General features: G+C 66.5%; 52 protein-coding genes (2 of these 52 cut by a window edge). 17 read left to right on the forward strand and 35 right to left on the reverse strand.

The features are described 5' to 3' along the window. The 5 genes from QXK92_RS10290 to ctaD form a co-directional block, all read right to left on the reverse strand. On the reverse strand, positions 1–585 hold the beginning of the coding sequence (locus tag QXK92_RS10290; RefSeq protein WP_306244328.1) for a proton-conducting transporter membrane subunit. 1,350 nt of this gene lie to the left of the window's left edge; the window shows 585 of its 1,935 coding nt (coding positions 1–585); it begins with the start codon at positions 583–585; the stop codon falls past the left edge of the window. Positions 586–617: 32 nt separating this feature from the next. Further along, the gene (locus QXK92_RS10295; RefSeq protein ID WP_306241539.1) at positions 618–1,097 is read right to left on the reverse strand and encodes an NADH-quinone oxidoreductase subunit B family protein; all 480 of its coding nucleotides are present in this window, start codon (positions 1,095–1,097) and stop codon (positions 618–620) included. Beyond that, the gene (locus tag QXK92_RS10300) at positions 1,094–1,438 is read right to left on the reverse strand and encodes a helix-turn-helix transcriptional regulator (RefSeq protein ID WP_306241540.1); all 345 of its coding nucleotides are present in this window, start codon (positions 1,436–1,438) and stop codon (positions 1,094–1,096) included. The genes QXK92_RS10295 and QXK92_RS10300 overlap by 4 nt, the downstream gene beginning before the upstream one ends. Positions 1,439–1,571: 133 nt before the next feature. Further along, positions 1,572–2,813: a phosphoserine phosphatase SerB gene (gene serB / locus QXK92_RS10305; RefSeq protein WP_306241541.1), complete on the reverse strand. Its 1,242-nt coding sequence runs from the start codon at positions 2,811–2,813 to the stop codon at positions 1,572–1,574. Positions 2,814–2,828: 15 nt separating this feature from the next. After that, the gene (gene ctaD, locus QXK92_RS10310) at positions 2,829–4,574 is read right to left on the reverse strand and encodes a cytochrome c oxidase subunit I (RefSeq protein WP_306241542.1); all 1,746 of its coding nucleotides are present in this window, start codon (positions 4,572–4,574) and stop codon (positions 2,829–2,831) included. Positions 4,575–4,766: 192 nt separating this feature from the next. Here ctaD and QXK92_RS10315 point away from each other — a divergent pair, with 192 nt between their 5' ends. Both QXK92_RS10315 and QXK92_RS10320 read left to right on the forward strand, forming a co-directional pair. Beyond that, on the forward strand, positions 4,767–5,834 hold the full coding sequence (locus QXK92_RS10315) for an iron-siderophore ABC transporter substrate-binding protein (RefSeq protein ID WP_306244329.1): 1,068 nt from the start codon (positions 4,767–4,769) through the stop codon (positions 5,832–5,834). Positions 5,835–5,925: 91 nt separating this feature from the next. Further along, positions 5,926–6,966 carry an NAD(P)-dependent alcohol dehydrogenase gene (locus QXK92_RS10320; protein WP_306241543.1) on the forward strand — a complete coding sequence of 347 codons (1,041 nt, stop codon included), beginning with the start codon at positions 5,926–5,928 and terminating at the stop codon, positions 6,964–6,966. Positions 6,967–6,976: 10 nt separating this feature from the next. Here QXK92_RS10320 and QXK92_RS10325 read toward each other — a convergent pair whose 3' ends face one another. After that, the gene (locus QXK92_RS10325) at positions 6,977–7,393 is read right to left on the reverse strand and encodes a DUF3349 domain-containing protein (RefSeq protein WP_306241544.1); all 417 of its coding nucleotides are present in this window, start codon (positions 7,391–7,393) and stop codon (positions 6,977–6,979) included. A gap of 165 nt (positions 7,394–7,558) precedes the next feature. Between QXK92_RS10325 and QXK92_RS10330 the strand changes: the two genes are divergently transcribed. Together QXK92_RS10330 and QXK92_RS10335 are read left to right on the forward strand one after the other, a co-directional pair. After that, a complete protein-coding gene (locus tag QXK92_RS10330) occupies positions 7,559–8,125 on the forward strand; it encodes a restriction endonuclease (protein WP_306241545.1) in 567 nt (188 codons plus the stop codon). A 137-nt stretch (positions 8,126–8,262) separates the two neighbouring features. Beyond that, positions 8,263–8,922 (forward strand): PE family protein, encoded by a 660-nt coding sequence (locus tag QXK92_RS10335; protein WP_306241546.1) that lies wholly within the window; start codon positions 8,263–8,265, stop codon positions 8,920–8,922. Positions 8,923–8,956: 34 nt separating this feature from the next. Here the strand turns inward: QXK92_RS10335 and nrdF are convergent, their stop codons facing one another. The 3 genes from nrdF to QXK92_RS10350 all read right to left on the reverse strand — a co-directional run bounded on the left by nrdF (position 8,957) and on the right by QXK92_RS10350 (position 11,856). Next, positions 8,957–9,931 carry a class 1b ribonucleoside-diphosphate reductase subunit beta gene (gene nrdF / locus QXK92_RS10340; RefSeq protein WP_306241547.1) on the reverse strand — a complete coding sequence of 325 codons (975 nt, stop codon included), beginning with the start codon at positions 9,929–9,931 and terminating at the stop codon, positions 8,957–8,959. Positions 9,932–10,222: 291 nt separating this feature from the next. After that, positions 10,223–11,281 carry a YncE family protein gene (locus tag QXK92_RS10345; protein ID WP_306241548.1) on the reverse strand — a complete coding sequence of 353 codons (1,059 nt, stop codon included), beginning with the start codon at positions 11,279–11,281 and terminating at the stop codon, positions 10,223–10,225. Continuing rightward, a complete protein-coding gene (locus QXK92_RS10350) occupies positions 11,278–11,856 on the reverse strand; it encodes a TetR/AcrR family transcriptional regulator (RefSeq protein WP_306241550.1) in 579 nt (192 codons plus the stop codon). Before QXK92_RS10350 ends, QXK92_RS10345 begins: the two co-directional genes overlap by 4 nt. A gap of 96 nt (positions 11,857–11,952) precedes the next feature. On the opposite strand from QXK92_RS10350, the gene QXK92_RS10355 reads away from it, so the two are divergent. Continuing rightward, the gene (locus tag QXK92_RS10355; protein ID WP_306241551.1) at positions 11,953–12,843 is read left to right on the forward strand and encodes an SDR family NAD(P)-dependent oxidoreductase; all 891 of its coding nucleotides are present in this window, start codon (positions 11,953–11,955) and stop codon (positions 12,841–12,843) included. Positions 12,844–12,853: 10 nt separating this feature from the next. Here QXK92_RS10355 and QXK92_RS10360 read toward each other — a convergent pair whose 3' ends face one another. Both QXK92_RS10360 and QXK92_RS10365 read right to left on the reverse strand, forming a co-directional pair. Beyond that, entirely contained in the window at positions 12,854–14,395 is a 1,542-nt protein-coding gene (locus QXK92_RS10360) for an NAD(P)/FAD-dependent oxidoreductase (RefSeq protein WP_306241552.1), read from the reverse strand. Positions 14,396–14,528: 133 nt separating this feature from the next. Then, complete coding sequence (locus QXK92_RS10365; RefSeq protein WP_306241553.1) at positions 14,529–15,272, reverse strand: TetR/AcrR family transcriptional regulator; 744 nt, start codon at positions 15,270–15,272, stop codon at positions 14,529–14,531. 146 nt (positions 15,273–15,418) lie between these two features. Between QXK92_RS10365 and QXK92_RS10370 the strand changes: the two genes are divergently transcribed. Then, positions 15,419–16,156 (forward strand): hypothetical protein, encoded by a 738-nt coding sequence (locus QXK92_RS10370; protein WP_306241554.1) that lies wholly within the window; start codon positions 15,419–15,421, stop codon positions 16,154–16,156. Between the two features lie 257 nt (positions 16,157–16,413). After that, on the forward strand, positions 16,414–17,733 hold the full coding sequence (locus tag QXK92_RS10375) for an FAD-binding oxidoreductase (protein WP_306241555.1): 1,320 nt from the start codon (positions 16,414–16,416) through the stop codon (positions 17,731–17,733). Here QXK92_RS10375 and QXK92_RS10380 read toward each other — a convergent pair. The 6 genes from QXK92_RS10380 to QXK92_RS10405 form a co-directional block, all read right to left on the reverse strand. Continuing rightward, complete coding sequence (locus QXK92_RS10380; protein WP_306241556.1) at positions 17,727–18,794, reverse strand: AraC family transcriptional regulator; 1,068 nt, start codon at positions 18,792–18,794, stop codon at positions 17,727–17,729. The two genes, QXK92_RS10375 and QXK92_RS10380, sit on opposite strands and share 7 nt — an antisense overlap. A 122-nt stretch (positions 18,795–18,916) precedes the next feature. Beyond that, complete coding sequence (locus tag QXK92_RS10385) at positions 18,917–19,948, reverse strand: alpha/beta hydrolase (RefSeq protein ID WP_306241557.1); 1,032 nt, start codon at positions 19,946–19,948, stop codon at positions 18,917–18,919. 251 nt (positions 19,949–20,199) lie between these two features. Then, positions 20,200–22,365, reverse strand: coding sequence for a class 1b ribonucleoside-diphosphate reductase subunit alpha (nrdE, locus tag QXK92_RS10390; protein ID WP_306241558.1), 2,166 nt, complete (start codon positions 22,363–22,365; stop codon positions 20,200–20,202). After that, entirely contained in the window at positions 22,335–22,808 is a 474-nt protein-coding gene (gene nrdI, locus QXK92_RS10395; protein WP_306241559.1) for a class Ib ribonucleoside-diphosphate reductase assembly flavoprotein NrdI, read from the reverse strand. The genes nrdE and nrdI overlap by 31 nt, the downstream gene beginning before the upstream one ends. 39 nt (positions 22,809–22,847) lie before the next feature. Then, positions 22,848–23,087 carry a redoxin NrdH gene (locus QXK92_RS10400; protein ID WP_065136920.1) on the reverse strand — a complete coding sequence of 80 codons (240 nt, stop codon included), beginning with the start codon at positions 23,085–23,087 and terminating at the stop codon, positions 22,848–22,850. A gap of 535 nt (positions 23,088–23,622) precedes the next feature. Next, positions 23,623–24,222, reverse strand: coding sequence for an NAD(P)H-dependent oxidoreductase (locus QXK92_RS10405; RefSeq protein ID WP_371934152.1), 600 nt, complete (start codon positions 24,220–24,222; stop codon positions 23,623–23,625). Positions 24,223–24,273: 51 nt separating this feature from the next. Between QXK92_RS10405 and QXK92_RS10410 the strand changes: the two genes are divergently transcribed. Both QXK92_RS10410 and QXK92_RS10415 read left to right on the forward strand, forming a co-directional pair. Then, positions 24,274–24,900, forward strand: a complete 627-nt coding sequence (locus QXK92_RS10410; RefSeq protein WP_306241562.1) for a TetR/AcrR family transcriptional regulator — start codon at positions 24,274–24,276, stop codon at positions 24,898–24,900. Positions 24,901–24,908: 8 nt separating this feature from the next. Continuing rightward, on the forward strand, positions 24,909–25,946 hold the full coding sequence (locus tag QXK92_RS10415; RefSeq protein WP_306241563.1) for a DNA polymerase IV: 1,038 nt from the start codon (positions 24,909–24,911) through the stop codon (positions 25,944–25,946). A 57-nt stretch (positions 25,947–26,003) separates the two neighbouring features. On the opposite strand, the gene QXK92_RS10420 is transcribed toward QXK92_RS10415, so the two are convergent. The 3 genes from QXK92_RS10420 to QXK92_RS10430 form a co-directional block, all read right to left on the reverse strand. After that, positions 26,004–27,302 carry a PucR family transcriptional regulator gene (locus QXK92_RS10420; protein ID WP_306241564.1) on the reverse strand — a complete coding sequence of 433 codons (1,299 nt, stop codon included), beginning with the start codon at positions 27,300–27,302 and terminating at the stop codon, positions 26,004–26,006. 104 nt (positions 27,303–27,406) lie between these two features. After that, on the reverse strand, positions 27,407–28,285 hold the full coding sequence (locus tag QXK92_RS10425; protein ID WP_306241565.1) for an SDR family oxidoreductase: 879 nt from the start codon (positions 28,283–28,285) through the stop codon (positions 27,407–27,409). A 15-nt stretch (positions 28,286–28,300) separates the two neighbouring features. Beyond that, positions 28,301–28,948, reverse strand: coding sequence for a TetR/AcrR family transcriptional regulator (locus QXK92_RS10430; RefSeq protein ID WP_306241566.1), 648 nt, complete (start codon positions 28,946–28,948; stop codon positions 28,301–28,303). 120 nt (positions 28,949–29,068) lie between these two features. On the opposite strand from QXK92_RS10430, the gene QXK92_RS10435 reads away from it, so the two are divergent. Then, positions 29,069–30,550, forward strand: coding sequence for a cytochrome P450 (locus QXK92_RS10435; RefSeq protein ID WP_306241567.1), 1,482 nt, complete (start codon positions 29,069–29,071; stop codon positions 30,548–30,550). 28 nt (positions 30,551–30,578) lie between these two features. On the opposite strand, the gene QXK92_RS10440 is transcribed toward QXK92_RS10435, so the two are convergent. Next, positions 30,579–31,097 (reverse strand): homocitrate synthase, encoded by a 519-nt coding sequence (locus QXK92_RS10440; RefSeq protein ID WP_306241568.1) that lies wholly within the window; start codon positions 31,095–31,097, stop codon positions 30,579–30,581. A 352-nt stretch (positions 31,098–31,449) separates the two neighbouring features. Here QXK92_RS10440 and QXK92_RS10445 point away from each other — a divergent pair, with 352 nt between their 5' ends. From QXK92_RS10445 to QXK92_RS10455, 3 genes are all read left to right on the forward strand, one after another. Next, complete coding sequence (locus tag QXK92_RS10445) at positions 31,450–31,572, forward strand: hypothetical protein (RefSeq protein ID WP_306241569.1); 123 nt, start codon at positions 31,450–31,452, stop codon at positions 31,570–31,572. Positions 31,573–31,817: 245 nt separating this feature from the next. After that, positions 31,818–31,955 carry a hypothetical protein gene (locus tag QXK92_RS10450; RefSeq protein WP_306241570.1) on the forward strand — a complete coding sequence of 46 codons (138 nt, stop codon included), beginning with the start codon at positions 31,818–31,820 and terminating at the stop codon, positions 31,953–31,955. A gap of 243 nt (positions 31,956–32,198) precedes the next feature. After that, positions 32,199–32,342 carry a hypothetical protein gene (locus QXK92_RS10455; RefSeq protein ID WP_306241571.1) on the forward strand — a complete coding sequence of 48 codons (144 nt, stop codon included), beginning with the start codon at positions 32,199–32,201 and terminating at the stop codon, positions 32,340–32,342. A 27-nt stretch (positions 32,343–32,369) separates the two neighbouring features. On the opposite strand, the gene QXK92_RS10460 is transcribed toward QXK92_RS10455, so the two are convergent. From QXK92_RS10460 to QXK92_RS10470, 3 genes are all read right to left on the reverse strand, one after another. Next, on the reverse strand, positions 32,370–33,347 hold the full coding sequence (locus tag QXK92_RS10460; RefSeq protein WP_306241572.1) for a sensor histidine kinase: 978 nt from the start codon (positions 33,345–33,347) through the stop codon (positions 32,370–32,372). A gap of 113 nt (positions 33,348–33,460) precedes the next feature. Next, entirely contained in the window at positions 33,461–34,915 is a 1,455-nt protein-coding gene (locus tag QXK92_RS10465; protein WP_306241573.1) for a FadR/GntR family transcriptional regulator, read from the reverse strand. Positions 34,916–34,922: 7 nt separating this feature from the next. Further along, on the reverse strand, positions 34,923–36,107 hold the full coding sequence (locus QXK92_RS10470) for a thiolase family protein (protein WP_306241574.1): 1,185 nt from the start codon (positions 36,105–36,107) through the stop codon (positions 34,923–34,925). Between the two features lie 62 nt (positions 36,108–36,169). Here QXK92_RS10470 and QXK92_RS10475 point away from each other — a divergent pair, with 62 nt between their 5' ends. Next, a complete protein-coding gene (locus tag QXK92_RS10475; protein ID WP_306241575.1) occupies positions 36,170–36,508 on the forward strand; it encodes a Zn-ribbon domain-containing OB-fold protein in 339 nt (112 codons plus the stop codon). A gap of 19 nt (positions 36,509–36,527) precedes the next feature. On the opposite strand, the gene QXK92_RS10480 is transcribed toward QXK92_RS10475, so the two are convergent. Together QXK92_RS10480 and QXK92_RS10485 are read right to left on the reverse strand one after the other, a co-directional pair. Next, a complete protein-coding gene (locus QXK92_RS10480) occupies positions 36,528–38,693 on the reverse strand; it encodes an acyl-CoA dehydrogenase (protein ID WP_306241576.1) in 2,166 nt (721 codons plus the stop codon). A 78-nt stretch (positions 38,694–38,771) separates the two neighbouring features. Then, complete coding sequence (locus QXK92_RS10485; protein WP_371934207.1) at positions 38,772–39,530, reverse strand: SDR family NAD(P)-dependent oxidoreductase; 759 nt, start codon at positions 39,528–39,530, stop codon at positions 38,772–38,774. Positions 39,531–39,642: 112 nt separating this feature from the next. Here QXK92_RS10485 and QXK92_RS10490 point away from each other — a divergent pair, with 112 nt between their 5' ends. Then, a complete protein-coding gene (locus tag QXK92_RS10490) occupies positions 39,643–41,166 on the forward strand; it encodes an ATP-dependent DNA ligase (RefSeq protein WP_306244331.1) in 1,524 nt (507 codons plus the stop codon). Positions 41,167–41,282: 116 nt separating this feature from the next. Then, positions 41,283–43,514, forward strand: a complete 2,232-nt coding sequence (locus QXK92_RS10495; RefSeq protein ID WP_306241578.1) for a carbon starvation CstA family protein — start codon at positions 41,283–41,285, stop codon at positions 43,512–43,514. Between the two features lie 4 nt (positions 43,515–43,518). Here the strand turns inward: QXK92_RS10495 and QXK92_RS10500 are convergent, their stop codons facing one another. The 9 genes from QXK92_RS10500 to QXK92_RS10540 all read right to left on the reverse strand — a co-directional run bounded on the left by QXK92_RS10500 (position 43,519) and on the right by QXK92_RS10540 (position 56,390). Next, the gene (locus tag QXK92_RS10500; RefSeq protein WP_065162329.1) at positions 43,519–44,973 is read right to left on the reverse strand and encodes an MCE family protein; all 1,455 of its coding nucleotides are present in this window, start codon (positions 44,971–44,973) and stop codon (positions 43,519–43,521) included. A gap of 1 nt (position 44,974) precedes the next feature. Continuing rightward, positions 44,975–46,102, reverse strand: a complete 1,128-nt coding sequence (locus tag QXK92_RS10505; protein WP_065162328.1) for a virulence factor Mce family protein — start codon at positions 46,100–46,102, stop codon at positions 44,975–44,977. Then, complete coding sequence (locus QXK92_RS10510; RefSeq protein WP_253872622.1) at positions 46,099–47,346, reverse strand: MCE family protein; 1,248 nt, start codon at positions 47,344–47,346, stop codon at positions 46,099–46,101. The genes QXK92_RS10505 and QXK92_RS10510 overlap by 4 nt, the downstream gene beginning before the upstream one ends. Before the next feature lie 128 nt (positions 47,347–47,474). Continuing rightward, a complete protein-coding gene (locus QXK92_RS10515) occupies positions 47,475–48,764 on the reverse strand; it encodes an MCE family protein (protein WP_065162353.1) in 1,290 nt (429 codons plus the stop codon). After that, positions 48,761–49,783: an MCE family protein gene (locus tag QXK92_RS10520; RefSeq protein WP_156772747.1), complete on the reverse strand. Its 1,023-nt coding sequence runs from the start codon at positions 49,781–49,783 to the stop codon at positions 48,761–48,763. The genes QXK92_RS10515 and QXK92_RS10520 overlap by 4 nt, the downstream gene beginning before the upstream one ends. 24 nt (positions 49,784–49,807) lie before the next feature. Continuing rightward, positions 49,808–51,229: an MCE family protein gene (locus tag QXK92_RS10525; RefSeq protein WP_065162326.1), complete on the reverse strand. Its 1,422-nt coding sequence runs from the start codon at positions 51,227–51,229 to the stop codon at positions 49,808–49,810. 19 nt (positions 51,230–51,248) lie between these two features. Then, entirely contained in the window at positions 51,249–52,052 is an 804-nt protein-coding gene (locus QXK92_RS10530) for an ABC transporter permease (protein ID WP_065043015.1), read from the reverse strand. Next, positions 52,049–52,822 carry an ABC transporter permease gene (locus QXK92_RS10535; RefSeq protein ID WP_306241579.1) on the reverse strand — a complete coding sequence of 258 codons (774 nt, stop codon included), beginning with the start codon at positions 52,820–52,822 and terminating at the stop codon, positions 52,049–52,051. Before QXK92_RS10535 ends, QXK92_RS10530 begins: the two co-directional genes overlap by 4 nt. 238 nt (positions 52,823–53,060) lie before the next feature. Further along, a complete protein-coding gene (locus QXK92_RS10540; RefSeq protein WP_306241580.1) occupies positions 53,061–56,390 on the reverse strand; it encodes a LuxR family transcriptional regulator in 3,330 nt (1,109 codons plus the stop codon). Positions 56,391–56,604: 214 nt separating this feature from the next. On the opposite strand from QXK92_RS10540, the gene QXK92_RS10545 reads away from it, so the two are divergent. Then, positions 56,605–57,671: the 5' portion of a cytochrome P450 gene (locus QXK92_RS10545; RefSeq protein ID WP_306241581.1), read on the forward strand. 253 nt of this gene lie beyond the right edge of the window; the window shows 1,067 of its 1,320 coding nt (coding positions 1–1,067); it begins with the start codon at positions 56,605–56,607; its stop codon lies beyond the right edge, outside the window.

Below are 57,671 nucleotides of genomic sequence, written 5' to 3' on the forward strand. Positions count from 1 at the left end.
CGCCTTGGAGCCGAACCCCAGCAGCGTCAGCAGGAAAACCGCGTTACGCGACGTCTCCGGGATACCGGTCATGTCGGCGAACCGGTCGGTGCAGGCTGCCGCGGCCGCCACCATCAGGCCGAGCAGGATCGCCGCGAAACCGATCTGCGTCATCACCGCGTAATAGACTGTGGCGGAACGTACTTCGGTACGATGGTGATCGGAGGCCAGCAGGATCAGCGAGGCCAGTGCCATCAGTTCCCAGGCCAGCAGGAAGGTGCTCACGGTGGCGGCGGCGGGCACCAGCAGCATCGCCGTGACGAACGCCGGCAACGTCAGCTGCGCGACCGCACCATGCCGCTCGCGGCGCAGGTAGCCGATGCTGTACACACCGACGACGACGGCCACCGCTCCGGTGAGCGCCATGAAGAACCCACCGAGCCGATCGGCGGCGAATTCCACGCCACTGAGCGGCAGCAGCCACGGCACGCGTACCTGAGCCTGCCAACCGGATACCGCGGCCAATCCCAGCGCCGCACCGACGACACCGATCACCGCCGTCGCAACGCCGCTCACCGATGCGCCAATTCCGTTCCGGTGCAACATATCCGGCGCGTCTTCGGGCGCCAGGGTCGCCGTCACCTGCCCGTCACCGATCGCAGGGCTGCCACGACCTGATCGGGAGTCGGCGGGCAGCCGGGGATCTCGACGTCCACCGGAATCACTTCACCGACCGCACCGACCACCCCATAGGCGTCCGCGAACACGCCCCGGTTGAGCGCGCAATCCCCGCACGCGATCACCACCCGCGGCAGGGGCGTGGCGGCCAGGGTATTGCGCAGCGGCTGTGCCATGTTGCGGGTCACCACGCCGGTGACCAGCAGCGCGTCCGCATGCCGGGGCGATGCCACCAGCCGGGCACCGAACCGCTCGGCGTCATATACCGGCCCGAACGCCCCCGAGATCTCCACCTCGCAGCCGTTGCAGGAGCCGGCGTCGACGTGGCGCACCTGCACCGACCCGGCGACCCCGGTCGGTGGTACGACGGCCGCGACGGGCTTGGGCGCCGCGCTTTCGGCGACCCGGCCCAGCCGCTGTATCCGGCCGATCCAGCTCATCGCTGTGCCGTGGGGACGTCGGCGCGCAGGTCCTCGAGCATCGCGACCTGCCCGGTCAGCATGCCGGTGAGCACCCGGCGGGCCACGGCCATCAGCTCGGCGATCAGCGGCGAGGTGATCGAGTAGATCACCGTGTTGCCGTCCTTGCGCGCCGTCACCACCCCGGCGCGGCGCAGCACGGCGAGCTGCTGGGACAGATTGGAGGACTCCAGGCCCACTTCAGGCAGGAGTTCGGCCACTGTGTGGTCCCGTTCCGACAGCAGTTCCAGGATGCGCACCCGCGCCGGGTGGCCCAGCGTCTTGAAGAACTCCGCCTTCAGCTTGTACAGCGGCTCGGACACCGACCCTCACTAAGAATTCATCAATTTAACAGTTGAAGAATTTATCAGATGTTGGGCACCTCAGTGGCGCGAGCAGACGCAAAATCACCTTGGAACGTACGCTCCAAGGTGATTTTGCGTCTGCTCGCCAGAGTTATTCGGCAGGGATTTCGACCCGGCGCACCACGCCGTCCACCGCATCGGCGGCTTCGATCTCGCCGCGCGTCACCCCCAGCAGGAACAACACCGTGTCCAGATACGGGTGACTCAACGAGGCATCGGCCACCTCGCGCAACGCGGGCTTGGCGTTGAACGCGATCCCCATGCCGGCCGCGGCGAGCATGTCAATGTCATTGGCGCCGTCCCCGACCGCGACCGTCTGCTCCATCGGCACGCCATACTGCTCGGCAAACGCGCGCAGCGCGGTGGCTTTGCCGGCCCGGTCGACAATGGTCCCCACCACGCGACCGGTCAGGGTGCCGTCGACAATCTCCAGTTCGTTGGCGGCGACGAAGTCGAGCTTGAGTTCCTCGGCCAGCGGCTCGATGATGCGCCGGAAGCCGCCGGAGACGACACCGCAGCGAAAACCCAAGCGCTGCAACGTACGCAGCGTCGTTCGGGCGCCCGGCATCAGCTCCAATTGCTCGGCGACATCGTCGATCACCGAGGCGGGCAGCCCGGCCAGGGTGGCGACTCGCTGCTCCAGCGACTCCGCGAAATCCAGTTCACCGCGCATCGCGGCCTCGGTGATCGCCGCAACCTTCCCTTCGGCGCCCGCGCGTGCCGCCAGCATCTCGATGACCTCACCCTGCACCAGCGTCGAATCGACGTCGAACACGATGAGCCGTTTGGTGCGCCATTCCAGGCCGTAATCCTCGAGCGCGACGTCCACCTGCTCGTCCGCGGCCACCTTGGTCAGCGCGCTCTGCAGCGGACCGTAGGCGCCGGGCGGCACTGAGACCCGCAGCTCCAGACCGGTGACCGGGTAGTCGGAGACGCCGCGGATGAAGTCGATGTTGACGCCCAGCTCGGCGACTTCCCGGGCGACCGCACCGAACGCGCCCGCGGTGACCGGGCGGCCCAGCACGAAGATGGTGTGGGTCGACGGCTCCCGGATGATCTCGACGTCGTCGCTGCGCTCGATCGTGACGTCCAGGCCCACCTCGCGGATGGCGCCTTCGACGTCAGCACGCAAGGCATCGAGCTCGCCGTTTGCGGCATCCAAGGGGCACGACACCAGTACGCCGAGCGTCAGCCGGCCACGGATCACCACCTGTTCGACGTTGAGCAGCTCGACCTTGTGCCGCGCGAGGACGCCGAACAGCGCAGACGTCACACCGGGCTGGTCAACGCCGGTGACCGTGATCAGTACCGAGACCCTGGGTGGCTTACTCACCCGCGCCGGCCGTCATCAGGTGCGAACGCTGACGTCGTCCGCTCTGGTGACATCACCGTCGGCCGGACCGTGACTGCGCCCGACATGGGCTTCGGCACGCAACCGCTCGACCATGTGCGGGTAGTGCAGTTCGAACGCCGGACGCTCCGAACGGATCCGGGGCAGCTCGGTGAAGTTGTGCCGCGGCGGCGGGCAACTGGTCGCCCATTCCAGCGAGTTGCCGTAACCCCACGGGTCGTCGACGGTCACCACCTCGCCGTAGCGCCAGCTCTTGAAGATGTTCCAGACGAACGGCAGGACCGAGACACCCAGAATGTAGGCACCGACGGTGGAGATCATGTTCAGGGTGGTGAAGTTGTCGGTCGGCAGGTAGTCCGCGTAGCGGCGCGGCATACCCTGGTCACCGACCCAGTGCTGCACCAGGAACGTGGTGTGGAAGCCGATAAACGTCAACCAGAAGTGCACCTTGCCGAGCCGCTCGTCGAGCAGGCGGCCCGTCATCTTCGGGAACCAGAAGTAGATGCCCGCGTAGGTCGAGAACACGATGGTCCCGAACAGCACGTAGTGGAAGTGCGCGATGACGAAGTAGCTGTCGGTGACGTGGAAGTCCAGCGGCGGGCTGGCCAGCAGGACACCGCTGAGGCCACCGAGCAGGAACGTCACGGCGAAACCGACCGAGAACAGCATCGGCGTCTCGAAGGTCAACTGTCCCTTCCACATGGTGCCCACCCAGTTGAAGAACTTGATGCCGGTGGGGACCGCGATCAGGAAGGTCATGAAGGAGAAGAAGGGCAGCAGCACCGCGCCGGTCGCGAACATGTGGTGTGCCCACACCGCAACCGACAGCGCGGCGATCGACAGCGTCGCGTACACCAGGGTGGTGTAGCCGAAGATCGGCTTCCGGGAGAACACCGGGAAGATCTCGGAGACGACACCGAAGAACGGCAGCGCCAGGATGTAGACCTCCGGGTGGCCGAAGAACCAGAACAGGTGCTGGAACAGCAGCACGCCGCCGTTGGCGGGGTCGTAGATGTGAGCGCCCAGGTGCCGGTCGGCGGCCATGCCGAACAGGGCGGCCGTCAGCAGCGGGAAGGCGATCAGCACCAGCACCGACGTCACCAGGATGTTCCAGGTGAAGATCGGCATCCGGAACATCGTCATGCCCGGTGCACGCATGCACACGACGGTGGTGATCATGTTCACGGCGCCCAGGATGGTACCCAGACCACCGACGATGATGCCCATGATCCACAGGTCGGCACCCGCGCCCGGGGTGTGGACGGCGTCGCTGAGCGGGGTGTAGAAGGTCCAGCCGAAGTCGGCGGCGCCACCCGGGGTGATGAAGCCGGCGGCCACGATGAGACCACCGAACAGGAAGAGCCAGAACGAGAAGGCGTTCAACCGGGGGAAAGCCACGTCCGGCGCCCCGATCTGCAGCGGCAGCACCAAGTTGGCGAAGCCGAACACGATCGGCGTCGCGTAGAACAGCAGCATGATGCCGCCGTGCATGGTGAACAGCTGGTTGTACTGCTCGTTCGACAGGAACTGAAGGCCGGGTACGGCCAATTCGGTTCTCATCAGCAGGGCCAGCAGCCCACCGATGAAGAAGAACATGAAGCAGACGACGCAGTACATGATGCCGATCAGCTTGTGATCGGTCGTCGTGATCATCTTGTAGATCAGATTGCCCTTGGGTCCGGTGCGAGCCGGGTAGGGACGGACTGCCTCGAGTTCTCCCCGTGGGGGCGCTTCGGCTGTCAACAGATCCTCCAAACATCCATCCGGACAGGGGCGCACATCAAGTGCTGACACGAATCTTAGCCCGCGTTCAGCCTGCCGGTAGTCCTGGTCCTACAAACTGTCGTAATTGCGTCGGCGGGCACGCGCCGACCGGCCGGACGGCCGGGTCTGAGCAGGCCGGATGTTAACGTCGGACACGTGCAAACCGGCGGCCTGCGAATCAGTCTGGGCGCCGTAGCGGCGGTCGCGCTGGTCCTGACATCGGCCTGCGGTTCGGACAAGCCGACGTCAGCGTCGTCGATGGTCACGCCGACCACCCAGATCGCGGGCGCCGGTGTGCTGGGCAACGACCGCAAACCCGACGAGTCATGTGCGCGGGACGCGGCCGCGCCGGACCCTGCTCCCCCACCCCCGGCGCGCAACGCGGCGGGGGTCGTTCCGGGCGAGACTCAGGTGCCCGCCGATCCCCAGCGCATCGTCGTGCTCTCCGGAGACCAACTGGACTCGCTGTGCGCGCTGGGCCTGCAGTCCCGGATTGTCGCCGCGGCGTTGCCGGACGGTTCGTCGAGTCAACCGTCGTACCTGGGCAAGGTGATTCACGATGCGCCGGGCGCCGGTTCGCGCAACGCACCGGACCTCAAGGCAATCGCGGCGGCCCACCCGGACCTGATCCTGGGCTCGGTGGCGCTGACGCCGACGCTGTATCCCCAACTGGCGGCGATCGCACCGACCGTGTTCACCGCGGCCCCGGGTGCGGCCTGGGAAGACAACCTGCGTGGCGTCGGTGCGGCGACCGCCCGCGGCGCCGCCGCCGAGGCGGTGATCACCGGATTCCGGCAGCGCGCCACCGATGTCGGCGCCAAGCACGACGCGCCCCATTTCCAGGTGTCGGTGGTGCAACTGACCGCCAGCACGCTGCGCGTCTACGGGGCCGACAACTTCCCCGCCAGCGTGCTGAAGGCGGTCGGGGTGGATCGGCCCGCGGCGCAGCGGTTCACCGACAAGCCCTACCTCGAGTTCGGTGCCACCGACGCCGACCTGGCCAGGAACCCGGACTTTTCCGCCGCCGACGCCGACATCATCTATGTGTCGTGCGCCTCCCCGGCCGCGGCCGAACGCGCGGCGACCGTCCTGGACAGCGGCCCGTGGCGCCGGCTCGGCGCCAACCGCGACAACCGGATCTTCATCGTCAACGACGAGATCTGGCAGACCGGTGAGGGAATCATCGCCGCCCGCGGCATCGTTAATGATCTGCGTTGGATCAACGCGCCCATCAACTGAGAGTGATGAGCGCAACGCCGCCGCAATTGGCGTGCAAACCGTTAACTTAGCTAACCTATATGAGAGCGTAACTAGATCCCAGAGGATGATGATGAGCACCGTTTCCGCATATGCCGCCACGTCGGCCACCGAACCGCTGACCAAGACCACGATCGAACGACGCGAACCCGGCCCGCACGATGTGGCCATCGACATCAAATTCGCCGGAATCTGCCACTCCGACATCCACACCGTCAAAGCCGAATGGGGCGTACCGAACTATCCGGTGGTTCCCGGCCACGAGATCGCCGGCGTCGTCGCCGCCGTCGGGTCCGAGGTGACCAAGCACAAGGTCGGCGACCATGTCGGCGTCGGCTGCATGGTCAACTCCTGCGGCCAGTGCAGCAGCTGTCAAGCCGGTCTCGAGCAGTACTGCAAGAAGGGTGCCACCTTCACCTACAACTCGACCGACAAAGACGGCACCCCGACGCAGGGCGGCTACAGCCAGGCAGTGGTGGTGGACGAGAACTTCGTCGTCCGCATCCCCGAGTCTCTGCCGCTGGACGCGGCCGCCCCGCTGCTGTGCGCGGGCATCACGCTGTTCTCACCGCTGCGGCACTGGAAAGCCGGCCAGGACACCCGGCTGGCCATCATCGGTCTGGGCGGACTGGGCCACATGGGCGTCAAGCTGGGCGCGGCGATGGGCTGCGAGGTGAGCGTGCTGTCGCAGTCGCTGAAGAAGATGGAAGACGGATTGCGTTTGGGCGCAAGCAATTACTACGCCACCTCCGACCCGGACACTTTCAAGAAACTGCGGGGCAGCTTCGACCTGATCCTCAATACGGTCTCGGCGAACCTGAATCTGGGCCAGTACCTGAATCTGCTTGACGTCGACGGCACCATCGTCGAGCTCGGCATCCCCGAGCACCCCATGGAGGTCCCGGCGTTCGGTCTCGCGCTGGCGCGGCGCAGCCTGTCCGGGTCGAACATCGGCGGTATCGCCGAGACCCAGGAGATGCTCGACTTCTGCGCCGAACACCACGTGACGCCCGAAATCGAGGTCATCGCAGCCGATTACGTCAACGAAGCCTACGAGCGCGTGCTGGCCAGCGACGTGCGGTACCGCTTCGTCATCGACATCTCGACGTTATAGGACAGGCCGGTCAGCCCTGAGCGGTAGCCCGGATCCGGGCCGCCACCTCTTCGGCCGCTTCGCCGTCCTCATCACCGGGGATCACCTCGCTGACATCGATACCGGCCAGCGGCCAACCGGCGGCGGCCAGGGTGGCGGCGACGCGCCGGACGTTCTCCGGACCGGGGTCGCGGTGCGTCAATTCTGCGATCTGTTCCGCGATCTCGTTTCCGTCGATGACACCGTCGGCGACCGCGGGCGAGCCTTTCGCGCTGAGGTTGTCCACGACTTCCCTGAGCTGATCCGCGGTCAGCGGTGTGCTGCGCAGCAGTGCGAAGAGCGGGACGCGATCGGGCCCGGGCACGCCTTCGGGATAACCCGCCTGCAGCCAGCGGATCACCGACCGAAAGAAGTTGGGGTGGGCGCAATCGGAATTGTCTTTCGTCACCCGCACAGTGTCGCGAAAGCGAGGTCGGCGACGCCACTTGCGAAGGCGTGCTGGGCAGACAATTCATGCTTCGTTCACGGCGCGCACACGTGCGCGCGCCAGACCGCTTGTCGTCGCCCTTCCCTATCATCGGTTCGTGCAGACGGCTCCCCCGACGACCCGCGCATGACAGCAGCCTTGCTCGCCATCCCACTGATTGTCGCGGCAGTCGCCGGAATCACCAGGCACAGCCTGGCGGCTGCCGTCCTGGCGTTCTACCTTGCTCTGCTGTGCGTGGTGCTGGCCGGTTGGCTGGCCAACCGGAAGTGGCCGCGCCGCGCGGCACGCGTCAGGAGTCTGCGGGACATCGACGCGATGGACGGTGCCGAGTTCGAAAGCTACGTCGCCACCCGCCTTGGCCGGGCGGGATGGCAGGTCACGTTCACCCCGCCCGTCGGTGACTACGGCGTGGACCTGGTCGCCGAAAAGGACGGCCGGTATGTCGCGGTGCAATGCAAGCGGTACGCCAAACCGGTGGGCGTCGCGGCCGTCCAGGAAGTGGTGGCAGGCGCACGACACCACGGCTGCACCCGCAGCATCGTCGTCAGCAACCAGGAATTCACCTCAGCCGCAAAGCAGTTGGCGCGCACTCACGGCTGCCAGTTGATCGGCCGGAAGGTTCTGCAGAGCTGGGTGCCGCAGCCTGTCGGTCGGCTCGCCGCCCAACCCGGCGAGTCCCCGGCGCAGTCGTAGCGCAGTTCCGCCGTCATGCCCGCGCAATGAGGTAGTCGGGTACTTAAGCCGGGCCAGTCTTACCTTGCGAGGCTGGATTCATGCGCAACCGACTGCGCGTCGATTTGCCATTGCGGCGATGAACCAAAGGGGCGGAGATGACATATGTGATCGCAGCGCCGGAGCCGATAGCTGCGGCTACAACGGATTTAGGCGCCATTGCTGCAACGCTCGAGGCCGCCCACCTGACGGCGGCGGCCTCGACCCAAGCGTTGCTGCCGGCGGCCGCCGACGAGGTCTCGGCGGGCATCGCGCACCTGTTCTCCGGTTATGCCGAGGACTATCAGAAGCTGGCCACCAGGGCGGCGACATTTCACCAGCAGTTCGTGGAGCACTTGACCGCCAGTGCGGGCTCGTATGCCATGGCCGAGTCCGCCAACGTCGCCTCGTTGCTGCACCCCGCGATTGCCGCCACGAACTCAGTCGCCGCGGCGGCCACGGACCCGTCGGCCATTTCCTACTACGTGGGTGAGGCAGTGCGTCGCATCGGTTTTATTGCCAGTTCTATCCCGGCTCTGGCGGGGCAACTAGGTCAGCTCTACCTCACCAACCCCGACTACTTCTATAGCGCGCTACCGTTGTTCCTGGTAGGTGGACCGCTGGCTGCCGGTCTCTATGTCTCCGGCCCCCTATTACGCCTGTGGGTTGACTTGATCAGTCCGCTTTACGATACGTATCCAACTCTGTACCAAGCACTTCTGGCGCCCTTCTTCCCACTGCTGCTCGTCCATCTCATTACGTTTGGCGCCTTCTTGTAGACGAGGAAGAAGCGGTCACTGCCGGAAACCGACTCTAGAAGTCCCAGTCCTCGTCTTCGGTGACCACGGCCTTGCCGATCACGTAGCTCGACCCCGACCCGGAGAAGAAGTCGTGGTTCTCGTCGGCGTTCGGTGACAACGCCGACAGGATCGCCGGGTTCACGTCGGTCTCGTCGCGCGGGAACAGTGCTTCGTAGCCGAGGTTCATCAGCGCCTTGTTGGCGTTGTAGCGCAGGAACTTCTTGACGTCCTCGGTAAGCCCGACCTCGTCGTAGAGGTCCTGGGTGTACTCCACCTCGTTGTCGTACAGCTCGAACAGCAGCTCGTAGGTGTAGTCCTTGAGCTCGGCGCGCTTGGCCTCGTCGACCAGCGCCAGGCCGCGCTGGTACTTGTAGCCGATGTAGTAGCCGTGCACGGCCTCGTCGCGGATGATCAGCCGGATCATGTCGGCGGTGTTGGTCAGCTTGGCCCGGCTCGACCAGTACATCGGGAGGTAGAACCCGGAGTAGAACAGGAAGCTCTCCAGCAGCGTCGAGGCCACCTTGCGCTTGAGCGGTTCGTCGCCGCGGTAGTACTGCAGCACGATCTCGGCCTTGCGCTGCAGATTGGGGTTCTCCTCAGACCAGCGGAACGCGTCGTCGATCTCGGCGGTCGAGCACAGCGTGGAGAAAATCTGGCTGTAGCTTTTGGCGTGCACCGACTCCATGAACGCGATGTTGGTGTACACCGCCTCTTCGTGCGGAGTCAGCGCGTCGGGGATCAGGCTGACCGCGCCGACGGTGCCCTGGATGGTGTCCAGCATGGTCAGGCCGGTGAACACGCGCATCGTCAGCTGCTTCTCGCTGGGCTTCAACGTGCCCCAGGACGGGATGTCGTTGGACACCGGCACCTTCTCGGGCAGCCAGAAGTTCCCGGTCAACCGGTCCCAGACCTCTGCGTCTTTGTCGTCTTGCAGACGGTTCCAGTTGATCGCCGAAACGCGGTCGATCAGCTTTGCATTTCCACTCACCGAAACCCCACTTCACCAGGCCGATTTGGCTGCCGGCAGCGCCGGACGTGCTTAGGCCACAAACACTACCCCTGGTGTCCGACAAGCTGCCGCAACACAACAACTTGTGTTTTGCGCGTGTCGCTGCCAGCCACTTCTCACATGCCGAAATGCGTTCGCGCCCTGGCGGCAACGGCCTGCGGCGCCCCGCCCACGCCCGCCTGCGCTGCTGCTTTGCGGCCGAGGAGGTAGCACCGTTGACCCGGGCCGGCCAACACCAGGCACTCCGGCGGAATCTCAGCGGCCAAGGCACTAGGGCTCGATGATCTGCACCACGCCCGCGGTCACCCCGGCGACGAACAGCCGCCCGGAATTCGCGTCCACACCCACGGTGTAGGGATTTTGCACCGTCGGAAAGCGTCGTACCTCGCGCGGGTTCGTGTCGCTCATGTCGTAGCCGACGACTTCGTTGGTCCCCGATGACGCCACCCAGAGCCGGTCGCGCGCCGCGTCGTAGGTGATGCCGTACGGTCCGCCCGGCTGAGCCACCGTAGCCACCTCCCGCGGGACCGGGAGCGGGGTGAACACCCGCACCGCGTCACCGCGCGTGTCGGCGGCGATCATCCGCCCGTGCCGGTCGGCGAGCAGGTGGGTCGGCCCCGCGCCGGCCGGCGCCGACCCCACGATGGTCAGCCGTTCGGCGTCGTACACGGTGAGGTCGTTCTTGCGTACGTCCAGGACCCCCATCGCGGTCCCGACCGGCGCCGTCCCGGCCGGCTGGACACTGTCGGCGAAGATCTTGACGACCTGATCACCGCGGACGACGGCCACCGTTCCGCCGTGTTCGTTGGCGACGAAGACCGTGCCGTTGGCCGCCGCGGCGGCGTCGTGCGGATGCTCGCCGGTGTGGATGGCCGGCTGCGCCTTGCCTTGCGGCAGGTCGACACGGATCAGTACGTCGGCGGTTTCGACCGGCACCAGAACCGGTCCCCCGGGAGCGGCGAGCTGGAGGTGTCGGACACTTCCCGGAAGCGGCACCCGGCCGGTGACGGCACCGGTGTCGGCGTCCAGCAGCACCAGCTGGTCGGGGTCGCGCACGGCGACGGCGACGGTCCGCGTCCGCGGGTCGACGACGATCCCTTCCGGCGAGCGGCCCACCGAGACGGTCCGCCCGAGGACGGGATCGGTGGGTGGCGGCGCCTGGCGGGGTTCGGCGGCCTGCGGCAGCCCGGCGTCCGGCGGGCGACTGCCCTCGGTCGGCACGGCGGCCGAACCCGCCTGCGGCGTGCCGCCGTGACCGCAGCCGGTGACCAGCAGCGCCGCCAAACACAGCCCGCCGAGCAACCGCCTTGCCCGACTTTCAGCGGTCATGCGTCTCCCGTCGCGCCCGAGAGCAGAGCAATCATCGTGTCGACGAGTTCCTCCGCGTCGGTGTGCCACTTGTCCAGGTCCAGGTGGCCACTCAGATCCAGGCCCGCTATCCCGTGGGCGCTGGCCAGCAGGAGCGCTCCGTAGCGCCGGGCGTGTTGCGGACCGGTGAGGCGGCCGACCATGTCGATGAACAAATGTTGTGTCCGCTCCCCCGCCTGCGCCGCCGCGGTCAGGTCAGCCGGCGGGGTGGTGAAGATCAGCCGGTACAGGTGCGGCCGGTCGCGCCCGAGGGCGATCAGCGACAGCAGGGCCGACCGCAACGCCGCGTCGGGCGACAAGTCACCGGCTGCCAATTCCTCGAGCGAATCACCCAATTCGTTCAGCGCATCCGACGCCAGCACCGCGAGCAGAGACTCCTTGTCCGCAAAGTGCCGATACGCCGCCGAGCGCGACACCCCGGAGCGGGCGCCCACCTCACGCAACGTCACCGCCTCGACTCCCCCGCGGTCGAGCAACACCGCCGCGGCCTCGAGCAGCGACCGGCGCGTTGCCGCCGCACTCTCCGCTCGTGACATCACCCGCCGAGCATAAGCCGAACTTGAGTTGACAACGTCAACTCAACTGCTAGCTTTGAGATGACAGCGTCAACTCAAATGCCCACGGAGGCCGCCATGACATCATCCGATCGCCGCAACGAACTGATCGTCGTGACCGGCGCTTCCACCGGTATGGGAGCCGCCACCGCTGAAGAATTGGCGCGCAGGGGATTTCACGTGCTGGCCGGGGTGCGCCGCGAGGCCGATGCCGACGCGCTGCGCGCCGACGGGATCGAGCCGCAGATCCTCGACATCACCGTCGAATCCGACATCGCCGCGATCGCCGACCGCGTCACGCGCGACCCGCGCCCCCTGCGCGCGCTGGTCAACAACGCCGGGATCGCGATCAATTCACCGGTCGAGACGCTGCCGATGGCGCAGTGGCGACGACAGTTCGAGGTCAATCTGTTCGGCCACATCGCCATCACGCAGGCGCTGCTGCCCGAGCTTTTCAAAAGCTGCGGCACCGTCGTGAACATCAGCTCGGTCGGCGGCAAGGTGGTGCTACCGACCTACGGCGCGTACGCGGGCTCGAAGTTCGCCCTCGAGGCCGCCAGCGATGCGTTACGGCGCGAAGTCTCCGACCTGGGGGTCAAGGTGGTGGTCGTCGAGCCCGGCGCGGTCAAGACCGCGATGCCCGAGCGCGGTATCGCGACGGCGCAAGGACTCATCGCGGACATGACCGCCGCGCAACTCGCGCGCTATGGCGATCTCAATGCGGCCGTGACGGCACAGGCGCGCTCGTTCCTCGACATCGGCGTGCCGGCCGAGCACGCCGCCAAGGTGATCGTCAAGGCCGCCACCGCGAGTCGGCCCCGCACCCGCTACACCATCGGCCGCGACGCCGCGGTCCTGGTGCGGCTCAGCCGGGTGCTACCCGACCGGGCGCTGGACCGGATCATGCGCCGCAACCTCCGGTCGTTCGCCGGTGAGTCCGCGAATTCGGTTGTGAGCGTTCAGAACTGAGCGCTTCTCCTCAGGCGGCTTTCTTGCCCGACTTGGTGCGCAGGCCCAGGAATTGATATTCCTCGGGCTTCACCGAACGGGTGGCCATCCAGTATTGCCAGGTGTAGCCGCCCCACAGCACCGTATTCTTGCCGTGCTCGTCGAGGTACCAGCTGCTGCAGCCGCCGCTGTTCCACACCGAACCGGACAGCTTCTCCTGCAATTCGGCGTTGAAGCGGTCCTGCGCCTCGCGGGTGGGAGCCAGCGCCTGGGCACCCATCTTGTCGCACTTGGCAATCGCGTCGGCCACGTACCGGATCTGGGACTCGATCATGAACACCACCGAGTTGTGACCCAGCCCGGTGTTGGGCCCCAGCAGGAAGAACAGATTGGGCACGTCGGCGACGGTGATGCCGCGGTGGGCGCCGATGCCCTCGCGGTTCCACCGGTCCACCAGATCCTCGCCGCGCTGGCCCTTGATCTGAACGTAGGTGTAGGAGTCGGTTACATGGAAACCAGTGGCGTACACGATCACGTCCGCCTGGTGTTCGCGACCGTCGGCGGTGACGATGCCGTCGCGGGTGATCCGGGTGATGCCCTCGGTGATGAGTTTCGTCTTCGGATCGGCCACCGCGCGGTAATAGGTGGACGAGTTCAGGATCCGCTTGCAGCCGATGCGGTATTTCGGCGTCAGCTTGCGCCGCAGTTCGCGGTCCTTCACCGAACGCCGGATGTTCCACTTGCAGTACGCCTCAATGAATTTCAGCGCGTTGGGGTGCTTGGTCATGCCGAAGGCAAGCGCCTCCTGGCCCCAGTAGATAGCCAGTCGCGCCAGGGCACGCAACCCGGGGACGTTCTCCATGGCCGCACGCAACGCCGGCGGAATCTCGGGGTTGGACCGCGGCACCACCCACGGCGGGGTGCGCTGGTAGAGCTGGAGTTCGGCGACCTGCCCGACGATCTCGGGCACGATCTGAATCGCGCTGGCGCCGGTGCCGATGATCGCCACCCGCTTCCCGGTCAGGTCGACGCTGTGGTCCCATTCCGCGGAATGGAAAGCGGCACCGGCAAATTCGTCACGCCCTTGGATGTCGGGCACGGACGGGATGTGTAGTGCCCCGGCCCCGGAGACCAGGAATTGCGCCACGTACTCCCGCCCGTCGACGGTGAACACGTGCCAGCGGTACTCGTCGTCGTCCCAGTAGGCACGGTCGACCAGCGAGTTGAAATGGATGTAGCGGCGCAGCCCGTACTTCTCGGTGACGCCCTTGAGGTAGTCCCAGATCTCCGGCTGGAACGAGAACGGGTTCTTCCAGTCCGGCTTGGGCTCGAAGGAGAACGAGTACAGATGCGACGGGATGTCGCACGCGCAGCCGGGGTAGCTGTTGTCGCGCCAGGTGCCGCCGACGTCGTCGGCCTTTTCCAGGATGACGAAGTCCACGCCCTCCTTCTGCAGCGCAATGGCCATACCCAGGCCCGAGAACCCGGTCCCGATGATCAGGGTGCGGGTGTGTGTCGGTTGGGACTGCGATTTCTCGGCGGATTCGGTAGCCGAGGTCACGACGTCGGTCATGGTGGATCTTTCCTGTTGTGGCCGCTAGTGGGCGGGCGTGCTCGTTGAGACGCAGATACCCAGTACCCGGGGTATCGGATATATCCGAGTGTCATGGATAGCCACGACGATGTCAACGTCGCTGCGGCTCAGCTCACGGCAGGGCGGCCGGCAGCGCATCGTGGATCGGCTTGTCTGGGTCCATCGCGATGCCCAGCGTTTCGGCGGTGCCGACGATGACGCCCATCATGATGGTCGTCAGCTGGCTGACGAACTGCTCGCGCGTCATGGACCGCGGGCTGTCCGGCTCGGGACCCAGCCACCATTCGGTGGCCGATGCGGCGCAGCCGAACGCCGAGAACGCAGCCAGTTCCAGGGCGGCGGCGTCGAGCTCCATGTCCCGCAGCTCGTTGTTGAACATCTCGGCGATGGTCAGCGTGATCTCGCGGCCTTCGTTCAGGGTTCGCACCGTCGCCTTGGACTGGGCGCTGGAGCTGCCCTGGATGAAGACCCGCATGACATTGGGATGCTGGTCAAGCAGGGTGACGAACTCTTCAACGGCGCGGTGGATGACCTGGCGGGCGGAGTCGGTGGCCAGGTTGATCGACGGGAAGATCGCCGCCCACAACATGTCGCGCAGGCGTTCGCCGATAGCCAGGAACAGGTCGGACTTGTCGGTGAAATGGCGGTAGATCTTCGGCTTCGCGGTACCGGCCTCTTCGGCGATCTCCCGCACGCTCAACTCCGGGCCCAGCCGGTCGATGGCACGGAAGGCGGCGTCGACAATTTCGGCGCGCACCTTCTTGCGGTGTTCGCGCCACCGTTCGCTGCGCGCGTCGACTTTCACACCGGGCTTGGGGACCGGGTGGGGCAAAGCGGGTCGAGGCATTCTCACCACGTCATGCACCTTACCGCTTCGGAGCCGCTGACCTGCGCAGACCGGGTGTCTACCGCCCGGCCGGCCGTGAATCTGCCGACGCGACACGCGCATTGAGCGTCATAAGATTCACCGTCGGCCGAGGCCATACAACGCACAATCACCGAATGCACCGAATTCGACTCGTCGCCAATGGACTCCGATCGACACGCCGCGCAACCATCTGCGCATGCCTCGTGCTCGCCGCCGCGGGCACCGCATGCCAGACCTCGAAGGCGCCTACCCGGCCGGATTCTTCGGCGGTGGGGTCGCCCAGCGCTGCAGCTTCCACACCCGCGGCCGCCAAAACGCAGGTCATCAATGTGGTCGCGGTCGTTGACGGACAACCCGCCAACGGCTACCGAGACGTGACAACCGGAGAAGTGAGCGGCACCGTCTCGATGTGTGACGCCTCGCCCTCCGCCGTCGACCCCGGCATCTATCGATGCTCACCGTCAGCAGCGGCCGCCGACGTGTGCTGGAAATCGACGGCGCAGACCCTGTTGTGCGTCGACGATCCGTGGAGGAAACAACTTCACCGGGTGACCGTGACCGATGCGCTGCCTTCCATCCAACCGGTGTCGTTGCCGACGCCGTTCGCGCTGCTACTCGACAACGGTGTGCAGTGTCGAATCCGCAACGGAGGTGCCTGGGGTGGTCGCGACGACGACCTGGTCGGCGCCTACGGATGCAACGGCGAGGACGTCGTCTTGGAGTCAACCGACGATGGTGCGGTGCCTATCGATCGTTCCCGGCCGGTGTGGACCGTCAAGGTGGGCCCACTCGGAGCCGGCCCCGTTCATTTCCCGCCCCCGCAGACGCACTCGGTGACCACGGCTTGGTTCGCGGCAACGTTCGCCACGTAGCCCCGCGTCGTCGCGGCCTCAGTCCACGGTCATGGTCACACCGAGAATGCATCGTCGTCGCGGGTCGGGATGCGCGCCCAGTCACTCATCGGTCGGCCGAGGATGGCCATGTCCGCCAATTGTGTGGTGGCATCGGCCAATCCGCCTGACGGGGATGGCTTAACCGCTCCGCGACTCCTAGCCTTCGGTCAGTGTCAGGGGTCGCCGGCCACCAACCGCGCTTGCCAACCGGCCGCGGCTTGACCTAGGAGAATTAGATGACCACCTTCGTGCCGAGTCTGTGGCTGAGCGACACCCCGCGACGAGGGCCTGACCTGCAGAACGACGTGCACTGCGAGGTGGTGGTCGTCGGGGCCGGCTACACCGGCTTGAGCGCCGCGATCGCCTTGGCCGACGCAGGGGTGGACGCTGTCGTCCTTGAAGCGGAGTACGCGGGTTTCGGTGCCAGCGGACGCAACGCCGGGCACCTCACCCCGACTATCGGCAAGGACCTGCCGAGCGTCTTGAAGATGTACGGCCCGCGCACCGGCGGCGCGCTGGCGCGACTGGCCGACGAGGCCGTCGAGCACACCGAGGACACGATTAAGCGCCACGGCATCGACTGCGACTATGTGCCGAACGGCAATCTGATCGCCGGTATCCACCCGGGTCACGAGAAGCGTCTGCGCGCCGCCGTCGCAGCCGCGGGCGAGCTCGGCGCCTCGGTTCGCATGGTCGAGCGTGACGAGCTGGACGCGCGCGGCATCCCCGCGTTCGTCAACTGTGCGGCACTCGAAGAGCGCGGCGGCGTGCTCGATCCGGGCCGGTATGTGCGTGGACTCCGCAAGGCAGCACTGCGCGCGGGGGCCCGCATCTACGAAGGAACGCCGGCGCTCACCATCGACGAACACGTCCGTGGAGTCCGGATATCGACACCGCGTGCATCGGTGTCCGCGGCGACAGTCGTGCTGGCCACCAACGCCCACACACCGCAGATGGGTCTGCGGTACGGCCATGTCACCCCGGTCAACGACTGTCTGTTCGTGACCGAGCCGCTGACCGAAGAACAGCGTGATCGGATCGGCTGGAACGGCAGCGAAGGGATCTACACCGCCCACGAGGCGCTGGAGAACTATCGGATCACCGCGGACGGTCGGATCTCCGGGGGCTCACGCTACGTGGGGTACCGCTACGGTGGCCGCTTCTCCCCCGACGATCAACCAAGAACGTTCGCCAAAATCGAGCGCAATTTCCGCGCCCGGTTTCCTGAACTCGCAGACCTGCCCATGGCCGGCTTCTGGTCGGGGCACATCGCGATGAACCTCAACTTCCTGCCTTTCATCGGCCGTGTGGGCCGACACGAAAGGATCGTTGCCGCACTGGGTTATTGCGGTCATGGCGTCGCCTTGGCCGGACTGCTCGGAACGGTCGCAGCCGGCATCGCCATCGGCAGCGCCCAAGCCCCCGCGGTCCTCACGCAACGCCGCCGAATCCCGATGCCACCAGATCCGTTGCGCTGGCTCGGTGTCAAGGGTCTGGCGGCGGCGCTGGAGGCTCTGGACCGCCGTACCGACCGGCTGGCCACGCCGCGTCATTGACCGCTTTCGCCTCTCATACCGCGCTCTGCACTCGGTGTTCGCCCGGTCCACCGCAGATAGGCGCGGCGGAACTCGCGGCTGTCGCTGTATCCGACCTGCCGGGCCACCGCCCCGATCGGCAGCGTGGACTCGCGCAGCAGGGCCGCGGCGCGCTCCAACCGCACGCGGTCGCGGATCTCACCGAATCTGAGGCCGGCATCGGCCATTCGCCGGTGCAGCGTGCGCTCACTGATCATCAGCCGCTCGGCGACCATCGTCGCGGTGACTGGTTGCGGAAGCCGTTCCCGGATAACCCCTTCCACTGCGGCGACCATATCGGGGCGGCGGTCCCCCGGGTCGGCGAGCTGGCGAGCCGCCGAGACCGCGACGGCGAGTTGTGCGGGATTGGCGGTGGGAATCGGGCGATCAAGGAGGCCCGACTCGAAGCACAGACGAGTTGCGACAGCGTCGAACCTCAACGGGCAGCGGAAGAACTTCCGGTACACATCTGCATAAGCCGGTGCAGGATAGGCGAATTCGATGCGGGTGGGCGCGAGATTCGCGCCGTGAACGGAGCGCATCAGAGTTACGGTCGCCGCACACGCTTCCTCGCAGAGGAACGGCAACAACTCCGGGTCTGGGTTGCGTTCGATGATGCGCAGCTCGAATTCTTCTCTGCCAAAGCGGATTTCATAATTGAGCAGAGTCCCGGCCGCCTGATGCAGTCCCAGTCCGAGCTGGACCGCCTCTCGGGTCGACCGGCAGGACCGGACGGCGAAGCCAAGAATGCCCCATGACACCAACACGTCCCGGCTCCCGACCTGCATGCCGATCGGTCCAGGAGGCATTGCGCGCAGCGCTTGGCGCAGGATGGAGATCGCCTGCCGGAACGACAGGCGGGTAGCCGGCAGATCGAGTTGACTCCGGGTCAGTCCGGTTCCTGACAGCCAGACGTCGGTCCGGACGCCACGCTGTTCGGCGATATCCAGAACGCCGGTGACGACGCTGGGCGGGATGACCGCGTCCTGCAGGGCCGCACCTGCCGGCGAGGGATCAGATCCGTTGTGCGTCGTCGTGCCCATCAGTCGGGATTGTCGAGTTCGCCCGGACCCGGAGCCCGAGTGCGGAGTCCTTGACCAGTGCGGACACCGGAGGAACGTATCACGATGGGCCCGTTCGCAGATCGGACTGCCGATCGACTGCGTCAGCGAACCGCTTCGGCGATCGCCGCGGCGATCCTCCCCGTCGCCGCCCGTGCCGCCGGACTCACAGCCGTCATCCAGATGTACGCGTGCACGAGCCCGCCCTCTCGGAAAAGACGGGTCGGCACTCCCGCTGCGGTGAGGCGTTCGGCGTAGGCGATCCCTTCGTCGCGGAGCGGGTCGAACCCGGCAACGGTGACCACCGCCGGAGGCAGCCCGCCGAGGTCGTCGGCGAGCAGCGGCGACGCGCGCGGATCTTCAGCATCGGCGGTCGTGCTCAGATAATGGTCGATGTACCAGCGCATCTGCTTCGCGCTCAGCGCATTCTGGTCGGCGAACTCGACGTAGGACGGATGCTCGCTCGACATGTCGGTCACTGGGTAGATCAGCACCTGCAGCGCGGGCTGGATGTCCCGCCCGCGCAGCTGCAGGGTGAGCACCGCAGCGAGATTGCCTCCGGCACTGTCCCCGCCGACGACAATACGGTGTGGGTCGAGTCCCCATTCCGGTGCTCGGCCAAGGACGTAGTCCCACGCGGTGAGGGCGTCCTCCACCGCCGCCGGGAACCTGTGCTCGGGTGCAAGGCGGTAGTCGACGGACAAGACGTCAACACCGGCGTGGACCGCGAAGAAACGCACCGCGGATTCCGTGCTGGCCCGGCTTCCCAATACGAACCCGCCGCCGTGGAAATAGAGCAGCAAGCCCCGTGACGTCGCGCCGGCCCGGTAGCGGGTCGCCTTCAGGCCGCCCGGCATGACGAGGTCCTCCTCGACGACGAACGGGGGAAATCGCTCGGCGAGCACCTGCGCTTCCTGTTCGACGATCAGGCGGGCCCGCGCCGGATCGCACGTGCTGAAGTCCGTCGCCGCCATTGTCAGCAGGGCGATCTCCGGCGCCATCTGCTCGTCGTCGTTGTTGAGTGGTGAGCGGATCAGGCGCCGCACAACCGACCGGGGGAGACGCGCCGCAGCGTGAGCGGCGGCGCGCTTGATCCGGCTCACCGGTGTCAGCGGTACTGCCGTCGATGCGCTCATGGCCGCAGGCTAACGAGGCGGTGGCGGCGGTGACGAGGGGTTATTGCGCCAGAAGGGTGGTGAAGAGCGCCAATCCCTCGTCATAGCATGACCGGGCACGGGTCTGGCCTCGGCCCGGCGGATTGACGCCGGACCACACGAACTGTGCAGGCCGGCATTGCCACCCGGCGCAGAGGTAGGTTGCACCCTATCCGGAAATAGAAGCAGGTCAGGGGGCATTTCCCCTGACCTGCGACGTGACCGAATGACACCTACAGCATGCAGGACACGCAGCCCTCGACCTCGGTCCCTTCCAGCGCCATCTGACGCAGCCGGATGTAGTACAGCGTCTTGATTCCCTTGCGCCAGGCGTAGATCTGCGCCTTGTTCACGTCACGCGTGGTGGCGGTGTCTTTGAAGAACAATGTCAGCGACAGACCCTGGTCCACGTGCTGGGTGGCCGCGGCGTAGGTGTCGATGATCTTCTCGTAGCCGATCTCGTAGGCGTCCTGGTAGTACTGCAGGTTTTCGTTGGTCATGTAGGGCGCCGGGTAGTACACACGGCCGATCTTGCCTTCCTTGCGGATCTCCACCTTCGACACGATCGGGTGGATCGAGGACGTCGAGTGGTTGATGTAGGAGATCGACCCGGTCGGCGGCACCGCCTGCAGGTTCTGGTTGTAGATGCCGTGCGTCTGCACCGACTCCTTGAGCCGCTTCCAGTCGTCCTGGTTCGGGATGCGGATGCCGGCGTCGGTGAAGAGCTGGCGTACCTTCTCGGTGGCCGGCTCCCACACCTGGTCGGTGTACTTGTCGAAGAACTCACCCGAGGCGTACTTGGACCGCTCGAAACCTTTGAAGTGCGTGCCGCGTTCGATCGCGATGCGGTTGGAAGCGCGCAACGCGTGGTAGAGCACCGTGTAGAAGTAGATATTGGTGAAGTCGATGCCCTCTTCGGAGCCGTAGAAGATCTCTTCGCGAGCCAGGTAGCCGTGCAGATTCATCTGACCCAGGCCGATCGCGTGGGAGTCGTTGTTGCCCTGCTCGATTGACGGCACCGACGTGATGTGGGTCTGGTCGCTCACCGCGGTCAGCGCACGGATGGCCACCTCGATGGTCTGAGCGAAGTCCGGCGAGTCCATCGTCTTGGCGATGTTCAGCGAACCCAGATTGCACGAAATGTCTTTGCCCACTTTGGCGTAGGACAGGTCATCGTTGAACAGCGAGGGCGTGGACACCTGCAGGATCTCCGAGCACAGGTTCGAGTGCGTGATCTTGCCCTCGATGGGATTGGCCCGGTTCACCGTGTCCTCGAACATGATGTAGGGGTAGCCGGACTCGAACTGCAGCTCGGCCAGCGTCTGGAAGAACTCGCGGGCCTTGATCTTGGTCTTGCGGATACGCGCGTCGTCGACCATCTCGTAGTACTTCTCGGTGACCGAGATGTCGGCGAATGCCACGCCGTACACCCGCTCGACGTCATAAGGCGAGAACAGGTACATGTCCTCGTTCTTCTTGGCGAGCTCGAAGGTGATGTCCGGGATGACGACGCCCAGACTCAGCGTCTTGATGCGGATCTTCTCGTCGGCGTTCTCCCGCTTGGTGTCCAGGAAGCGGTAGATGTCGGGGTGGTGGGCGTTGAGGTACACCGCACCGGCGCCCTGCCGCGCACCCAGCTGGTTGGCGTAGGAGAAGGAGTCCTCGAGCAGCTTCATGATCGGGATGACACCCGAAGACTGGTTCTCGATGTTCTTGATCGGCGCGCCGTGCTCACGAATGTTGCTCAGCAGCAACGCAACTCCCCCGCCCCGCTTGGACAGCTGCAGCGCGGAGTTGATGGATCGCCCGATCGACTCCATGTTGTCCTCGATGCGCAGCAGGAAGCACGAAACCGGCTCTCCCCGCTGCTTTTTGCCCGAGTTCAGGAAGGTCGGCGTGGCCGGCTGGAACCGGCCGTCGATGATCTCGTCGACCAGCTTCTCGGCCAGTCCGGTGTCGCCCGCGGCCAGGGTGAGCGAGACCATCACGACGCGGTCCTCGAAGCGCTCCAGGTAGCGCTTCCCGTCGAAGGTCTTCAGGGTGTAGGAGGTGTAGTACTTGAAGGCGCCCAGGAACGTCGGGAAACGGAATTTCTTCGCGTAGGCGCGGTCGAGCAGACTCTTGACGAAATTGCGCGAGTACTGGTCGAGCACCTCACGCTCGTAGTAGTTCTCGCGGATCAGGTAGTCGAGCTTCTCGTCCTGGTTGTGGAAGAACACCGTGTTCTGGTTGACGTGCTCCAGAAAGTACTGGCGTGCGGCAAGCACGTCCTTGTCGAACTGGATCTTGCCGTCGGCGTCGTACAGATTCAGCCGCGCGTTCAGCGCGTGGTAGTCCGTCTCGTCGGGCAATCCGTGCACGCCGGCGGTTACAGGCTCTGCAGTGACGGTTGGTGGCACGTCTGTTCCTTCCAATATTGAGCCCAGAACTGAGCGAGGCCGGCGCGGACGGCGGCCACGTCGTCCTCGGTCCCCATGAGTTCGAAGCGGTAGAGGTACGGAACACCGCACTTGCGGGAGATGACGTTGCCCGCATAGGCGAATTCGGCACCGAAGTTGTTGTTGCCCGCAGCGATGACGCCACGGATCAGGGAGCGGTTGTGCTCGTTGTTCAGAAAAGCGATGACCTGCTTGGGGACGTAGCCTCCGTCGTTGATGTTCGGAGTCGCCCGTCCGCCACCGTAGGTGGGCAGCACCAGCACGTACGGTTCGTCAACCTCTATGCGGCCGTGCAGCGGTATCCGCGTGGCGGGAACACCCAGCTTCTGCACGAAGCGATGGGTGTTCTCCGACACGGACGAGAAATAGACCAGATTGCGCCCCGTGATCTCCGAGATGTCCATCGGGCACCGCAACCTTCCTTGATCTATCCGTTGGCCGAACTAGGCGCTCAGCGCCGACTCGGCGAGCGCCTTGATGCGGTCCGGCCGGAAGCCGGACCAGTGTGCGTTGTCGGCCACCACGACGGGCGCCTGCAGGTAGCCGAGCGCCATCACATAGTCGCGGGCCTCAGGGTCCAGCGTGATGTCGACCTTCTGGTAGTCGATGCCCTGCTTGTCCAGCGCCTTGTAGGTGGCGACGCACTGCACACAGGCGGGCTTGCTGTAAACGGTGATGCTCATGGGCGTACCGCTCCTTTGCGGAAGAGGGGATGACGGGACTGGCAACGACTAGGGGGTACATCCGCGCTATATTCAGCGCCCCGGCGAGCCCCCAGATTCCCATCCCGCGGGCGCGTCTTTCGAGCTGACCTGGCTCGAGGTGCGCCCTGCGTTTCCGGGAAGCTCATCGCGCCCCGCTGGGTCGGTTGGGACCTGGTTGGGGCTTGGTGAACCTGGGATCTGCCGATCCTCGAAACACTACACCTAGGGGGTGACAACGCGAAGAGATACAAGATGTTCTGAATAACATTTCTGAAATTCCCTGGTAGTAAGCCCTCTCGGGCGTGTCGCTTCGGCGTGTCGCAGATCACACAATCGCGGCGTCGGTGTATCTGCGCGGGCAGCCGGGCGTGCATGCTCAGAGGTATAGCAGCGGGCACCGACAAGTCGGTCGCGCCCAACCCGGCCGCTCGATACCAGCAAAGCCGCCGGCGAGTCCGCCGACGGCTTTGACTAGAGCGTTAAGCCGGGTGAGGCCGGCTTGATGCAAACGGGCTCAGCCGACCTCGGCGGCCAGCTTGCCGACGACGTCGCGCACGTTCTCCGACAGTTCGGCGCTCTCGGCGGGGGCGCTGCCACCCAGCGTCCGGAACGACACCGAAAGCTTGATCGCGTCGCTCACCCGGGCACCGGCGATACCGAACGACTTGCGGGTCTCGTCATGCGCCCAGACCCCGCCGTACTGCCCCATCGAGCCGCCGATCACCGCCAGCGGCTTGTCCTTCAACGCGCCGTCGCCGAACGGCCGCGAGAGCCAGTCGATCGCATTTTTCACCACGGCAGGGATCGAGCCGTTGTACTCGGGCGTGACCACCAGGGCGGCGTCGGCTTCGGTGGCCGCGGCGCGCAACGCCACCACCTGCGCGGGCGCCTGGTCCAGCTCGCTGTTCATCGCGTCATCGATGTCCTCGTTGTAGAAAGGAACCTCCCCCAGCCCCTCGAACACCGTCACGGTGACCCCCTCGGGGGCCAGTTCGGCCGCCAGTTCGGCGATCTGCCGGTTGACCGAGCCCGCACGCAGGCTGCCTACCAGCGCCAAGATCTTGATATCTGCCACTGTCCCGTTCCCTTCGGATTTGAAAGTCCATCTTCGCACGGTTAAAACGGACTATAGTCCGCTTTATTCCCGCCGCGTTACAGTGCAGGGGTGAGCGGTGCCGAGGACAAGGGCGAATTGCGCCTTGTCGCGCACGAGGACCTGGCGGTCGAGTCGCTGCCTGAACGAAGCGACGCGGCGCGCAACCGGGCGCTGCTGCTGGAGGCGGCACGGCAGCTGGTTGCCCAGCGCGGCGCCGGCGCGGTCACCATGGATGACATCGCCGCTGCCGCCGGCGTCGGCAAGGGAACCCTGTTCCGCCGGTTCGGCAGCCGCTCGGGCCTCATGCTGGTGTTGCTCGACGAAGACGAGAAGGCCAGCCAACAGGCGTTCCTTTTCGGCCCGCCGCCGCTGGGTCCCGATGCGCCGCCACTAGAGAGGCTGATCGCGTTCGGCCGCGAACGCATCCGCTTCGCATGCGCCCACCGCGAGCTGATGTCCGCGGCAAGCCGTGACCCGCACATGCGACACGTCGGCGCCGCCTTCGTACTGCGCACTCACGTCAGAGTGCTGCTGCAGGCCGCCCACACCACCGGGGACCTGGACATCCAGACCGATGCCCTGCTCGCTCTGCTCGACGTCGGCTATGTCGACCATCAACTCACCGAGGGCGGCCACACCACCGAGACACTGGCAGAGGCGTGGGCGAGCCTGGCCCGCAAGCTGTGCGGACGCTGATCGCCGACATGACGCGGTGGGTCCTGCACGTCGACCTCGATCAGTTCCTCGCCTCGGTGGAGTTACGCCGGCATCCCGAGCTGGCCGGGCGGCCGGTCATCGTCGGAGGCAGCGGCGACCCCACCGAAGCCCGCAAGGTCGTCACCTGCGCGTCGTACGAGGCGCGCGAATTCGGCGTGCACGCCGGCATGCCGCTGCGTGCGGCGGCGCGCCGCTGCCCGGACGCTACGTTCCTGCCCTCCGATCCCGCCGCGTACGACGAGGCCTCCGAGCAGGTGATGGGCCTGCTGCGCGACCTGGGACATCCCGTCGAAGTATGGGGTTGGGACGAGGCCTATGTCGCGGTGCCGGCCGACCCGGTCGCGGCGGCCGAAAACATCCGCAGCGTCATCTCGGCCGAGACCGGACTGTCGTGTTCGGTGGGCATCAGCGACAACAAGCAACGCGCCAAGGTTGCCACCGGTTTCGCGAAACCGGCCGGGGTGTTTGAGCTGACCGATGCCAACTGGATGGAAATGATGGCCGGCCGGCCCGTCGACGCACTCTGGGGCGTCGGACCGAAGACATCGAAAAAGCTTGCTGCCCTTGATATCACCACCGTCGGACAACTCGCCCGAACCGACGGCGAGCTGTTGACATCGACGTTCGGGCCCCGCACCGGTCTGTGGCTACTGCTGCTCGCCAAGGGCGGCGGCGACACCGAGGTCAGCGCCCAGCCCTGGGTACCCCGTTCCCGCAGCCATGTCGTCACCTTCCCGCGCGACCTCACCGAGCGCACTGAAATGGATTCGGCGATCACCGAATTGGCCCAACAGGCCCTCGACGACGTGGTGCGCATGCCTCCCGGGGGGCGGATCGTCACGCGAGTCGCGGTCACCGTCCGTACCGCGACTTTCTACACCAGAACCAAGATCCGCAAACTCGACGCTCCCACTACCGATTCCGGCGTGATCACCGCGACCGCCCTCCGCATCCTGGACCTGTTCGAACTCGACCGCCCCATCCGACTGCTCGGGGTTCGCCTGGAACTGGAAATGCCTTCCTGATCCCGCTCGAGCCGAGTAGCGAAAAAGCCCGTACCACAGCGGATATCGCACTGACATTCACGGCGGGGGTGGTGCGGCAAGGCCGAAATCAGCCGGCGGGACCGCTCCGGGGTCAGTCTTGGGCTGCCGCAAGACGGCGGCACCGTGGCGCTGACAGGCGAACAGTGCAAGCTCGACGTTGCGCTTGTCCTCGATCGGACGGCCCCGCCTGGCGACAGCTCGCCGCACGTCATTCTTGACAGCCTCGAGCGGCACCTGCAGTTCCTCCGCGACCCGGTAGGGCCGACCGCAGTACAGATAGATCCGCAATATCTGACGCAGTCGGGAATCGTCGTCGTTATCGAACGCCAGCGGGCCCAGGACGTCGGCCACCCATCCGCGTATCTCCTCGACGTCCGCGTCCAGCAGCGCCGCCGAAACGATGCCGGCATCGGTTGCTGCGACCACGTCGGCCGGTTGACCGAGCGCCTCGGCGGCCGTGCGCGCACGCAGCGCCTGACGATGAGAGCGACGGAACCCTTCGATGCCGCAACCCATCGCCCCGATCGCGAGGCTGGGCGCATCCGCCCGCAGCCGGACGAAATCCCGGATGTTCGCGACGGCGTCACCCGGCACCAGACGGTAGGGCAACCACACCCACCAAACAGTGCGCTCGGCGCCGATCAACAGCGGGCGTGCCGTCGCGTCGGCGGCCACAGCCAACGCGCGTACGAATTCCCCCAGGCTCGCGCCCCGCTCGTGTGGACCGTCGACGGCTGGGTACCATGCGATGAGCGCCAGGTGCTCCCCGCTCAGCGGATAACCGATCGTCGCCGAAACATCCTCGACGTCAAACGATTTGGCGCTATCGAGCAGGTCGCGGACCTGGGTTTCACTTGCGATGCGCTGAGCCGTCAGCCGCAGCGCGTACTCGCCCTGGTAGGCCGCAAGGGCCTGCTGTGACAGCACGTCGACGTATTTCGACAACGTCCTGGCGAGGCTCTCGACGACGGCGACCTGGGTCTCCGGAGCCATGCCGGCGGCCTGCAGTTCGGCGAACACCGTCTCACCCAACCGGCGCTGCCCGAGCCGGTGGGCGCGCATCATCGCATTGATCGGAATGTCGCGACGGGCAAGGGATCTGGCGTACTCGGTATGTGTTGGCGGCACGGCGATCTCGGTGACATCGATGTCCGAGAGCAGGGCGCGGCATATCGTGTGGAGCTGGTCGCGCATAGCGGCGCGCATCAACTCGCTCATCCGTTCGTCGCGGGGAAGCTCCGGCACATTGTCCTGGGCGAGGGTGCACAGGGCATCACTGAGCGCGGCAGCCTGCTCGTCGAGGCGCGCAACAATCCGTGCGACGTCGCTGTCCACGCCAACCTCCGCCGATGGTGTCGGCCCCCATGGAGACCGTAGATCGCCGGCGGGGGTTACCGGAAGACAAACCGCCGCCGGACCGAAATCTCGGCGTCGCGAACCTAGCGCTCCAATTGCGGCGGTGCGGGCCGCAAGGCTCGCGTGAAGATCGCATTGACTTGCCGCATGGCCACGCTGTAGGGCCACCACGCCAGCCGCTTGAACGCGTACAGCGCCCTGATGTCCGGAGAGGTGTAGATCAGGTAGCGCTTCTTCGCGACTCCCGCCAGGATTTTCTCGGCGGCACGCTCCGGCGAGACGGCGTGGCCGCTGAAGCGGTCCACCCAGCGAGCCACGTGCGGGTCTTCGCGGTCCACGCCGGCGATTTCGACGGTGTTGACCAAGGGAGTCTTCACGGCGCCGGGCACCACCACCGACACCGCGATGCGGTGCCGGGCGAGGTCGAAACGCAGTACTTCGGACAGTCCGCGCAAGCCGTACTTGCTGGCGCTGTAAGCGGCATGCCATGGCAGCGCGACGATTCCGGCTGCCGAGGAAACATTGACCACGTGCCCGCCCCGGCTGGCCGCGATCATCTGCGGAACGAACGACTCGATCACGTGGATGGGGCCCATCAGATTGATCGAGATCATTTTCTCCCACTGCTGGTGGGTCAAGCGGTCGACGGTCCCCCACGCCGAGACGCCGGCGATGTTGAGCACGACGTCCATGCTGGAATGCCCCGCGTGGATGTCCGCCGCGAATGCCGCGACCTCGTCGTACTTTGAGATGTCAAGCACCCGGTGGGCGGGCACCTGTGCGCCGAGCGCCCGGGCGTCGGCCACGGTCTGCGCCAGGCCGTCGGCGTCGCGGTCGGTCAGATACAGCTCGGCGCCGTGCGCCGCCAGCCGGAGCGCGGTGGCACGGCCGATGCCACTGGCCGCGCCGGTCACGAAACACCGCTTGCCCGCGAAGTACTCGGTGGAGCCGCTCTGCACCATGATCGGCAACGATACCTACCGCGCCGGACCGCCCCACAGCGCGTTGAGCCACATCTTCTCGAGCACGCTTACCCGGCGCTCGAAGTCACTCTCACTGCCCACCATCAGCGGGTCGCCCGTCAAAGCGAGCGCCGTGGCCCCCGTCAGGGTGCGAATCAGCGTAGGGATGTCGTCGCTGATCGGCCGGGCGGTGCCGGCCTTCATCTCGGCATCCACCACGCTGACGATCTGGCGGAACACCACGTCGAACTGCCGGTCGAGAATCTGCTGGATCTCGACGTCGGTGTGGCGAGCGGCGTCACACGCCCGCACCACCGGGTCGTTGTCGGTGTAGACCGCCGCGGCACTGCCGACCATCCGCTTGGCGAACTGCTCAGGTGATTCCCCGGGCTGACGCGGAGCGAAGAAGTGCGTCAGCTCCTCCAGTTCCTCGGCCGCCTCGGCCAGCATCTGCGCGAGCACCGAATACTTGGAATCGAAGTAGAAGTAGAAACCCGAGCGCGCCACCCCGGCCCGCAGGCTGATCGCGCTGACCGAGAGCTCCGAGAACGGACCCTCCTGTAGGAGCTCACGAACCGCCTGCATGATCGCCTGCCGGTGCTTGTCACCGCGCCGGCGTGACGCCGGCGCGCCCTGCCCCTCGTCGGCGGCCGGACTACTCACTCGCGATCACTCCTTGACCATGCACCACACCAATCCAAAAAGAAAACTTGACAGGCGTCAAGTTTTTCCGAAATAGTGAAAAAAGTGACGGTGACCACAACCGGTTAGGAGCGCGCGTCAATGGCGACGACCATCAGCACCCCCGACTATCTGCTCGATCAGGCCAAACGTCGGTTCACCCCGTCGTTCAACAACTTTCCGGGCATGGGCCTGGTGGAACGTAGGCTGCGCAACACCCAGTTCCCGGAGAAGAAGCTCGCCGACCCACCGCCGGGCAGCGGACTCAAGCCAATCGTGGGCGACGCGGGCCTGCCGATCCTCGGGCACATGATCGAGATGTTGCGCGGCGGACCGGAATACCTGCAGTTCCTGTACGAGACCAGGGGCCCGCTGATCTTCGGCGACTCGCCATTCCTGCCGTTTGTCACGGCGCTGGGGCCCGATGCGGCGCAGGCCATCTACTCCAACCGCAATAAGGACTTCTCCCAGCAGGGCTGGACCCCGGTGATCGGCCCGTTCTTCCGCCGCGGACTGATGCTGCTCGATTTCGAGGAGCACATGTTTCATCGGCGGATCATGCAGGAAGCGTTCATCCGGTCCCGTCTGGTCGGCTACCTCGAGCACATCGACCAGGTGGTGCAGCACGTCATCGCCGATGACTGGGTGACCAACGACCCACGCTTCCTGCTGTATCCGGCGATGAAGGAGATGACGCTGGACATCGCATCGATGGTGTTCATGGGCCACGAGCCCGGCACCGATCGCGAGCTCGTCACCAAGGTCAACAAGGCATTCACCACCACCACGCGCGCCGGCAACGCCGTCATCCGCACCGGCGTGCCACCGTTCACCTGGTGGCGCGGCCTCAAGGCGCGTGAGCTGCTGGAGAACTACTTCGCCGAGCGCGTGAAGGAGCGTCGCGGCAAGGAAGGCAATGACCTGCTGACCGTGTTGTGCCAGACCGAGGACGAGGACGGCAACCGGTTCTCCGATGAAGACGTCATCAACCACATGATCTTCCTGATGATGGCCGCCCACGACACCTCCACGTCGACCGCCACGACGATGATCTACCACCTGGCCGCGCACCCGGAGTGGCAGCAACGCTGCCGTGACGAATCCGACCGGCTCGGCGATGGGCCACTGGACATCGAGTCGCTGGAGAAACTGGAATCTCTGGACCTGGTGATGAACGAGTCCATCCGGTTGGTGACGCCCGTCCAATGGGCGATGCGACGGACGGTTCGCGACACCGAACTGCTGGGCCACTACCTGCCCGAGGGCACCAACATCACCGCGTTCCCCGGGGTGAATCACCGGCTGCCGGAGATCTGGACCGACCCGATGAAGTTCGACCCCGAACGGTTCACCGAGCCGCGCAACGAGCACAAACGACACCGGTACGCGTTCACGCCGTTCGGCGGCGGCGCGCATAAATGCATCGGAATGGTGTTCGGGCAGCTGGAAGTCAAGACGATCCTGCACCGGCTGCTGCGCCGCTACCGCCTGGAACTGCCGCGGCCCGACTACCAGCCACGCTGGGACTACGGCGGCATGCCGGTGCCGATGGACGGCATGCACATCGTGTTGCGTCCGCTTTGAACCGGCCGTCTCCCCGGGGGACGTGGACTCAGCCCTGAGAGCCGGCCGCCAACCGGTTGGCGCAGGCGATCACCGCGCGCAACGCCGACTCGGTGGATTCCCGGCCCCACCCCATAGCCCACTCGGAACGCACGCCGTCGGTGCCGCGGACGAAGGTAGCTGTGTCATTTCCTGCGCACATCTGGTGAAAGTTCAGGGTTTCCACGTGGACTCCGCGGGCATGAAGCATCGCGGTAAGCGCGGCGACCGCTCCCCCGGCCGCCGCGGTCGACGTCGCGATGCGGTCGCCGACAGCGATCACCGCACGGAAGTTGCGCGCCTGCGGCCCCATCCGCGCCGGATGGCGCTCGACGTCGACGCATGACCACTGCCCCAGGCGCACCGGCCCGGCGGTCTGGCCATAGACGGCGACGAAGCGCTCCCACGACAGGGCGGCGGCCTGATCGCGTAACCCCCGTGGCAACGCGACCCCGAAGTGGCGATTGAACCACCCGGCGGCGGAACCGGATTCACTGAAACAGTGGCGATGTGGGCTGAGGACTGTCATTGCGCCGGCCTTCTCTGGCTCGAAGGAGCGACCGACGGTAGTAGCTTCCGACCCACAGCGGGGGGTCGGTCTGGATCAGACCCCGCTGCGGGTGCTGGCTACTACGGCAAGCATGAGAAGACGCACGAGCGGAGACACTAGACGGCGTGCCCGGTCGAGCGCAACCACATTTCCGACTCAGCCGATTTCGGAATCTCATTCGCGAATTAGTCCGGATCGCCGGAAAACTGCTCGAGGGATGCATTGCCGGAGTTAGCATCCTGATAGCGATTAGATTCGCTAAATGGGGTAAACAGCCACACGAAGGGGGAAGCCGATGAAAGTACGCAAATCTGGCAGGGGGATTCATTCGGTGAAGGTTGTCGCCGCCGTGCTGGCCGCCGCTTTTGCTTTGACTGCAGCGGGTTGTACTGCGCAAACCGGCGCCAGCGTCGGTGGAACCATCGGCAATCCGCCTCCGACCGTCGCGCCGTAGGACACCTCCTGGGAAACGTCGGGGGAACCCGCTGGGAACCGCTGTACTCGCAGTCGGTTCCCAGCGGGCTCACGTACCAAATGAATGCATATCCCGGCGGAGCATAATTAGCACACCTGACTATTCGGGATATTCGTTACAAAACTTTTTGCGCATTTCCGAAAACCGGTTCCCCAGTCGTCGCGCGGGGTTAGCATCACAGGCGCCAAACGTTCCATGCAGCACGGCGGAGAAAGGCCAGACCCATGCGCACTCACCCGAAGACCGTTCAGGTTGTCGGAGCCCTGATCCTGGCGGCATTCGCACTCTTCGCCGTCGGCTGCAGCAAGCCGATGGATCCGGTAATCCAGCCCAACCAGGGCGAACTGTTCACCGGCCGGTAGCTGCCGGCACGCTCAGCTCACGCAACCGCCGACGCCGGCACAATCGCCGGCAACCAGAACGCCGCACCGGCGCGGCCCACGCCGCTTGCCCCGGCGCGGATTCCATCGCGGGATCCATTGAGTGACAACAGATCTCCTGTTATTCCAGGTATTCCCTTGGCGTCATGTTCGCACTAATGTGACGCAGGTAACATCCTTAACGGCGGTCGCTGCCGCCAGCCCACGTTCGGGAGGGGCAAAATTATGAGCGCAAGTACCAGGGTGAAAGCCGCGATCGGCGCCGCCTTGTTCGCCGGATTCGCCGTGCTGTCGGTCGGCTGCAGCATGAAGACACCGGTTACCCCGGTTGCCCCGGCGCCGCCGCCCGTCGAGCAGGTTCCCCAGTAGCCCGGCTGCGCTGACGCGGGTGCCGGGTCAGCAATCCCGGGACGCGTCCAACCTCAGGTACGCCTGAATGGTGGTGCCGCTGGCCGTGGTGTGAGTGCGCACCAGATCCGCCATCGCGTTGACCAGAAACAAACCGCGACTGGCGGTGCCGCTGGCACTCGGGCGCTTGAGCCCCACGAAGGGGTCGTCGAGTCGCCCACCGTCGCGGGCCTCGCAGATCAGGTGCTCCTTGTCCCGCCAGAAGGCCAGCCGACAGGAGCCCCCGGCGTACTGAAGGCTGTTCGTGGCCAGTTCCGTGGCGATCATCTGCAGGTCGTCCAGACCGTCCTTGGACAGCCCGACCCAGCCGGCGTAGTCGGCGGCGAACGACCGCGCCGGCCGCAGGTCGGCGCTGCGCCGAACCGTGTAGGTCACCGCTCCCGGGTGAGCGGGCAGCGGCTTGTTGCAGCGCGCCAGCACCTCATCCGGCGCGTAGTCGTCGCTGGGATACGCCGATTCCCCGTGCCAAAGCAGAGGATGGGTGCTGCGGGCGTCTGCCAGCACATCGTCGGGCAGGTGCGTGGCGTCGAACAGACACAACCCCGTCAGGTTCCGGGTCTTCAGCGCCCCGTTGATGAATGCTTCGTGCTCCATACAGGCCAGACACTCGTCTGCGGTGCGGCCACGCCACACGAGTTGACTCACGATGCGGACGGTGCGGTCGGCGTGCTTCTCGGCGAACGCCGTTTCCATCGCCAGGAACCGACTCGGGTTTCGCGCCGCCTCGGCGATGTCCACCAGACGCAACTCGCCGTCAGAGCCGGCGCGCGCCGCATGCAGTTCGGGACCCAGCATCGCCAGCCTGTCACCGGGGACGGCGACCAGCACCGGCTCGTCTACCGCGAAGCCGTCGGCGGCAAACCGCATCACAAAGTCCAGACATTCCCGCTCGGATTGATAGAACAGCGCGGAATGCACGAAGCCACTCGTCGCATCCGGGGGCCTGATCGCCGTGCTCGTGGTCATAAAACTCCCACCCAACCTCAGCCGGCACGCCGCTGTACCGCCTGTCACTTGAGTATTGCTGTACCCCAGGCAAGGCTTTGCTAAGCAGGGCCGTGCCGCTGCGCGTGTCGCGGCTAGAGCCACCACGACGCCGCGGCGTCCAGGTGCCGGCGGATCCGGTATCGCGCCAAGCTGTCGTCACCGGACTCGATCGCGTCCAGTATGCGCAGGTGTGCCGTTTCGACGGCAACCACGTCGGTCGACGTCAACTGTGCCTGTCCGGTCGTGGACCAATGCCGGCGGAACAGCTCAACGATGATTCGCAGGAATAGGTCGAGCAGCGCGTTGCCGGCAAGGCGCGCCAGGCCGACGTGAAAGCGGAACTCTTCGATCGCCGCGTTGCGCGCGTCGTCGCTGCCTTCGCCCGCCACGCTCGACCAGCCCTGCGGGTCCAGGAAGTCCGCCACCTCCGGTTCGGCGCGACGCTGCACGACCTTGGCCACATTGTCGATCTCGATGGCATCGCGCACGCAGCGCAGGTCCTCCCGCGTGGGCTTGCGGTACTGGAGGTAGAGCGCGATGGTGTCGATGCTGGCCTGCGCCCGCGGCTTCGCGACGACCAGCCCTCCGCCGGGGCCCCGGCGCATGTGTGCCACTTCGTGATATTCCAGGAGTCGCACCGCTTCCCGCAGTGCCGCCCGGCTCACCCGGTAGCGCTCCAAAAGCGCCGACTCGGTGCCGAACACCGAACCAACCTGCCAGCCGCTGACGGCGATGTCGTCGGCGATGCCGGCAGCCAGGACTTCGGCGAGCTTGCCACGCGGCGCCTCGGTGGCCAGGCGCTTGCCGAGCGACCCGGGCCGGGCTCGACGTGCCGGGTCGCGGTGTTCGGCCAGCCAGGCGGTGACGCGTTCCACGTGCCGCTCGCTGAGCGTCTTGGCCCGGGCCGAATCACCGGCGGTGACGGCGTTGACGATGTCGGCGTGGGCACCGCGCATCCGGTGGGCGGCATCGGCGGCCTCGGCCGCCGAACCGGTCCGCGAGGCGCGGGCATAGCGTTTGGTCAGCCTCATCAGGACATCGATGAAGAGTTGCAGGACTGGGTTTTTCGACTGCTCAGCGAGCGCGATGTGGAACTCGTCGCTAGGCGCCGGCAGTCCGGGGCGCCACTGCTCCTCGGCGCTCAGCACCGATCGCAGCCGCCCTATCCCGGCTTCGTCGATGCGTTCGGCCGCCAGCGCGGCGGCCAGCGGCTCGAGCACCAGCCGCGCGTTGAGCAGATCAGCCAGCGTGGTGCCGAGATATTCGAGGTAGATCACGACGGCGCGGGTCGCCGGGCCGGCGTCCGGCTCGCAGATGATCAGCCCGCCGTTCGGCCCGCGCCGCATGCGCGCCACCTGGTGGTGTTCGACCAGACGGACTGCTTCGCGCAACACCGAGCGGCTCGCGCCATACCGTTGTTGCAGAGCCGCCTCCGAGCCGAGCGACTCCCCGACCGCCCAGCCGCGGCGGACGATGTCTTCTTCGATGCGACGGGCGATCTTCGCGGCTCGCTTATCCGGCCGGATTTGGTCCGGTTCGACGGTCACTGCCGGCTCAACACGTGAGCAGCATGCAGCCCGCGACCGGACCACCGCCCACGGACACCACGCCGACCTCGGGGCGCCGCTGCACCTGCCGCTCCCCCGCCTCGCCGCGCAGCTGCAGGCATCCCTCGTGCAACGCCCAGTAGCCGTGCATGCGGCCGGCCGAGAGCTGGCCGCCATAGGTGTTCAGCGGCAGCCGGCCGTCCCTGGCGATACGGGCGCCGCCTTCGACGAACGGCCCCGCCTCGCCGTCGCCGCACACACCGAGAGCTTCCAGCCACGAGAGGGTGAGGAAAGTGAAGCCGTCGTACAACTGGGCGACGTCGAGGTCCGCCGGCGTCAATTCCGTCCGCGACCACATCTGCGCGGTCGCGTCCGACATCGCCATCTTCGGGTAATCCGGCCGGTGAAACCATCCGCCGGCGCCGTCGGAACCGCCGATGGCCTCGACGTTCACGGCGCGGTGCGGGCAGTCGCCGGCGTACTCGGCGTGCGAAACCACCACCGCGATCGAGCCGTCAATGGGCACATCGCAATCCAGCAACCCGAACGGCGTCGATACCGGGCGGGCGCCCAGGTAATCGGCCATCGTCATCGGATCGCGGTAGACCGCAAGGGGATTCAGTGCCGCGTTGCGGCGGCCATTAAGGGCGATCCAGCCCAGTTGCTCCTTGGTCGTTCCGTAGAGATCCATGTGCCGCCGGCAGTTCAGCGCCAGCCAATTGGCTGCCGAATACGCGTGCGCGGCAACCAGATCGTTGATGTCGTCCATGGCGCCGACGGCCGGACGCTCACCTTCGGGTGCGTCGAACATGCGAGCCAGTGGTGGAGCAGGGGCGTCCTTGTCCTGCAGGACGGTGCCGCCCAGCATCTGAATGGTGCGGTAGACCACGACATGGCGGGCCCGTCGCTCGGCAACCGCACGGCACGCCGACATCACCGGGCTCAGCAGACCGCCGGTGCCGAACCCACTTCCGCAATCGGCGGCGTCGATCCCCAGTTCGGCGTTGACCTCGGCGGCCGGGGTGTCGCCCAGTGTCGCGATGCCGTCGATGTCGGCCGCGCGCAGTCCGGCGTCCTCGATGGCGGTCCGCACCGCCTCCATCGTCAGATCCCGCCCCGGAATACCGGTGCGACGGCCGATGCGCGAGATACCGATGCCGGAGACGATCGCGTCTTTTTCGAAGTACTTCATCTGCACCGTCCGTAGGCCAAACACTCGACGTACCAGTGAGAATTGAGTGTACTGTATTCCTCGTGTCGACCTCTTCGTTGCTTGTCGAGCACTGCGACAGCTGCGCGCACTGGGTGCATCCCGCGGCCGGCGAATGCCGCGACTGCGGCGGGCCGCTGACAGCCAAGCCGGTGTCCGGCCGTGGAACGGTGTTCACCTACACCGTCAACCATCACCCCTACAACCCAGAGATCCCGACACCGTACGTGATCGCGCTGATCGAACTGGCCGAACAGAGCGGCCTGCGCGTCGCGGCCAATATCGTTGACTGCGAACCGGATTCGGTGACGTGCGGGATGCCCGTTGTGCTGCGGCCGGAGCGGGGCTCGGGCGGCGCCCCCCAGTTCGCTCCGGCGCCCTGAGTGCCCGGGCCGCAGCCGATCAGTTGATCAGCGGGTCGCGCGGCATACCGAGAATCCGCTCGGCGATCTGATTGCGGGTCACCTCCGAGGTGCCACCCGCGATCGCCATCCCGCGCGCGCCCATCACCATGCGGCCGGCCAGCGCGGCCGGCCCGTCCAGCAGCGCGGTCTCCGGTCCGGCGAGTGCCGTCGAGATCGCGGCACCCTCGATCATGTGGTCGGCCAGCTTCAGCTTGGTGACATTGCCTTCCGGCCCCGGGCCCGCACCCTCGACGCTGCGGGCGGCACGGCGCAGGTTCAGCAGCCGCAGCGCATTCTCCTCCGCGAGATAGGTCCCCACCCGAATCACCGCGCCCGCCAAGTGATCTGAACGCCGTTGCGCCTGCTTCACCAGTTCGCCGGCCAATCCCTCGTAAAACGAGCCACTGCCGCCGATGCTGACCCGCTCATTGCCGAGCGTGGCCCGCGCCACCGTCCACCCGGAGTTGGGCGCCCCGACCACGTCCTCGTCGGGCACGAACAGGTCGTTGAAGAACACCTCGTTGAACTCGGCGCCGCCGGTGATCTGCCGCAGCGGACGCACTTCGACCTCCGGGGCCTTCATGTCCACGATGACGGTGGTGATGCCGGCGTGCTTGGGCGCCTCCGGGTCGGTGCGCACGGTGGCCAGACCGCGCGCGCAGTACTGCGCCCCGCTGGTCCACACCTTCTGCCCGTTGATCTTCCATCCGCCCTCGACCCGGGTGGCGCGGGTCTTGACCGACGCCGCGTCCGAGCCGGCCTCCGGCTCGGAGAACAGCTGGCACCAGATCTCGTCTTTGCGCAGCGCCTTCTCTACGAATCTTTCGATCTGCCAATCGGTTCCGTGCTGGATCAAGGTGAGGATGACCCAGCCGGTGATTCCGTAGTCGGGCCGCTTGATACCGGCTGCGCGGAACTCCTCTTCGATGACGAGCTGCTCCACGGCGTCGGCGGCACGGCCCCACGGCTTGGGCCAGTGCGGCATCACGTAGCCGGTCTCGATCAATTTGTCACGCTGCGCCGTCTTCTCCAGGGCGGCGATTTCGGCGGCGTCGGCGCGGATCTGGGTGCGCAGCTCCTCGGCCTCCGGCGGCAGGTCCAGACTGTTCTCCCGCACCGTGCCGGCCGCGGTGAGGTCGAAGACGTCGCGGGCCGGGGCGTCCCCGCCGAGCAGCGCCGACGTCACCAGGGCGCGCCGCAGGTGCAGGTGTGCGTCGTGCTCCCAGGTGAACCCGATGCCGCCGTGCACCTGGATGTTGAGCTCGGCATTTCGCGCGTAGGCCGGGAACGCCAGCGTGGCGGCCACGGCCGACACCAGCCGGAACTGTTCCTCATCCTCCGAGGCGGCCCGGGCAGCGTCCCACACGGCGGCCAGCGCGGATTCGGCAGCCACCAGCATGTTCGCGCAATGATGCTTCACCGCTTGGAAAGTCGCGATGGTGCGACCGAACTGCTTGCGCACCTTGGCATATTCCACCGCCGACTCGACACAGTCGGTCGCACCGCCGACCGCTTCGGCGGCCAGCAGCGTCCGCGCCCGGGCCAGTGCCGACGCCGCCGCACCGGGCAGGATGTCGTCGTCGGTCACTGTCACGTTCTCCAGGCGAACGCGTCCGGAGCGCCGTGTCGGATCGAGGTTCTCCGGCACCTCCACGGAGATGCCGGACCTGCCGCGGTCCAGCACCAGCACATCCTCACCCGCCGCGAGCAACAGCACATCGGCCAGTCCGGCACCGAGCACCACCCCGGCATCGCCGTTGGCGGCACCGTCGGAAACCCGCACGCCGCCAACCAGTCCCACGCCTGCGGTGACGGTTCCGTCGATCAGACCCGGCAACAGCCGCGCCTGCTGGTCGGCGGTGCCGTCCCGGGCGATCACCGCCGAGGCGATCACCGTCGGTACGAACGGACCTGGCGCCACCGCACGGCCGAGCTCTTCGATCACCACCACCAATTCGGGCAGCCCGTAACCGGATCCGCCGTGCTCTTCGCCGATGTGCAGGCCGAGCCAGCCCAATTCGACGATGCCCTGCCAGAACGCGGGCCGCGCCTCCTCCGGCGCGTCCAGCAGCGACCGCGCCGCCGCGCGAGCCTTCTGCGAGGTCAAGAACCCGCGCGCCACCTCGGCGAGTTCGCGATGGTCGTCGGTCAGTGCGATACCCATGCGGGCCCTCCTCGCGGCGCTGCTGATTCCGTAAAGAGTGTACTCAATGCGCCGCGAGGGCCGGCCCCGGCCGGGGTGCTACTTCGGCGCGAACCGCTGCCCCGCGTCGAGCCGCAGGCACTGGCCGTTGAGCATCGGGTTGTCCACGATGGCGGCGACCAGCTTGGCGTACTCCTCGGGCCGGCCGAGGCGCTTGGGGAACGCCGCGTCCTTCGTCAGGGCCGCGGCGAATTCGTCGGGGATGCCCTGGGTCAGTCCCGTGGCGAACAGGCTCGGCGCGATCGCCAGCACCCGGATCCCCAGCGAGCCAAGGTCGCGCGCCATGGTCAGGCACATGCCCGCGATGCCGGCCTTGGCGGCGGTGTACGCGACCTGTCCGATCTGGCCCTCGAAGGCAGCGATGGAGGCGGTGTTGATGATGACACCGCGCTCTTCGTCCTCCGGGTCGTTCTTGGCCATGTGCGCGGCGGCCAGTCGGCTGATGTTGAACGTCGCGATCAGGTTCAGGTCAATGACGGACTGGAAGGACTCGAGGTCGTGCGGGCCGGACTTGGTCATGGTCCGCTTGGCGATGCCGCCGCCCGCGGTGGTCACCGTGACGTGCAGGCCGCCGAGGTCGTCGACCGCCGCCTGCAGCGCCTGCTCGGTGCCGGCGAAGTCGGTGACGTCGACCGGATAGAACTTGCCGTCCAGACCGTCCGCGACGGCCTTGCCGTCCGAACCCTCGCGATCGAGCACCGCGACCCGGGCGCCACGCTGGTGCAGAAGTTCGGCGCTGGCCCGTCCCATCCCCGAGGCGCCGCCGATGACGACGACCTTCTTGCCGCTGATCTCCACCCGAACCTCCAATATCTGGGTTGTCACTTTGACTGGAATTTGTAACGTTAACCCGTCACGGTAGCGCGTCCGGTGCGGCACCGTGTCACCGAGCCGTGCCAAGCTCGAAACCGTGCTCCTTCTCGACGTAGCAAGCACTTCGCTTAACGTGGGCGCGACCTCGTCGCGCCTGAGCAAGGTCGCCCGCATCGCAGAGCTGCTGCGCGGCGCCGCGGCCGATCCTGAGCTGGTCGCGACCGTCGTGTCCTGGCTTTCCGGCGAGCTTCGGCAACGCCAGATCGGCGTCGGCTGGGCCGCGCTGCGATCGCTGCCTCCGCCCGCGCCGGATCCCACGCTGACCGTGGGCCGGGTGGACGCAACCTTCACCGAGATCGGCGCCGTCGCAGGCAAAGGGTCCCAGGCGCGCCGCGCCGCCCTGCTCAGCGGCCTGTTCGCCGCCGCGACCGAGACCGAACAGACCTTCCTGCTGCGGCTGCTCGGCGGCGAACTGCGCCAGGGCGCACTGATCGGCATCATGACCGACGCCGTCGCCAAAGCCGCCGGCCTGCCCGCCGCGGCCGTGCAACGGGCGGCGATGCTGGCCGGTGATCTGCCCGCCGTCGCGGCGGCGGCCCTGACCGGCGGATCGCTGGACGCCTTCGCGCTCGAGGTCGGCCGACCGGTCGGCCCGATGCTGGCACAGACCGCGACCGACGTCGCCGGCGCGCTCGAACGGCACGACGGCACCACGATTTTCGAAGCGAAGCTGGACGGCGCGCGAGTACAGATCCACCGTCGCGGCGACGATGTCAGCGTCTACACCCGCAGCCTCGACGACGTCACCGCACGGCTACCGGAGGTGGTGGAGGCCACGCTTGCGCTGCCGGTGACCGACCTGATCGCCGATGGCGAGGCGATCGCGCTGCGCCCGGACAATCGTCCGCACCGCTTCCAGGTCACCGCGTCCCGGTTCGGCCGGTCCGTGGACGTCGCGGCCGCGCGCGACAAACAGCCGCTGTCGGTGTTCTTTTTCGACATCCTGCACCGGGACGGCGCCGACCTGCTGGACGCGCCGGCCACCGAGCGCCTCGCCGCGCTGGACGAACTGGTGCCGGAGCGGCACCGGGTGGACCGGCTGGTCACCTCTGATCCGGCGGCCGCGGCCGCCTTCCTGGACGCGACGCTGGCCGCGGGTCACGAAGGCGTGATGGCCAAGGCACCGGATGCGCCGTATCAGGCCGGCCGGCGCGGGGCCGGCTGGCTGAAGGTGAAGCCGGTGCACACCCTCGACCTGGTGGTGCTGGCCGTGGAATGGGGCTCGGGCCGGCGGCGCGGCAAGCTGTCCAATATTCACCTCGGCGCGCGGGATCCGGAATCCGGCGGGTTCGTGATGGTGGGCAAGACATTCAAAGGGATGACCGACACCATGCTGGACTGGCAGACCCAACGGTTCACCGAGCTGGCCGTGGATGGCACCGAGGGCTATGTCGTGCAGGTCCGGCCCGAGCAGGTGGTCGAGATCGCCCTGGACGGCGTTCAGGGGTCGACCCGCTACCCCGGCGGCGTGGCGCTGCGGTTCGCGCGGGTCGTGCGCTACCGCGACGACAAGAGCCCCGCCGAGGCCGACACCATCGACGCCGTGCGCGCCATGTACTGACCCCCGCGCCGGGCCCGCGCCGACTGTCCATCGCACGACGCGACACACCCGCGGCGGCATCGGTAGATTCACACTCGCTATCGGCCGCCGCTATCGGCCGCTGGAAGGGAGCCCGGGTGGACAGCGACGTCAGCTACATCCGCACCGAGCCCGACCTGCCACCCGTCGCCATCATCGACCGCTCCCCGATCACGCTCAGGCACAAGATCCTCTTCGGTGTGATCGCGGCGACCGGTGCCGCCGCCTGGGCGATCATCGCGTTCGTTCGCGGCGAGACGGTCAACGCCGTGTGGGTGGTGGTCGCCGCGGTCTGCACTTACGTGATCGCCTTCCGTTTCTACGCACGGTTCATCGAAGCGACGATCGTGCAGCCCCGCGACGACCTCGCCACCCCAGCCGAAATCCTGGAGGACGGCACCGACTACGTGCCCACCGATCGCCGAGTGGTGTTCGGTCACCACTTCGCCGCGATCGCCGGCGCGGGCCCGCTCGTCGGGCCGGTGCTGGCCACCCAGATGGGTTACCTGCCCAGCAGCATCTGGATTGTGGTGGGCGCGGTACTCGGCGGTTGCGTGCAGGACTACCTGACCTTGTGGATCTCCACCCGCAGACGTGGCCGTTCGCTGGGTCAGATGGTTCGCGACGAGCTCGGCGGCGCCGCCGGAACGGCAGCCCTGCTGGGCATCCCGGTAATCATCACGATCATCATCGCCGTGCTCGCGCTGGTCGTCGTTCGTGCGCTCGCGCAAAGTCCGTGGGGTGTCTTCTCGATCGCCATGACCATCCCGATCGCCCTCTTCATGGGTTGCTACCTGCGGTTCTGGCGCCCCGGGAAAATCTCGGAGGTGTCGGCGATCGGGGTGGCACTGCTCCTGCTTGCGGTGATCTCCGGCGACTGGGTCGCCCGAACATCTTGGGGCGCAAGCTGGTTCACGCTCTCGCCGGTCACCCTGGCCTGGCTTCTCATCATCTACGGGCTCGCAGCCTCGGTGCTGCCGGTGTGGCTTCTGCTGGCGCCGCGCGACTATCTCTCAACGTTCATGAAAGTCGGCACGATCGCGCTGCTTGCGATAGGCGTGTGTGTCGCGCGGCCGGCCCTGGAAGCGCCCGCGGTGTCGCGGTTCGCCATCAGCGGCGACGGCCCGGTGTTCGCCGGCTCATTGTTCCCGTTTCTGTTCATCACCATCGCGTGCGGCGCCCTGTCGGGTTTCCACGCGCTGGTCTGCTCCGGCACGACGCCGAAGTTGCTGGAGAAGGAAGGGCAGATGCGGCTGGTCGGCTACGGAGGCATGCTCACCGAGTCGTTCGTCGCCGTCATCGCCCTGCTCACCGCGTCAATCCTCGACCAGCACTTGTACTTTGCGATCAACGCACCGTCGCCGCAGACTCACGACACCGCGGCCGCCGCAGCGCGGTATGTCAACGGACTGGGCCTGGCGGGACCGCCGGTGACCGCGGACCAGGTCCGCCAGGCCGCTGCCGACGTCGGCGAGAAGACGATCGTCTCGCGCACCGGTGGCGCCCCGACGCTGGCGTTCGGTATGTCGGAGATTTTGCACCGGGTGTTCGGGGGCGCCGGCCTCAAAGCGTTCTGGTACCACTTCGCGATCATGTTCGAGGCGCTGTTCATCCTGACCACCGTCGACGCCGGCACCAGGGTCGCGCGTTTCATGGTGTCCGACGCGCTCGGTAACTTGGGCGCCCCGATGCGCAAGTTCCGTAATCCCAGCTGGCGGCCGGGCGCCTGGCTGTCGAGTCTGGCGGTCGTGGCCGCCTGGGGCAGCACGCTGCTGCTCGGGGTGACCGATCCGCTGGGCGGCATCAACTCGCTGTATCCGTTGTTCGGAATCGCCAACCAACTGCTTGCGGGCATCTCGCTGACCATCATCACGGTGATCGTCATCAAGAAGGGCCACCTGAAATGGGCCTGGATCCCCGGTGTCCCGCTGTTGTGGGATCTGTCCGTTACCCTCACCGCGTCATGGCAGAAGATCTTCTCCGGAGACCCCAAGCTCGGTTACTGGACGCAGTATTTTCAGTACTCGGCGGCCCGCGACGCCGGCAAAACGTCCTTCGGTTCGGCCGTCAACGCGCGTCAACTCGACGACGTGGTCCGCAACGCCTTCGTGCAAGGAACGCTGTCGGTCGTCTTCGCCACGGTGGTCGTCGTCGTGGTCGCCGCAGGAGTTGTGGCTTCGTTCAAGGCAATTCGCGGCTCCGGCCGGCCGCTGACCGAAGATCACCCGGTGAACTCCAAGCGGTTCGCCCCGTCGGGTCTGATTCCCACCGGCGCCGAGCGCGATGTGCAACGCCGGTGGAATGCGATGTCCACCGCGCAACCTGACTGATCACTCAGCTTCCGGGCGGCAGCAGCATCGACTGCCAGGTACGTGGGCCGGCGGGAGCAAGGTCGGACTGGGTGTAGACGCGTCCGTCGGGGCCGACGTAACTGCCGGTAGCCGGATCGTATTCGGCAGCCGGGACTGGAAGCGGCGACAGCTGCGGAACAGGAAGCGGCGACAGCTGCGGAACGGGAAGCGGCGACAGCTGCGGGACTGGTTGGCCCGACAGCGTCGCGTTCGGGTCACCTTTCCAGTTGTAGCCGTCGTTGAGCGGTATGTAACTCTGGTCGCTCTCGCACATCGCGACCGTGGGAGCCCGTTTGCCCGGCTGTTCGACGCACGGTGTATTGCGAACGCCGCGAACGTTATTCGGCGAGTCCTGGGGCACCCGGCAGTACAGGTCGCCCGGCGGTCGGTCCGGGTGGTCCTCCCAGGACGGCACCCGCTGCTGCTGGGCCGGCAGGTACCCCGTGGTGCACGGCGGCGGCAGGTTGAGCCGCAGATTGAAACTCAGGAAGGCTCCCCGGTAGGCCTGTTTGGTGTTTCGGTTGGGGACGCCGATGGCTTGAATGGTCGCTACCGCCTGGGGAAGCAGCACCAGCAGCTGTTCGATCCCGGCGTGGTAGGTCAGCGCGACCTGGCCGACGCCGATCAGGTTGGACAGCAGGATCGGCAGCGTCGGGTTCAGCCGGTCCAACAGCCGGCGCGCCTCGGCGGCCGCCGGGCCCGCGTCGCGCAGCACGTCCCGCAGGGCGCCGTCGTTTCGTTGCAGCCCCGAGCTGATGTCGGCGAGGTGAGCGGCCCACTGCGTTACCGCGTCCGGGGACGCCGCCTGGCTGTCGAGCACCGGCTTGGATTGGTCGATGAGGGTGAGCAGCGGGCCCAGGTTCTTGCGGGCGTCGCTGGACAGCGTGCTGGTACCCGTCACCAATCGGGACAGTTCCGGCCCCAGGCCACCCACGGCGGTGAAGGACTCGTCCACAACGGTTTTCAGGCTGTCGCGCGGGATCGCTTCCATACCCCGGTTGACCGAGTCCAGCAGGGTATCCAGGTCCGGTGGCACCGACACGCGGTCTCTGGTGATCACGTCGCCGTTGCGCAGCGGGCGGGAATCCCGGCGCGGCAACAACGCCACGTACTGCTCACCGACTGCCGATTGGCTGTGCACCTGAGCATCGAGATCGGAGGGGATGTCGACGCCCGATTTGAGCGAAAGCACGGCCGCGACACCGGTGTCGGTGAGGCGCACGCTCTCGACCCGGCCGACCTCGGTGCCGCGATAGGTGACGTTCCCGCTGACGTAGAGGCCGGCGGCCTGGGGCAACTGCACGGTGACTTGGTAGCGTCCCACCCCGAACATGGCCGGTAGCTGCATATAACCCAGGGCCATCACGGTGCCACCCACCACCGCGACGATCCCGAAGATCGCCAGCTGGATCAGGATTCGTCTCGTCAAGGGTGGCATGTCAGGGCCCCTGGTCCCAATGGTAGGGAGCAACAAGGGGATTGCCCGCGGTGGCGGGACTGGGCATCTGGCCGATCGTTCGGCCCCACTGCAATTCGAGTTCGGTCAGATTGCCCTCGAAGCGGGTGCCGGTGAGGAAGGAGGCGTCCAGCCGGCTCAAGGTCAGGTCGATGATCGCGGTCAGGTTCGCGTAGTCGCCGCGGGCCCACTTGCTGATCGTGTCCTTAGGGAACGGGTAGGTGGGCAGCAGACCCAGGGAGCGCGTCAGAGCCGGGCCGGCGTTGGCTAGTGATTCCAGCACCGGCCCCAGCTCCTTCAGCTCTTTGACCAGAGCGTCTTTGGTCTGGTTGACGGAGTCGGCCGCCAGGGCGCTGATCTTGCCGATCTGATCCAGGGCATCGACCAGTTGTTGGCGCTCTTGCCGAAGAGCCGCAAGCGCATTCGGCACCGTCGCGAGCGCGCGGTCGAGCACGGGCCGCTGGTCGGCGAGCTGGCCGACCAGATTGTTAAGGCGTTCGGTCGCGGACAGGATGTCGCCGGTCTGATCGTTCACGGAACCGGTGAACCGGTCCAGCTGCTCGATCAGGCTGCGCAGGTCGTCGGCACGCCCGGACAGAGCCGTGCTCAACGACTCGGTGATGTCCTGAATCTGTCCGATACCACCGCCGTTGAGCAGCAACGAGATAGCCGCCAGGGTCTGCTCCGTCGACGGGTAACTGCCGGCCGACGCCAGGGCGATCAGCGATCCCTCCCTGAGCTTGCCCTGCGGTGGGACGTCGGCCGGCGGGGCCAGTTCGATATGCAACGAGCCGAGCAGGCTGGTCTGCCCGATCGTCGCGGTTGCATTGGCCGGCAGGTCGACGTCACCGTTGAGCCTGATGGTCAGCAGTGCATGCCACGCCTGCCGTTCGATCCTGGTGACGTTGCCAACCGTCACGTCGCCCACCTGGACACGGGAGTTCTGCTCGAGGGTGCCCACGTCGGGCAGTTGGACGTGGATCGTGAAGGAGCCGGGGCCGTTCCCGGTACTGCCCGGCAGCGGTAATGAATTGAGGCCGCGCCATCCACAACCGCCCAGACCCAGCATGACTAGAGCCAGCAACAGAGCTGCGGTCCCACGGCGAATCATCGGCTAGCGCCTTCCGGTAGCAGCAGTCCCGGTAGTCCGTCGGCGGGGTCGGTGGCGTGAATTTCGGCCGGCAACGGCGCAAGGCCAACACCCAAGGGCGTAATCGGCTGTGGCGGTACGTAGTCCGGCCGCAGCCAATCCTCGCTGTAGGTCACCTCATTGGGGCGCGCGGTGGCGCCGACCACCGTGTTCTCCCCCAGCGGCGGGAAGTTGTACTGCCGGTTCTTGATGATCGGCGCCAGATACTGAACACACAACTTCGCCGACTGTTGATAGCCCAGCCTCGACGCCGCCTGTATGGCCCCGCAGAGAAACGCGATGGGGTTCGCGAAGTTGTTGAACGCCGGCGCACCGCTGAGCGTGCCCTGCGCCGGCTGGTAGATGTTCATGAAGTTCTGCAGTTCGGTCGGCGCGATGTGCAGCGCCTGCTTGATATCGCCCAGACTGCCGTTGAGCACCTGGGAAACCGACGCCAGCTTGTCCGCCGAGGTACCCAGCGCTTCTCGATTCTCGGCCACGAACCCGGTGACGTCGCGGGCCACCTCGGCGACGGCCGCTACGGCGTTGCCCACCTCGTTCGGGTCGTTGGCCAGCAGTCCGGTCACCGCGGCGAGATTCTGGTTGAGTTGTGTCATCAGGTCCGCGCTGCTCTGCAGCGCCGAAACCAGGATCGACAAATTGCGCACCGTGCTGAAGAGGTCGTTGCTGTGGTCCGCGATCGCTGAAACCGCTTGGGAGAGTTTGACGAGGGTATCGCGGATGCTCGCGCCCTGACCCCGCAGGTTACTGGCGGCGGTGTTGACCACCGCCCCCAGTGCGCTGACATTGCCCGGACGGGTCGGCTGCAGCAGCTGCGCGAGTCTTTCCAGATCCGAGCGCAAGTCGTCCCACTCCACGGGAACGGCGGTGCGCTCCAGCGGGATCACCGCATTGGTATGCAATTGCGGTCCGCCCGTGTAGGCCGGTGTCAGCTGGATGGCACGCGACGTGACGAGTGACGGCGACAGGATCACCGCTTTCGCGTCGGCGGGCACCTGGTACTTCGAGTCGTAGAAGAAGGTGATCTTGACGCGTTGCGGCTGCGGCTCGATGGTGTCGATCTTGCCGACGGCCACACCCAGGATGCGCACCTCGTCACCGGCGAAGATCCCGTTGCTGTTCTGAAAATAGGCGACGACTCTCGTTTTGCCGGGCGTCGCCAGCCCGTGCCAGGCCGCCGCGACTCCACCGATGAGGGTCAGCACCAGCAAGGCACCCAGTCCGATTCGAATAAACGGTCCGATTCGAATAAACGGTCCGATTCGAATGAGCGGTCCGATTCGAATACCAGACCCGACGCGAATACCCGACTTGATGCGAATAATGTTGCTGTTCATCGTTGTTCCCCCGGAGCAGGCACGAACACCGGCGGGTGGGTGGGTACCGGCGGCGGGGCGGTCTGGCCGGGCGCCAAGGCCGGCGGCCCCGGTGGCGGTCCGCCGGGCGGCGGTGCGGGTGGCGGTTCCCGGTAGGGATAGCGGGGATCGCCAGGATTGCCGGTGATCGCGTCGGGAAGGGTCAGCCGCGGCTCACCGCCCTGGCCGGTGCGCGGGTACGGCATCGGCAGTGCCGGGGTGCCGGGCTGCCCGACCTCCGGGTCGGTGAGTTGTGAAGGCAGCAGCACATTGGGGTCCAGACCGAGGTCGGAGAACGCGGCGTCGACGAAGGGCTGAATGAACTGGCCCGGGATCAGGTTCGCGATGTAGAAGTTGAACCATGGTCCGGTGGACATGGACTCGCCCAGCGACAGCGCATAATCGTTGAACTTCTTGATGGCCAGCGCAATCCGTTCTTTGCGGTTGTCGACGATCGCCAGCGCCGCATTGAGCCTGTCCAGCGTCGGCCTGAGGGTCTGCCGGTTTTCGGCGATGAAGCCTTTGAGTTGACGGCTCGCCGCCTCGATGTTGCCGGATAGCTCGTCCAGCGCACGGCTCTGGCTGCGCAATTGGGCCAGGACCGCGTTAGTGTCAGCGACCAGGCGCACGATCTGGTCGCTGCGCTCGGCAAGCACCGTCGTCGCTTTGTTCGCGTTCGACAACAGGTTTCGCAGTTGCGCGTCCCGGTCGGCCAGTACCGCGGAGAACCGGGCTACCCCACTCAGCGCGACCTTGAGATCGGGCGCGGTGCCGGAGAAGGTGTCCGCCAGCACGCCGAGTGATTCGGAGAGCCGGTTCGTGTCCAGTCCGCTGATGGTCGCCGCGAGATCCCCGAGTGCGTCGGGTAGCTGGTAGGGCGATGTGGTGCGCTCGAGCGGAATCGGGCCGCGCAGCCTGCCGTCGCCCCGGGGGGTGACCTCCAGGATCTTGGCGCCAAGCAGGCTTTTGGTCTTGATGGATGCCTCGCTGCGTTCGCCGAGCCGGATGTGTTTGTCGACCTCGAAGGTGACCAGCACCCGCGGCCCGTCCAGGGCAATGCTGTCGACCTTGCCCGCCTTGTATCCCGAGACCTGCACCGCGGTCCCGATCAGCAGCCCGCCCGCTTCGGCGAAGTAGGCCGAATACTCTTTATTGGACTTGAAGAACGGCAGCTTGCTGTACGTCAGGGCGGTCACGACCGCCGCGGCGACGACCACCACCCCGACCGCGCCGACGATAAGCGGATTGCGCTCCGAGAAATACTTCATCGCGGCGTGCACCTCCCCGACGGCTGACCGATCACCTTGACGTAAACCGGTTGCCCTCCTTTGCCGTTCACCTTCAAGATCAGGTCACACAGGTAGAAGCTGAAGAAGTCGCCGTGTAGGCCCTGCCGATTGAGCATCTGATAGGCATCGGGCAGCGTGTTGAGCAGATCGTCGAAGTAGTCGTGATCGGCCAGGACGAGACCCGCGATCCGGTCCGACTCGTGCAAGGTCTTCCCCAGCGGCTGCCGTCCCCGTGCCAGCAGATCGGTGATGGAGCCGGCGGCCGCGTTGGTGTAGGCCAGTGACGTGCTGAGGTCCTGTTTGTGGTCAGCCAGCGTGGCCAGCAATTGCGCCAGGGCGTCAACGGCTTTGGCGAACTGGGTGCTCTGGTCGCCGAGCGATCCGAGCACGGTGTCCAAGTTGGCGATGACCTGCCCGATCAGCCGGCCCCGATCCGCGAGCGTGTTCGTCAGCGCCGCGGTGCGCACCAGGACTGAGCTGATGGTGGCGCCCTCACCCTGGAATGCCTTGATCAGCTCGCTGGACAGCACGTTGACCTGGTTGGGATCCAGCGCGTGGAACAGCGGCCGGAAGCCGCCGATCAGGGCGTCCAGATCCAGGGCGGGAGCGGTCCGGGTCAGCGGGATCGTCCCGCCGGGTGCGAGTTGCCTTGTGCCGCCGCCCCCTTCCTCGAGAGCGAGATACCGACCGCCGATCAGATTCTGGTACCGGATGACCGCCCGGGTGCTCTCGGTCAGTACCACGGAATCGTCAGTGCTGAAGTCGACCAGGGCGGTGCCGTCGTCCTGGATCGAGATCTTTTTGACCTGGCCGACTTCGACTCCGGCGATGCGCACGAAGTTGTCCGCCTCCAGCCCCGAGACATTGCTGAACGTTGCCCGGTATTGCTTCTCTTTACCGAACCGCAGGTCGGCGAAGATGGCCAGCATGGCGACCAGGCCCAGCACGCACACGGCCATGAAGATGGCGAGCCGCCAGATCGCGTCTAGCACAGTCATTCTCACGTGGGCTGCTCCTATGTCCTAGTGCCCGCTCGGGGTGGGCTGCACCTGGGCGGGCGCCGGTGGCACGAACGGCTCGGATCCCGGTGGCGCCGGGCCGGGTTCACGCGGCGCACCGGGCGGGGGCGCCGGCGGCAGACCCGGGTAGAGCGGAGTCCCGTCCGGGGCGTATTGCGCGGCGCCGTAGGGCGGCGCCCCGGGATACGGGATGGGTCCGGGCGCCGGCCCGCCCGGGTAGCGGATGCTGGGCGGCTCGGGCACCCCCCGGGTGATGGGGAGGTAATCGGCGTACGCCGGGAACGCGATGCCGGGATTGGGCCGGATGTCGAGGCCCGTTCCCCAGCCGGTGTCCGTGATGAGTTGCCGCAGCGGCCAATTGGCGGCGACGTCGGGCAGGGAGCCGCAACCCGGCTTTCCGCCGGGGCCGCCCTTGGCCCCGACGATCGGCAGGTTCTGGGGATATCGGTATTGATCGGCGCCGAACAGTGGAGTGCTGTCGATGACCAGGGAGTACCCGTTCGCGCCTCCGGTTGCCTCCAGGTAGCCGGTATCCAGGGCGAGCTTGGCGCCGACCAGCATGCACGTCAGCCCGGGGTTGTATTTCATCAGCAGGCTCGTGGTGGGCTCCAGCAGGTTCGCGGCTCGAATCAGGTTGTCCCGGTTCGCTCCCAGAACTTGGGTACCGCTGCGCGACAACCCGATGACGTTGGCCAGCAACGCATCCAAGTCGGGTGCGTCCGAGATGGTCGAGCCCGTGACACTGGCGCCGTCCAGTGCCCGCAGAATGTCTTGTGCGGCAGCGCTGTACGTGTCGGCGACCGTTGCGGCCGCGCGGGTGTCGGCGCGGATGGTCTCCGCTCGCGGGTTGACCGCCAGTAGCACCTCATTGGCGTCGGTGATGCCCTGGCCGATGGCTGCGCCGTGACCGCGCAGAGAGTCGGCCAGCGCCGAGAGCACACCGTTCAGCTTGGCCGGGTCGATCTGACTCAGTACCTTGACCAGGTTGGCGAACATCGTGTTGACCTCGGTGCCGACACTGTCGACTTTGATCGCCGCGCCGGCGGCCAGCCGTCGGCGATCCGGATCGCTGGGGTACACCAGGTCAACGTATTTCGCGCTGAACAGCGTGGTCGCCCGGATGCGGGCCCGCACGTTCGCCGGGATGTATCTGATCTCCCCCGGGTACATGTCCAGCCTGATGCGTACCTCGTCTTTGCCGGTGCTGATGGCGCCAACCCGGCCCACCTGCACGCCACGCATCTTGACCTTGCCGCCGCGATCCATCACCAGACCCGCCCGGTCCGAGATCAAGGTCACCGGAACATACGATTTGAACGACCCGCTGAACAGCGCCGAGGTCGCCACGACGACGCCGACGGTCGACACGAGCAGTATCAGGGTCCACCACGCGGGATGCATTCCCCCCGGGCGTGATTCCTGCATGGCTACCCCGATCTGCCCGCTAGCCCGACAAGTTGAAATGACCGGACTGGCCGTGGACGGACAGCGAGATCGCCAGCACCACAAGGGTCAACACGATCAGGGAGGTGCGTACCGAGTGGCCGACCGCCTCCCCCACTCCGGCGGGCCCACCGCGGGCCGTGTAGCCGTAATAGGTGTGCACCAACATGATTGCGATCGCCGCGACGATCACCGTGACGAACGACCAGAGCAGGTCGATCGAGTTGAGGAAGGTGTGGAAGTAGTGGTCGTACACCCCGGTGGACTGCCCGTACAGCCTGGTGGTGCCGAATCGTGCGGCCTGGAAGGCGCACACCACGGCCACGCAATACAGCGGGATCACCACGACGACTCCGGCCACCACCCGGGTAGAGACCAGGTAGGCCACCGACCGGACAGCCATCACCTCCAGCGCGTCGATTTCATCGGCGATGCTCATCGCGCCCAGTTGCGCGGTGGAACCGGCTCCGATGGTGGCGGCCAGACCCACGCCGGCCACGGCCGGTGCGATGATCCGGACGTTGACGTAGGCCGAGATGAAGCCGGTCATCGCCTCCACACCGATGCCCGAGAGCTGGTTGTAGCCCTGCACGGCGATGACGGCTCCGGTCGACAGGGTCAGGAAGCCGACGATGACCACCGTCCCGCCGATCACTGCCAGCGCACCGGTTCCCATGCTCATCTGGGCGACGAGTCGTACCATCTCTCTGCCGTACCGCCGAAAGGCCGTGCGCATCTCGGTGAACGTCCGGGCGTAGAAAGCCACCTGGGCGCCAACGTGATTCCAGCTCGCCACCAAACTCATTGCGGCCCCGTGTAGAAGACCGCCGTGGCGACGATGTTGATCAGGAACAGGGCGATGAAGGAGTAGACGACCGTCTCGTTGACGGCGTTGCCCACACCTTGCGGCCCTTTGCTCACGGAAATGCCCTTGTAACAGGCGATCAGCGCCGCCGCCATCCCGAACAGCGCTCCCTTGACCAGTCCGAGGATCAGATCGGGCAGGTGGGTGATCAGCGTCAGGCCCGCGGCGAAGGCGCCCGGGGTGACGTGCTGAACGAACACCGAGAAGACGAAGGAGCCGGCCAGCCCCACCAGGGTCACCAGCGACACCAGGGACACGGCTACGACGGTGGCGGCCAACACCCGGGGCGCCGCCAGCCGGCGAATGGGATCGACGCCCATCACCCGCAACGCGTTGAGCTCATCGTGGATCGCGCGGGAACCGAGGTCGGCACACATTGCGGTGGCTCCGGTACCGGCGACGACGAGAACCGTCACCACCGGCCCGATCTGGGTCACCGACGCGGTGGCCGCCCCGGTGCCGGAGAAGTCGGCGGCGCCGAAATCCACCAGCAGGATGTTGAGGGTGAATACGACCAGCACCGTGAACGGAATGGTCAGCAGCAGCGTCGGAATCAGCGAGACTCGTGCGACGAACCAGCTCTGCAGCAGGAATTCGCGCCACGGAAATGGCAGCTTGAACATCGCTACCAGCGTGTCCAGTGACATCGCGAAGAACTCGCCGACCGCTCGCAGCGGCTGGGTGACCCTCGCCAACTCAACTGAAACCATCGGCGGCTTCCTCTACTTTGCGCGATGCCGGCCGGTTCAGCTTGCGTAACGCGCGCGCCGCCTCACTAGGGTCTTAGGTCGCCAACTTACGTCCCCGAAAACACTTGCGTACTGGCTGGCCACGGACTATTCCGCGGCGCTCCCCACTCACGGCGCTGCGGGGTGGTGGGGGCCCGAAACCGATCACCCGACCCTCGGCATCTCAGAGTTCTGTGATTCTCGTTCGCCGGGCACCAGTTCACGGTCCACGTCGGGTGGCTTCCTGCGCGAGTTGCACTCGCGAAGACAAGTCGAGCTTGGTGTAGACGTGTGTGAGATGGGTTTCGATGGTGCGTGGCGAGACGAAAAGCCTTGCGGCGATGTCTTTGTTGCTCAGCCCTTCGCTGACGAGGCGTATGACGTCGCGTTCTGTGGGTGTGAGCGAAGCCCAGCCGGAGGACGGGCGCTTACGTTCACCGCGACCGCGCCGTGCGTAAGCGATCGCCTCCCCCGTCGACAGCGCGGCGCCCTCGGCGTGGGCAGCATCGAAGTCGCTCTGGCCCATGGCATCTCGAAGCGCAGCAACTGAGGCTTCGTAGTCAGCTTGGTGGATCTTGTATCGGGCCTCGCCGGTGCGTTGCCGGATTGCTGTTGCCGCACCGAAGAGTCGGGCCGCTTCCCGGTAACTCACGGCTCGGGCGGCCAGCCCCGCAAGATTTTCGATAACGTCGGGCACGCCCAGCCGTGCCCCGCAATCGGCCGCAAGCGCCAGTGCTTGGTACGCGTCCCTTTCGGCCTCCTCGATGCTCTCCGGGTGGCCTTCGGCAAGGACCACGCGGGCATGAGTATTCAGCGCTAGCGTTCGGTGATATCCCGCAGTTGCCGACACCGCTTGATCGGCCCAGAGCCGGGCCGCCACGAGATCGTTCGCCGCGAGTTCCGTTTCGGCTCTCCACATCAAGTTCGTTGCAGACCAGCCGGCGTCCGGGATGCGGCCGTAAGCCGCAGCGAGAGTATCCCTGGCAGCCGCAACATCTCCCGCGGCCAGGAGCGTCCAACCCAACGCGAGATAGCCGAGTCCCTCGATCGCTGCCCCGAGCTCGGCGGCGGACTCGACCGCCGTTTCGGCGGCGGCGAGCGCCGCGGCAGTGTTGCCGTGCCATCCCAGCACGAAGCTTTGCGCCATCAGGGCGTTGAACTTGGTCAACAGATCGCCGGCCGCCTCGGCATCGGCGAGTAGTTCCCGTAATTCGTCCTCGGCGCCTTGGAGTTCGCCGCGCATCGCCCGCCCGCCGGCGATACCCCAAAGCCGGCACTGACCCGAGGCGACTCGGTCACCGATCGAGTCGGCGAGGTCGCGCCCTTCGACGGCCGCGCTCTCGGAGATAGCGCCTCCTGCCATGGCGGCCGCGTACGCCTGGAAGCCGAGCAGCTGGCTCAATCTCCACTTGTCGCCCAGATCGCGGGCCAACTCAATGCCCTCGGCGAAGTATGTCGCCGCCTGTTCGGGATTGAAGGCGCCCGTACCAACGCAGGCGGTAAGGGCACGGACCAACAGGGATGGGTCGTCGAGTTGGCGGGCGATCGCGAGCGCCTCGTTGGCCTGCTCCCTGCGCTCCGGCACACCGACCCACCCGTCGAACAGCGCCGCGTCGGCCAGCGCCCTCGCCAGCACTGCCGGCGCGACCTCGCGGTCTATCCTGCCCAGGTCCGCCAGCGCCTCATCGATCCAGCTCATTCCTTCGCGCAGGCGGCCGCGTGTCAGCCACAGCGGCTGCAGCGACGACGCGAGCTGCAATGCCAATTCGATGTCGCCGCTTTCCCGACTCCAGGCGAAGGCCGCCCGCAGGTTGTCGAGCTCCGATTCTGTTTGCTCGACTCTGCGTTGGTGTCCGGTGGCGGCCGGCGCGTCGAGCGCCGCCGCCATCGCGGTGTAGTAATCGCGGTGACGGGCTCGCACCTCGGCCGCCTCGCCCGACTCGTCGAGCTTCTCCAGAGCGTACTGGCGAACGGTTTCCAGCAGGCGATACCGGGTTCGGCCCCCGGTGTTGTCGGCCACCACAAGAGATTTGTCCACGAGCAGCGTGAGCTGATCGAGCACCTGGAAGCGTTCGATATCGGTGCCTCCCGCGACGGCCCTCGCGGCGGCGAGGTCAAAGCCCCCCATGAACGCCGCAAGCCTGCGGAACAACACCCGTTCGGATTCCATCAGCAGCGCGTGCGACCAGTCCACCGACGCTCGCAAAGTTTGCTGTCGGCGCACTGCAGTGCGCCCGCCGCCGGTCAATAACCGGAACCGGTCATGAAGACTGGCCACGATCTCGTCAAGCGACAACGCCCGCATCCGAGCCGCCGCCAACTCGATGGCCAGCGGCATGCCGTCGAGGCGACGACAGATCTCCTTGACCGTCTCGACGTCGTCGTCGGCGATCCGGAGGTCGGATCGCGCTCGCCGCGCCCGGTCCAGAAACAGCGCCACGGCATCGTCCTCGAGCGAAAGGGACGGCACGCGCCAGGTCACCTCGCCGGGCACGTCTATCGGCTCGCGGCTGGTCGCCAAGAACGTCAAGGCGGGGCAGGCGGTCAACAGGGCGGCTGTCAGCGAGGCAACCGCGTCGAGGAGGTGCTCGCAATTGTCCAGTACCACCAACATCCGTCGGTCCCCCACGAACCGGACCAGCGCGGCGGTTGTCGAGCGGCTCGGCTGATCCGCCAGACCCAGAGCACCCGCTGTCGCGACCGGCACCAAATCGGGGTCGGTGATCGGCGCGAGGTCGACATACCAAGCGCCATCCGCGAAATCGGCGGCCACCTGGCCCGCAACCTGTATGGCGAGCCGCGTTTTGCCCACGCCGCCGGCGCCGGTCAGGGTCACCAGCCGGTCGTCGGCGAGGGTCCGCCGCACGCCGCCCATCTCGACGTCGCGCCCGACAAAGCTGGTGAGTTGCACCGGCATATGTTCGGCGGCAGCGGATTTCGACGTCCTAAGCGGCGGAAAGTCGTTGCGGACACCGGATTGGCACAGCTGCGCCACCCGCTCGGCACGCGCGATGCCGCGCAATTCGTACCTGCCCAGGTCGGTCAGCCACGCGTCAGCGGGAAGGGTGTCGGCTACCAAGTCCTCGGTGGTGCCGGACACCACCGTTTGCCCACCGTGAGCCAGATCGCGCAGCCGCGCCGCGCGGTTGATCGTCGCTCCGACGTAGTTACCCTCATCGCGCAGTTGCACCTCGCCGGAATGCACGCCGATACGCAACCGGATCGGGGCCAACGGCGCCCGCTGCAACTCCATGGCGCACGCGACCGCCTGACTCGCGCGGGCGAACGCGACGACGAAGCTGTCACCCTCCCCCTGTTCGACCGGCCGCACTCCGCCGTGGGTGGAAAGCAGGTCAACCAGCGTGCGGTCAAGGCGCGCGAGGGCCGCCGTCATCTCCTCGGGTTGGGTCTCCCACAGCCGCGTCGAGCCCTCGACGTCTGCAAGCAGCAGCGTCACCGTCCCGGTTGGCAGCTCGCCCACGCCCAGCACACTCCAATCCACCGGCGGGATGTCCGCGCGCAGATCAGTTTCCGTCATGCTAGCCAGCATCTAGCGGCTGCCGGCGGCAAACATCAGTGAAATCCCGTACTGGGCGACCGTTCGTCCTCGAAGCAGCCGGTCTGTCGGGCCGATCGTGCAGAAACCCGCAAAAAACACACCGGCGTCCGGCGACCTCAATTACGCGTTGTCCCCGACGATCCGGCGCCGGAGAAACGCCACAGTCGAGTCAGCCGAGTCCGCAACCCGCCCGCAGAGGAGCATCATGACCGAGACAATGGATGGTCGCTCAGGCAGCCCGAATGTTTTCGAAGCCGGGCTGCCGACGATCAACTACGCAGCCGCTCAACATCCCGACGAAGCCCACGCAATCATCAGCCAGGCCCGTGAGCAGAGCCCGATCGCGATCGGTCCGTACGGGCCCGAGTTGCTGACTTATGACCTGGTGCGGACCGTGCTTCACGACCCCCGATTCCGGGTGCCGCAAGGAATGTTTCTTGCCGCGCAAGGCGTCACCTCCGGACCCCTGTGGGACCGCGTCACGGCCAACATTCTGAGCCTCGACGGGGATGAACACCGGCGGCTACGCCGATTGGTTTCCGGAGCCTTCACACCTAAAGCGACCGCGCGACTGCGCACCGTGGTCGTCGACATCATCACCGGACTGATTGACCGGCAGACCCCTCGCGGGCACTGCGACGTTGTCACTGACATCGCGCGTCAATACCCGATCCAGGTCATCTGCGCGCTACTCGGTGCACCGCCCGAGGACTGGGATCTGTTCTCCCGCTGGGCAGATGACATCATCAAGGCCTTCAGCTGGGACGCCGTTGCCGAGGCGCCGGCCATCCTCACCGCCTGGGATGCCCTGGACGCCTACCTCGACGACATGCTCGCCGACCGGCGCCACGCGTTGACCGACGACCTGATCTCCGAACTGATCCGCGCCGAAGACGGCGGTGATCGCCTCAGCTCCGACGAACTCAGAATGCTCGTCGCCGCCCTGCTGATGGGAGGCAACGACACCACCCGCCGCCAGCTGGGCGCAGCAGTACACGTGCTGTGCGACCACCCCGGTCAATGGTCACTGCTGGGTCAGCATCCGGAACTGGCGGTCAACGCTGTCGAGGAAGTCATCCGCCATTCGCCGATCACGCTGATCACCCTGCGTACTGCCGTGGAAGTCGTCGATCTCGCGGGTCTCACCATCGCGGCGGGCACCTTGGTCGTCGTCAACACAGGGGCCGCCAACCGGGATCCCGCCGTCTACGACGATCCCGATCGGCTCGACATCCGCCGGGTGGCGGCCCCCGCGATTCAGACGTTCGGCGC

This window comes from Mycobacterium sp. TY815 (assembly GCF_030755135.1).
Lineage (GTDB): Bacteria > Actinomycetota > Actinomycetes > Mycobacteriales > Mycobacteriaceae > Mycobacterium.

Bases quoted from the DNA above. Each gene is read 5' to 3' on its own strand.
- QXK92_RS10480 (WP_306241576.1), bottom strand. From the start codon at position 38,693: ATGGGTATCGCACTGACCGACGACCATCGCGAACTCGCCGAGGTGGCG.
- QXK92_RS10415 (WP_306241563.1), top strand. From the start codon at position 24,909: ATGACGCGGTGGGTCCTGCACGTCGACCTCGATCAGTTCCTCGCCTCG.
- QXK92_RS10360 (WP_306241552.1), bottom strand. From the start codon at position 14,395: ATGACCGACGTCGTGACCTCGGCTACCGAATCCGCCGAGAAATCGCAG.
- QXK92_RS10385 (WP_306241557.1), bottom strand. From the start codon at position 19,948: ATGAGCGCATCGACGGCAGTACCGCTGACACCGGTGAGCCGGATCAAG.
- QXK92_RS10330 (WP_306241545.1), top strand. From the start codon at position 7,559: ATGACAGCAGCCTTGCTCGCCATCCCACTGATTGTCGCGGCAGTCGCC.
- QXK92_RS10295 (WP_306241539.1), bottom strand. From the start codon at position 1,097: ATGAGCTGGATCGGCCGGATACAGCGGCTGGGCCGGGTCGCCGAAAGC.
- QXK92_RS10335 (WP_306241546.1), top strand. From the start codon at position 8,263: ATGACATATGTGATCGCAGCGCCGGAGCCGATAGCTGCGGCTACAACG.
- QXK92_RS10345 (WP_306241548.1), bottom strand. From the start codon at position 11,281: ATGACCGCTGAAAGTCGGGCAAGGCGGTTGCTCGGCGGGCTGTGTTTG.
- QXK92_RS10500 (WP_065162329.1), bottom strand. From the start codon at position 44,973: ATGCCACCCTTGACGAGACGAATCCTGATCCAGCTGGCGATCTTCGGG.
- QXK92_RS10535 (WP_306241579.1), bottom strand. From the start codon at position 52,822: ATGGTTTCAGTTGAGTTGGCGAGGGTCACCCAGCCGCTGCGAGCGGTC.
- nrdI (WP_306241559.1), bottom strand. From the start codon at position 22,808: ATGGACATCTCGGAGATCACGGGGCGCAATCTGGTCTATTTCTCGTCC.
- QXK92_RS10425 (WP_306241565.1), bottom strand. From the start codon at position 28,285: ATGGTGCAGAGCGGCTCCACCGAGTACTTCGCGGGCAAGCGGTGTTTC.
- QXK92_RS10355 (WP_306241551.1), top strand. From the start codon at position 11,953: ATGACATCATCCGATCGCCGCAACGAACTGATCGTCGTGACCGGCGCT.
- QXK92_RS10370 (WP_306241554.1), top strand. From the start codon at position 15,419: ATGCACCGAATTCGACTCGTCGCCAATGGACTCCGATCGACACGCCGC.
- QXK92_RS10400 (WP_065136920.1), bottom strand. From the start codon at position 23,087: ATGAGCATCACCGTTTACAGCAAGCCCGCCTGTGTGCAGTGCGTCGCC.
- QXK92_RS10470 (WP_306241574.1), bottom strand. From the start codon at position 36,107: ATGAAGTACTTCGAAAAAGACGCGATCGTCTCCGGCATCGGTATCTCG.
- QXK92_RS10540 (WP_306241580.1), bottom strand. From the start codon at position 56,390: ATGCTGGCTAGCATGACGGAAACTGATCTGCGCGCGGACATCCCGCCG.
- QXK92_RS10435 (WP_306241567.1), top strand. From the start codon at position 29,069: ATGGCGACGACCATCAGCACCCCCGACTATCTGCTCGATCAGGCCAAA.
- QXK92_RS10350 (WP_306241550.1), bottom strand. From the start codon at position 11,856: ATGTCACGAGCGGAGAGTGCGGCGGCAACGCGCCGGTCGCTGCTCGAG.
- QXK92_RS10380 (WP_306241556.1), bottom strand. From the start codon at position 18,794: ATGGGCACGACGACGCACAACGGATCTGATCCCTCGCCGGCAGGTGCG.
- QXK92_RS10515 (WP_065162353.1), bottom strand. From the start codon at position 48,764: ATGAAGTATTTCTCGGAGCGCAATCCGCTTATCGTCGGCGCGGTCGGG.
- QXK92_RS10440 (WP_306241568.1), bottom strand. From the start codon at position 31,097: ATGACAGTCCTCAGCCCACATCGCCACTGTTTCAGTGAATCCGGTTCC.
- QXK92_RS10320 (WP_306241543.1), top strand. From the start codon at position 5,926: ATGAGCACCGTTTCCGCATATGCCGCCACGTCGGCCACCGAACCGCTG.
- QXK92_RS10375 (WP_306241555.1), top strand. From the start codon at position 16,414: ATGACCACCTTCGTGCCGAGTCTGTGGCTGAGCGACACCCCGCGACGA.
- QXK92_RS10455 (WP_306241571.1), top strand. From the start codon at position 32,199: ATGAGCGCAAGTACCAGGGTGAAAGCCGCGATCGGCGCCGCCTTGTTC.
- QXK92_RS10525 (WP_065162326.1), bottom strand. From the start codon at position 51,229: ATGCAGGAATCACGCCCGGGGGGAATGCATCCCGCGTGGTGGACCCTG.
- QXK92_RS10460 (WP_306241572.1), bottom strand. From the start codon at position 33,347: ATGACCACGAGCACGGCGATCAGGCCCCCGGATGCGACGAGTGGCTTC.
- QXK92_RS10530 (WP_065043015.1), bottom strand. From the start codon at position 52,052: ATGAGTTTGGTGGCGAGCTGGAATCACGTTGGCGCCCAGGTGGCTTTC.
- QXK92_RS10520 (WP_156772747.1), bottom strand. From the start codon at position 49,783: ATGACTGTGCTAGACGCGATCTGGCGGCTCGCCATCTTCATGGCCGTG.
- QXK92_RS10450 (WP_306241570.1), top strand. From the start codon at position 31,818: ATGCGCACTCACCCGAAGACCGTTCAGGTTGTCGGAGCCCTGATCCTG.
- QXK92_RS10505 (WP_065162328.1), bottom strand. From the start codon at position 46,102: ATGATTCGCCGTGGGACCGCAGCTCTGTTGCTGGCTCTAGTCATGCTG.